This window comes from Congregibacter litoralis KT71 (genome assembly GCF_000153125.2).
GTDB lineage: Bacteria > Pseudomonadota > Gammaproteobacteria > Pseudomonadales > Halieaceae > Congregibacter > Congregibacter litoralis.
This window is the reverse complement of the sequence record NZ_CM002299.1, coordinates 1,244,324-1,301,994: the sequence shown is the minus strand read 5'-3', so window position 1 is coordinate 1,301,994 and position 57,671 is coordinate 1,244,324. Positions and strand designations below refer to the sequence as shown.

At 57.5% G+C, this 57,671-nt stretch carries 46 protein-coding genes, 2 tRNA genes and 3 rRNA genes (1 of these 51 cut by a window edge); 17 read left to right on the top strand and 34 right to left on the bottom strand.

Annotated elements, in window-relative coordinates:
• The 4 genes from bchO to KT71_RS06025 form a co-directional block, all read right to left on the bottom strand.
• A protein-coding gene (gene bchO, locus KT71_RS06040; protein ID WP_008296339.1) for an alpha/beta fold hydrolase BchO crosses the window boundary here: on the bottom strand, positions 1–101 show its 5' end (the start). 760 nt of this gene lie to the left of the window's left edge; only the first 101 of its 861 coding nucleotides appear in the window; its start codon is at positions 99–101; its stop codon lies off the left edge, out of view.
• Positions 102–105: 4 nt separating this feature from the next.
• On the bottom strand, positions 106–1,953 hold the full coding sequence (locus KT71_RS06035) for a magnesium chelatase subunit D (protein WP_008296340.1): 1,848 nt from the start codon (positions 1,951–1,953) through the stop codon (positions 106–108).
• The gene (gene bchI / locus KT71_RS06030) at positions 1,950–2,969 is read right to left on the bottom strand and encodes a magnesium chelatase ATPase subunit I (RefSeq protein ID WP_008296341.1); all 1,020 of its coding nucleotides are present in this window, start codon (positions 2,967–2,969) and stop codon (positions 1,950–1,952) included. The genes KT71_RS06035 and bchI overlap by 4 nt, the downstream gene beginning before the upstream one ends.
• A gap of 131 nt (positions 2,970–3,100) precedes the next feature.
• Positions 3,101–3,973, bottom strand: a complete 873-nt coding sequence (locus KT71_RS06025) for an alpha/beta fold hydrolase (protein WP_023660410.1) — start codon at positions 3,971–3,973, stop codon at positions 3,101–3,103.
• 117 nt (positions 3,974–4,090) lie between these two features.
• Between KT71_RS06025 and bchE the strand changes: the two genes are divergently transcribed.
• Both bchE and bchJ read left to right on the top strand, forming a co-directional pair.
• The gene (gene bchE / locus KT71_RS06020; protein ID WP_008296343.1) at positions 4,091–5,782 is read left to right on the top strand and encodes a magnesium-protoporphyrin IX monomethyl ester anaerobic oxidative cyclase; all 1,692 of its coding nucleotides are present in this window, start codon (positions 4,091–4,093) and stop codon (positions 5,780–5,782) included.
• Positions 5,782–6,387: a bacteriochlorophyll 4-vinyl reductase gene (gene bchJ, locus KT71_RS06015; RefSeq protein WP_008296344.1), complete on the top strand. Its 606-nt coding sequence runs from the start codon at positions 5,782–5,784 to the stop codon at positions 6,385–6,387. Before bchE ends, bchJ begins: the two co-directional genes overlap by 1 nt.
• A 2-nt stretch (positions 6,388–6,389) precedes the next feature.
• Here bchJ and KT71_RS06010 read toward each other — a convergent pair whose 3' ends face one another.
• The gene (locus KT71_RS06010; protein WP_008296345.1) at positions 6,390–6,770 is read right to left on the bottom strand and encodes a rhodanese-like domain-containing protein; all 381 of its coding nucleotides are present in this window, start codon (positions 6,768–6,770) and stop codon (positions 6,390–6,392) included.
• 105 nt (positions 6,771–6,875) lie between these two features.
• On the opposite strand from KT71_RS06010, the gene sfsA reads away from it, so the two are divergent.
• Positions 6,876–7,685, top strand: coding sequence for a DNA/RNA nuclease SfsA (gene sfsA / locus KT71_RS06005; protein ID WP_008296347.1), 810 nt, complete (start codon positions 6,876–6,878; stop codon positions 7,683–7,685).
• A 7-nt stretch (positions 7,686–7,692) separates the two neighbouring features.
• On the opposite strand, the gene KT71_RS06000 is transcribed toward sfsA, so the two are convergent.
• On the bottom strand, positions 7,693–8,835 hold the full coding sequence (locus tag KT71_RS06000; protein ID WP_008296348.1) for an HDOD domain-containing protein: 1,143 nt from the start codon (positions 8,833–8,835) through the stop codon (positions 7,693–7,695).
• Positions 8,836–8,938: 103 nt separating this feature from the next.
• Positions 8,939–9,553 (bottom strand): glutathione S-transferase family protein, encoded by a 615-nt coding sequence (locus KT71_RS05995; RefSeq protein WP_008296349.1) that lies wholly within the window; start codon positions 9,551–9,553, stop codon positions 8,939–8,941.
• Between the two features lie 841 nt (positions 9,554–10,394).
• Between KT71_RS05995 and KT71_RS05990 the strand changes: the two genes are divergently transcribed.
• Positions 10,395–11,267 (top strand): prolyl hydroxylase family protein, encoded by an 873-nt coding sequence (locus KT71_RS05990; RefSeq protein ID WP_008296350.1) that lies wholly within the window; start codon positions 10,395–10,397, stop codon positions 11,265–11,267.
• A gap of 151 nt (positions 11,268–11,418) precedes the next feature.
• On the opposite strand, the gene rrf is transcribed toward KT71_RS05990, so the two are convergent.
• The 7 genes from rrf to ilvY form a co-directional block, all read right to left on the bottom strand.
• Positions 11,419–11,534: ribosomal RNA gene (gene rrf / locus KT71_RS05985) — 5S ribosomal RNA — on the bottom strand.
• Positions 11,535–11,768: 234 nt separating this feature from the next.
• Positions 11,769–14,674: ribosomal RNA gene (locus KT71_RS05980) — 23S ribosomal RNA — on the bottom strand.
• Positions 14,675–15,223: 549 nt separating this feature from the next.
• Positions 15,224–15,299, bottom strand: a tRNA-Ala gene (locus KT71_RS05975).
• 26 nt (positions 15,300–15,325) lie between these two features.
• Positions 15,326–15,402 (bottom strand) — tRNA-Ile (locus KT71_RS05970).
• A gap of 72 nt (positions 15,403–15,474) precedes the next feature.
• Positions 15,475–17,008, bottom strand: a 16S ribosomal RNA gene (locus KT71_RS05965).
• The 16S, 23S and 5S rRNA genes sit together here with 2 tRNA genes alongside, the layout of an rRNA operon.
• 364 nt (positions 17,009–17,372) lie before the next feature.
• Entirely contained in the window at positions 17,373–18,314 is a 942-nt protein-coding gene (pssA, locus tag KT71_RS05960; RefSeq protein ID WP_008296352.1) for a CDP-diacylglycerol--serine O-phosphatidyltransferase, read from the bottom strand.
• Between the two features lie 12 nt (positions 18,315–18,326).
• Positions 18,327–19,253, bottom strand: coding sequence for an HTH-type transcriptional activator IlvY (gene ilvY, locus KT71_RS05955; protein WP_008296353.1), 927 nt, complete (start codon positions 19,251–19,253; stop codon positions 18,327–18,329).
• A gap of 100 nt (positions 19,254–19,353) precedes the next feature.
• Between ilvY and ilvC the strand changes: the two genes are divergently transcribed.
• Complete coding sequence (ilvC, locus tag KT71_RS05950) at positions 19,354–20,826, top strand: ketol-acid reductoisomerase (RefSeq protein ID WP_008296354.1); 1,473 nt, start codon at positions 19,354–19,356, stop codon at positions 20,824–20,826.
• A gap of 33 nt (positions 20,827–20,859) precedes the next feature.
• Here the strand turns inward: ilvC and ilvN are convergent, their stop codons facing one another.
• Both ilvN and KT71_RS05940 read right to left on the bottom strand, forming a co-directional pair.
• Positions 20,860–21,351, bottom strand: coding sequence for an acetolactate synthase small subunit (gene ilvN, locus KT71_RS05945; RefSeq protein ID WP_008296355.1), 492 nt, complete (start codon positions 21,349–21,351; stop codon positions 20,860–20,862).
• A gap of 1 nt (position 21,352) precedes the next feature.
• Complete coding sequence (locus KT71_RS05940) at positions 21,353–23,092, bottom strand: acetolactate synthase 3 large subunit (RefSeq protein ID WP_008296357.1); 1,740 nt, start codon at positions 23,090–23,092, stop codon at positions 21,353–21,355.
• A gap of 559 nt (positions 23,093–23,651) precedes the next feature.
• On the opposite strand from KT71_RS05940, the gene KT71_RS05935 reads away from it, so the two are divergent.
• Positions 23,652–24,140, top strand: a complete 489-nt coding sequence (locus tag KT71_RS05935; RefSeq protein WP_040362194.1) for a DUF4124 domain-containing protein — start codon at positions 23,652–23,654, stop codon at positions 24,138–24,140.
• Between the two features lie 59 nt (positions 24,141–24,199).
• On the opposite strand, the gene KT71_RS05930 is transcribed toward KT71_RS05935, so the two are convergent.
• Both KT71_RS05930 and KT71_RS05925 read right to left on the bottom strand, forming a co-directional pair.
• The gene (locus KT71_RS05930) at positions 24,200–27,709 is read right to left on the bottom strand and encodes a pilus assembly protein (protein WP_023660407.1); all 3,510 of its coding nucleotides are present in this window, start codon (positions 27,707–27,709) and stop codon (positions 24,200–24,202) included.
• A 47-nt stretch (positions 27,710–27,756) separates the two neighbouring features.
• Positions 27,757–27,942, bottom strand: a complete 186-nt coding sequence (locus KT71_RS05925; RefSeq protein WP_040362192.1) for a hypothetical protein — start codon at positions 27,940–27,942, stop codon at positions 27,757–27,759.
• 448 nt (positions 27,943–28,390) lie between these two features.
• On the opposite strand from KT71_RS05925, the gene KT71_RS05920 reads away from it, so the two are divergent.
• From KT71_RS05920 to KT71_RS05895, 6 genes are all read left to right on the top strand, one after another.
• Complete coding sequence (locus KT71_RS05920; RefSeq protein WP_008296361.1) at positions 28,391–28,897, top strand: GspH/FimT family pseudopilin; 507 nt, start codon at positions 28,391–28,393, stop codon at positions 28,895–28,897.
• Positions 28,894–29,364, top strand: coding sequence for a type IV pilus modification protein PilV (pilV, locus tag KT71_RS05915; protein WP_023660406.1), 471 nt, complete (start codon positions 28,894–28,896; stop codon positions 29,362–29,364). The genes KT71_RS05920 and pilV overlap by 4 nt, the downstream gene beginning before the upstream one ends.
• Positions 29,361–30,500 (top strand): PilW family protein, encoded by a 1,140-nt coding sequence (locus KT71_RS05910; protein ID WP_023660405.1) that lies wholly within the window; start codon positions 29,361–29,363, stop codon positions 30,498–30,500. Before pilV ends, KT71_RS05910 begins: the two co-directional genes overlap by 4 nt.
• A complete protein-coding gene (locus tag KT71_RS05905) occupies positions 30,497–31,021 on the top strand; it encodes a pilus assembly PilX family protein (RefSeq protein ID WP_023660404.1) in 525 nt (174 codons plus the stop codon). The genes KT71_RS05910 and KT71_RS05905 overlap by 4 nt, the downstream gene beginning before the upstream one ends.
• Before the next feature lie 28 nt (positions 31,022–31,049).
• Positions 31,050–31,523 (top strand): type IV pilin protein, encoded by a 474-nt coding sequence (locus tag KT71_RS05900; protein ID WP_023660403.1) that lies wholly within the window; start codon positions 31,050–31,052, stop codon positions 31,521–31,523.
• A 167-nt stretch (positions 31,524–31,690) separates the two neighbouring features.
• Positions 31,691–32,188 (top strand): DUF4124 domain-containing protein, encoded by a 498-nt coding sequence (locus KT71_RS05895; RefSeq protein ID WP_023660402.1) that lies wholly within the window; start codon positions 31,691–31,693, stop codon positions 32,186–32,188.
• A 134-nt stretch (positions 32,189–32,322) separates the two neighbouring features.
• Here KT71_RS05895 and clpB read toward each other — a convergent pair whose 3' ends face one another.
• The 3 genes from clpB to rluD all read right to left on the bottom strand — a co-directional run bounded on the left by clpB (position 32,323) and on the right by rluD (position 36,766).
• Positions 32,323–34,917 (bottom strand): ATP-dependent chaperone ClpB, encoded by a 2,595-nt coding sequence (gene clpB / locus KT71_RS05890; protein ID WP_023660401.1) that lies wholly within the window; start codon positions 34,915–34,917, stop codon positions 32,323–32,325.
• A gap of 116 nt (positions 34,918–35,033) precedes the next feature.
• A complete protein-coding gene (pgeF, locus tag KT71_RS05885) occupies positions 35,034–35,798 on the bottom strand; it encodes a peptidoglycan editing factor PgeF (protein WP_008296368.1) in 765 nt (254 codons plus the stop codon).
• Positions 35,795–36,766: a 23S rRNA pseudouridine(1911/1915/1917) synthase RluD gene (rluD, locus tag KT71_RS05880; protein WP_084566960.1), complete on the bottom strand. Its 972-nt coding sequence runs from the start codon at positions 36,764–36,766 to the stop codon at positions 35,795–35,797. The genes pgeF and rluD overlap by 4 nt, the downstream gene beginning before the upstream one ends.
• A gap of 88 nt (positions 36,767–36,854) precedes the next feature.
• On the opposite strand from rluD, the gene KT71_RS05875 reads away from it, so the two are divergent.
• Positions 36,855–37,766, top strand: coding sequence for an outer membrane protein assembly factor BamD (locus KT71_RS05875; RefSeq protein WP_008296370.1), 912 nt, complete (start codon positions 36,855–36,857; stop codon positions 37,764–37,766).
• A 21-nt stretch (positions 37,767–37,787) separates the two neighbouring features.
• On the opposite strand, the gene KT71_RS05870 is transcribed toward KT71_RS05875, so the two are convergent.
• Entirely contained in the window at positions 37,788–39,410 is a 1,623-nt protein-coding gene (locus tag KT71_RS05870; RefSeq protein WP_008296371.1) for an NAD+ synthase, read from the bottom strand.
• Positions 39,411–39,542: 132 nt separating this feature from the next.
• Here KT71_RS05870 and KT71_RS05865 point away from each other — a divergent pair, with 132 nt between their 5' ends.
• The 3 genes from KT71_RS05865 to KT71_RS05855 all read left to right on the top strand — a co-directional run bounded on the left by KT71_RS05865 (position 39,543) and on the right by KT71_RS05855 (position 43,195).
• The gene (locus tag KT71_RS05865; RefSeq protein ID WP_023660399.1) at positions 39,543–41,162 is read left to right on the top strand and encodes a sensor histidine kinase; all 1,620 of its coding nucleotides are present in this window, start codon (positions 39,543–39,545) and stop codon (positions 41,160–41,162) included.
• 6 nt (positions 41,163–41,168) lie between these two features.
• Positions 41,169–42,542 (top strand): sigma-54-dependent transcriptional regulator, encoded by a 1,374-nt coding sequence (locus tag KT71_RS05860; RefSeq protein WP_008296373.1) that lies wholly within the window; start codon positions 41,169–41,171, stop codon positions 42,540–42,542.
• Between the two features lie 77 nt (positions 42,543–42,619).
• The gene (locus tag KT71_RS05855) at positions 42,620–43,195 is read left to right on the top strand and encodes a GspH/FimT family pseudopilin (RefSeq protein ID WP_008296374.1); all 576 of its coding nucleotides are present in this window, start codon (positions 42,620–42,622) and stop codon (positions 43,193–43,195) included.
• A gap of 27 nt (positions 43,196–43,222) precedes the next feature.
• Here KT71_RS05855 and ispH read toward each other — a convergent pair whose 3' ends face one another.
• The 12 genes from ispH to KT71_RS05795 form a co-directional block, all read right to left on the bottom strand.
• Positions 43,223–44,170, bottom strand: a complete 948-nt coding sequence (ispH, locus tag KT71_RS05850) for a 4-hydroxy-3-methylbut-2-enyl diphosphate reductase (RefSeq protein ID WP_008296375.1) — start codon at positions 44,168–44,170, stop codon at positions 43,223–43,225.
• On the bottom strand, positions 44,170–44,640 hold the full coding sequence (locus KT71_RS05845) for an FKBP-type peptidyl-prolyl cis-trans isomerase (RefSeq protein WP_008296376.1): 471 nt from the start codon (positions 44,638–44,640) through the stop codon (positions 44,170–44,172). Before KT71_RS05845 ends, ispH begins: the two co-directional genes overlap by 1 nt.
• Positions 44,641–45,153: a signal peptidase II gene (gene lspA, locus KT71_RS05840; RefSeq protein WP_023660398.1), complete on the bottom strand. Its 513-nt coding sequence runs from the start codon at positions 45,151–45,153 to the stop codon at positions 44,641–44,643.
• The gene (gene ileS, locus KT71_RS05835; RefSeq protein ID WP_008296378.1) at positions 45,146–47,950 is read right to left on the bottom strand and encodes an isoleucine--tRNA ligase; all 2,805 of its coding nucleotides are present in this window, start codon (positions 47,948–47,950) and stop codon (positions 45,146–45,148) included. Before ileS ends, lspA begins: the two co-directional genes overlap by 8 nt.
• Positions 47,947–48,900 carry a bifunctional riboflavin kinase/FAD synthetase gene (gene ribF / locus KT71_RS05830; RefSeq protein WP_008296379.1) on the bottom strand — a complete coding sequence of 318 codons (954 nt, stop codon included), beginning with the start codon at positions 48,898–48,900 and terminating at the stop codon, positions 47,947–47,949. The genes ileS and ribF overlap by 4 nt, the downstream gene beginning before the upstream one ends.
• A gap of 58 nt (positions 48,901–48,958) precedes the next feature.
• Positions 48,959–50,581, bottom strand: a complete 1,623-nt coding sequence (murJ, locus tag KT71_RS05825) for a murein biosynthesis integral membrane protein MurJ (protein ID WP_008296380.1) — start codon at positions 50,579–50,581, stop codon at positions 48,959–48,961.
• A complete protein-coding gene (locus KT71_RS05820; RefSeq protein WP_008296381.1) occupies positions 50,578–51,216 on the bottom strand; it encodes an NUDIX domain-containing protein in 639 nt (212 codons plus the stop codon). The genes murJ and KT71_RS05820 overlap by 4 nt, the downstream gene beginning before the upstream one ends.
• Positions 51,213–52,229, bottom strand: a complete 1,017-nt coding sequence (locus tag KT71_RS05815) for an aspartate carbamoyltransferase (RefSeq protein ID WP_008296382.1) — start codon at positions 52,227–52,229, stop codon at positions 51,213–51,215. The genes KT71_RS05820 and KT71_RS05815 overlap by 4 nt, the downstream gene beginning before the upstream one ends.
• Positions 52,230–52,291: 62 nt before the next feature.
• Positions 52,292–53,740, bottom strand: coding sequence for an exodeoxyribonuclease I (gene sbcB, locus KT71_RS05810; protein WP_008296383.1), 1,449 nt, complete (start codon positions 53,738–53,740; stop codon positions 52,292–52,294).
• A complete protein-coding gene (locus KT71_RS05805) occupies positions 53,727–55,250 on the bottom strand; it encodes a fumarate hydratase (protein ID WP_023660397.1) in 1,524 nt (507 codons plus the stop codon). Before KT71_RS05805 ends, sbcB begins: the two co-directional genes overlap by 14 nt.
• Positions 55,251–55,278: 28 nt before the next feature.
• Entirely contained in the window at positions 55,279–56,040 is a 762-nt protein-coding gene (locus KT71_RS05800) for a hypothetical protein (RefSeq protein ID WP_023660396.1), read from the bottom strand.
• A gap of 110 nt (positions 56,041–56,150) precedes the next feature.
• The gene (locus tag KT71_RS05795; RefSeq protein WP_008296386.1) at positions 56,151–56,774 is read right to left on the bottom strand and encodes a urate hydroxylase PuuD; all 624 of its coding nucleotides are present in this window, start codon (positions 56,772–56,774) and stop codon (positions 56,151–56,153) included.
• A 195-nt stretch (positions 56,775–56,969) separates the two neighbouring features.
• Between KT71_RS05795 and sodB the strand changes: the two genes are divergently transcribed.
• Positions 56,970–57,548: a superoxide dismutase [Fe] gene (sodB, locus tag KT71_RS05790; protein WP_008296387.1), complete on the top strand. Its 579-nt coding sequence runs from the start codon at positions 56,970–56,972 to the stop codon at positions 57,546–57,548.
• Positions 57,549–57,671: the final 123 nt, after the last annotated feature.

The following is a 57,671-nucleotide window of genomic DNA, read 5'->3' as shown; positions in this document are numbered from 1 at the left end:
CCGCTGCCACGAATCTGCACGTGCCAGCGCAACCCCGAAGACTCAATAAACTCGCTGCTATCCGAATCGGGCCAATTTTCAGGAAGCTCATAGTCGGTCATGAGCCTAACTCACGACCTGGCGAACAACGGACTGCAACTGCCGGGCATCGGCATTGGGCAGGGGAAGATACAGCGCGCCCAGATTTTCCGCCAGCTCCGCCGCGGAGCGGTGCGGCCGTGGCGAGGTATCAATCACCATACCTGCCGCCGCACTACTCAATCGCAGGTTCTGCGCCGCCAACAGAGCATCGGCAAGGGCGGGCTCCCGCCCCGTGCTGCCGTCGCGACAGACGTTGCCCCGACCGTCCGTCAGCATCACATAGGCGGGCGTTGCCCCGCGGCGATCGAGCATTTCCAACAGCTCAGCGGTGGCATCAATGCCCGCCGCCAGGGGCGTTCCACCGCCGCCCGGCAAGGCCGAGAGACTGCGCTTTGCGCGCACCAGCGACCGCGTGGGCGGCAACAGCAACTCTGCGCTGTCGCCTCGAAACGCAATAAGCGCTACTTCGTCACGCCGCACGTAGCAGTCAGCGAGGAGGAGCTCGACGGCACCCTTCGCCTCAGCAAGACGGTAGAGCGCCGAAGACCCCGATGCATCAACGACAAATACCGTGACACTCTGCGATCGCTGACGAAAGCGCACAATACGAAAATCTTCGGCTTGCACCCGCAAGCGAGCGCCGCCCGTCGCCGGACCCCGCAAGCGCTGCCAGGGCGCGGCGGTGCGCAGGGTCGCCATGACATCCAGTCGCGCTCCGCTGCGGGGATCACCGGGGAGACTGCCCATGGGACGTCCGCGCATCTTCGCGCGCTGCCGGGCTCCGGACTTCCCGCTTGCCGCATTGCGTCGTGCGCCCATGGACCCACTGAGTAACTTCGCAAGCAAATCGGGCGGCAGCATTGCCTGCGCTGCCTCCAGGAGACGATCATCGGTCAGAGGGTCCGGATCAGTATTAGGTTGCTCGGCATCCGGCGCCTTGTCGTCCTCAGACTCCCTCTGCGCATCGGACGGTGGCGGACTGTCAGGTGCATCGGGCGTTTCATTGTCCGGGGGCTGCGAATCGTCGGCGCTGTCGTCCGGACTTTCTTCGACATCATCCTCGGCATCCTGCTCATCGCCCCCAGGGAGCCGCGTTGCCAGAGGTAGCAACACCAGTCGCACGACCTGCTCTAGCTGCTCATCGGATACGCTCTCCTCCCTCGCCAGAGCCGTGAGCACCCGCGCTGTTCTCGCCGCCAGCAATGCCGCCCTCGGAGAATCGATACCCAAGGCCAGGGTCGCCTGACAAATACTCTGCAGCGCCTGATCCCCCAGCTCCACCTCCGCAAGGGCTTCCCGGGCACCCTGAATATCCTCCCTTGACCAGGGAAACTCATCGATGGCTCCGACGGGCAAAGGCGTAAGATCGATCTGCAATGCCAGACGCTCGATCAAGTTGGCTGCCAGGGCCTCGTCATCGACACCTTCATCGAGGGCTATAACTGCGAGACGACAATCGTGCTGGGCCGCAATACCCTCACGCTCCAGACGTAGCACCGGCTCATCCAGAAGCGCCGCCAGGGGCGCCACCACGGAGGTCGGCGCCCGCTCCGCCATACTGAGGAGGACGACGCCATCACTGCTTTCCACCAAAAGACCGCGCCCGGCAACGGGAGAGCCTTTACGCAGCGTCGCCGCCAAATCGAGACCACCCAGAAGACGGGACTCACTGCAGTGCAGGGGTATCTTTCGCCACGGCGTGGCGTCGGGCAGCAGTGCCTGGCACTGTTCCAACCAGAAGTCCCGTACGGGACCGGGGCGCCCTTTCAGTCGGACCCCCCCCAGGCTATGACCTCCCACCGCCAGGCAGGCTGCAGCCCACGCCGCATCATTCCAGCGCGCAAGCTGTTCATCGCTTGCTGCGATGGTCAATCGAAGAGCGCCGACAGGGCCTTGTCGATGCGCGCCGTAGACCCCGATTCATCAAGGGGATCCCGTCGCAGCCGGTGCCGTAGCACTGAGGGTGCCAGCGCTTTCATATCGTCAAGGGTAGCCACATCACGACCCGCCAGCGCCGCCTGAGCCCGCGCCGTTCTTACCAGCGTGAGCTCACCGCGAAGACCGTCGGTACCAAGGGACATGCACAAGGTTGCTGCCGCCTCCAGCACCTCGTCCGCAACCTCAATCGAGTCCAGCGATTCCCGGGCCTTTTGTAACTGCCGGCGAACGCGCCCCTCTTTGCGCTGCTGATGCTTGGTAAAGCCCTCGGGATCCCGCTCAAAGGCATCGCGTTGCCGGACAATTTCTACCCGCGCCGCCACGTCCTGGGGTGTTTTTACCTCCACGGACATGCCGAAACGATCCAGGAGCTGGGGCCGCAGTTCCCCCTCCTCCGGGTTTCCACTGCCCACAAGCACAAAGCGTGCGGGATGACGCACGCTGAGCCCTTCCCGTTCGACGACGTTTTCACCACTGGCAGCAACATCCAGGAGCGAGTCGACGATATGATCCTCAAGGAGATTGACTTCATCGATATAGAGAAATCCGCGGTGCGCCCGGGCCAGCAGCCCCGCTTCGAAGGCTTTCTCGCCATCATGCAGCGCCCGCTCAAGATCCAGGGCACCGATCACCCGATCTTCCGTAGCGCCCAGGGGAAGATCCACCACGGGAATCGGTGACGCCCGGGATTTCAGTTTCTCTGTGCCGGATTCGCAGCGCGCACAGAGCCCCGCGGGCTTTTTATCGGGATCGCAGTTAAAGGGACAACCCTCAACCATGGGGATTTTTGGCATCAAAGCGGCCAATGCCCGGATCGCCGTGGACTTGCCCGTACCTCTATCCCCAAACACAAGGACGCCCCCGATGGAGGGGTCCACCGCCGCCACAAGCAGGGCGGTTTTCATTTCGTCCTGACCAACAATGGCCGTAAACGGGAAGGCTTTCGCCATAGTTCTAACTTCCAGCTAATTCTTGGAAGACATCCGAAAAGATGCCTGTGTAAATCCAAGCTTACACGATCAATTTACAAAATGGGTGTCATTAGCCGATGAGAGCTGCCGTTGCCCGACGGGAAAAACCCTCAGGAGAGCTGACCTAGAAAACTCTCCAATGCCGCCTGGGTTTGCGCCGGCGCCTCAAACTGCGGCAAACCCAGCGTGTCGGGAATCCGGGTCAGCTGCCAGTTGTCATGGTCCCGCGCCACGTCATCCAGATAATCAAAGCTGATATTGGGATCTTTGTCGTAGAGGACCTGAACCGGTAATCGCAGGGGCTCATAGAGATCCCCCACGGCGTCGGGCGCAAAAAACTGTGTCGACAAGAAGTAAAACGGCGCATAAGAGGCTCCAGGCTGCGCCGCACAGGCCCAGGCGTAATCAACCATGTCCTCTGGCGCGCCGCCGGCAAACGCCTTGTCCAAAAAAAATCGAATGCTCGGCTTTGTTCTGAGAACCCGAAAGAGACCTGCACCCAGAAGGGGAAGACGTAACACCCGATGGACGCGCTCGGGCGCTCGCGAGCGTGACTCGCGTCGGCGCATAAAACCCGTCGGTGAAACCAGGGTCAGGCTGCGAAAGAGCTCCGGCGCCTCAAGGGCCGCCCGCGCAGCGAACTCCGATGTCGTGGACAGCGCCAGCACATCCACGGGACCCAGATCCATGGTTTCTACCATGTCGATGATCACGCGGGCATAAAATTCCGGGCTGTAGACCCGATCGCTGCGTTCCGAGCGACCAAAACCCGGCAGATCCGGCGCGTACAGTGGCATGGAGAGCGCCATATCCTCAAAAAACGGCTTCACCTCAAACGCACTCGCCGCTGCGTTCATACTGTGTAGAAGCAGGAGCGGAGGACCACTGCCCGGCCGATGGTAGCAAAGCACCGATGGCGAACTTGGCAACGCCCAAGGTACTTCCTCCGCATCAAAAGCGGCGGGCAATGACTGGCCTTCCATAGCAAACTCCTGTGAATTGCACGAGCTTACGCGTATAAGCAAGCCTTGACATATGTCAAATTTAGTTAACACTTTAGGTGTTACATTTATTGGACACTTTTGCCAGAGTCGAGCGGCATGCGAATACTGTTTGTGCATCCCAATTATCAGTCCGGCGGCGCCGAGATCGCCGGCAGCTGGCCGCCCGCCTGGGTGGCTTACCTGTCCGGCCCTTTGCGCAAGGCGGGCTTTACCGACATCCATTTCATCGATGCCATGACCCACGATCTGGACGATGGAACCATCGCCGCGCGCATTTCAGAGCTGCAGCCCGATCTCGTCGGAGTGACCTCAATTACGCCTTCTATTTACGCGGCGGAACGCATTCTGGAGCTTGCGAAAGAGCATGCACCCCAGGCTCTCAGAGTACTCGGGGGCATTCATGCGACGTTTATGTACAAGCAGGTGCTGAGCGAGGCGCCATGGATAGACCTCATCGTACGCGGTGAGGGTGAAGAGATTCTTTGTGATGTGGTCCGCGCGGCCGCCTGCGGGGACTTTGAAGCCCAGCGCGAATCTATCAAGGGCGTAGCTTTTCGACGCGGCAGCGAAATCGTCGCAACGCCCGCCGCACCCACAATCAAAGATCTGGATTCCATTGAGCCCGACTGGAACATGCTGGAGTGGAGCCACTACACCTACATTCCTTTGGGAACACGCGTAGCGATACCGAATATGGCACGGGGCTGCCCCTTTACCTGCTCCTTTTGCTCCCAATGGAAATTCTGGCGGGATTATCGTGTGCGTGACCCCATCAAGGTGGTCGACGAAATTGAAAAACTCGTCAATGAACACGACGTCGGATTTTTCATTCTTGCGGATGAGGAACCCACGATCAATCGCAAGAAGTTTATCGAATTCTGCGAAGAACTCATCCGAAGGGGGCTGCCGGACCGCATAAAGTGGGGCATCAATACCCGCGTTACGGACATTCTCAGGGATGAAGCGCTCTTGCCGCTCTACCGCCGTGCAGGTCTGGTTCATGTCAGCCTGGGCACCGAGGCGGCGGCACAGATGAAACTCGATCAGTTCAATAAAGAAACGAAGGTCGAAGACAACAAGCGGGCGATTCAGCTTCTGCGGGAAGCGGATATTCTCATTGAGGCGCAGTTTATCGTCGGCCTGGACAACGAAACACCCGAGACCCTGGAAGAGACCTATCAAATGGCCTGGGAGTGGCAGCCCGATCTGGCGAACTGGGCGATGTATACCCCCTGGCCCTTCACGCCGCTATTCCAGGACCTGGGCGATAAGGTCGAAATCTTCGACTTTTCGAAGTACAACTTTGTGACCCCGATCATGAAGCCCGCCGCTATGAGTCGCGGGGAGCTTCTGGATGGCGTCATGCGCAACTATCGTCGCTTTTACAGCAAGAAGGCGTTGTTTCATTATCCCTGGCGCGGCACGGGGTTCCGTCGTCGCTATCTCCTGGGCTGCCTCAAGGCCTTTATGAAGGCAGGCTTTCAAAGGAGCTTCTACGATCTGGGCAAGGCCGGCTACTGGGGCCCGCAAACCAAAGACAAGGTCGACTTCCACTTTGATACGACGCGTAAGATCGCGCCGGCACAACTGGAAGACTGGGAATCCAGTCAGGATCGCGCTGCGCAGGCTCGTGCCCGCAAACAGGCAGCACTGGAAGACTGCGAGGAACAGGTCGTAACAGTCAAAGCCTGTGGAGGCGGAGACCAGCAAATGAACGACTCTTTCGCTGAAGGCTATGTTGATCAAAGCGTCACCCAAGGAAGCGAGAAAATCGAGGAAATGGCCTAGTGAATGCACCGGTGGCAATACCGCCCCCGAATGACGGGCTTGCCCGCATCGGACCCAACAGCGTGTTGCAATTGGTGCCGCTGCTTGACGATATGCTGGGAGAGGACGAGCGTAAGCGACTCATGCTCCTGTCGGGAATGTCGGAGCTTCCGTCGGATGAGGGCATGATGGCGGAGTCACCCGCGGCGGCCCTCCATCAGGCGCTCCGATCGAATCACCCCGGACTGGCCCCTAAACTGACAAACCGCGCTGGGGAGCGCACAGCGGACTACATCATCAGGCATCGAATTCCCACGGCCGCGCTGCGCGTGATGCGCACCCTGCCGCCCTGGCTCTCCGCCCCGCTGCTGGCCAATATCATTGAAAAACACGCCTGGACCTTTGCCGGTTCCGGTCGCTTCCGTGTCCGCTCGCGACACCCCCTGGTATTTACCCTGCACGACAATCCCGTCGTCCGGGGAGAAACATCCTCAGAACCCTTGTGCCACTGGCACAGTGCGGTATTTCAAAGACTGTTTACGTCCATCGTAGATCCCAACCTTCGCTGCGTGGAAACGCAGTGTTGTGCCACTGGCAGCGACAGCTGCGTTTTCGAACTCCGCTGAAGCTAGCCGAAATCAGGTGAACTGGGATGGGCAACCGGTTTACCGGATTCCTTCCACGCATCGAATCCACCATCGATAGACTTCACATGAAGATATCCCATCTCTTCCATGGTTTTAGCCGACAGGGCGGCACGGCCACTGGTTTTGCAGTAGAGCAGATAACGGCGGGAACGGTCCTGGAGGCTCTCATCCGTCGACAGCATAAACTCCAACAAACCCCGGGGAATATTGATAGCACCGCCGATGTGGCCGTCCTGATACTCATTGCCCTCACGAACATCTATAAGCACGTCCGCGGCTAACACCGCTTCCTCCGCGCCCTCCAGGGCCACCTCGGTAATGCCCGCCTTGGCTGCGGCCACCAGATCCTGTGCTGTTTTCATGTGCCTGTACCTCCTGAAAAAGAACGAGGTAATTCTAGCGTTCGAATCAGTAATTGACAGTTACCAGGCGCGAAAAAACCTGGCTTGAGCCCCGCGTCTATTTCAGTGAGTGTTACCCTCATCACCATGTTCATACCGCATGCAAAGCCACTGATCCAAGGCACCTTTCTCGCACGCTACGATCGCTTTATCGCTCGCATCGCCCTTGGTGATAGGGAAGTCGATGCCCACTGCGTTAACACCGGTCGCATGGAGGGACTCATAGTGCCAGGGAGTCGGGCCTGGGTATCGCAGGTGCCTGATGATAGTCCTCGTAAGCTGCGCTACACCCTGGAACTCCTGGAAATCAACGGAGTGATGATCGGCACCAATACCCAGCTACCGAATCGACTGGCAGAGACCGTGGTGCAGGCAAAGCAGGTAAACGGACTGAAGCGCTACCGGAAACTGTCCCGGGAAGTTGCCTATGGGGCACGTTCGCGCATTGACCTGTTGCTGGAGGGCGCGAACAGCCGCCATTGGGTCGAGGTAAAGAACTGCCATCTGGTATACCCCGATGGCGGCGCCTATTTCCCTGACTCCGTGAGTAAGCGGGCCACGGGTCACCTCGAGGAACTCATTCAGAAGGTAGAAGTCGGCGACAAAGCGACGGTGTTATTTGTCATCCAGAGGCTCGACGGCGTCGTTGTTCGCCCCAGCAGTGTCCACGACCCCGCTTTCGCAGAGGCGGCACGGCAGGCCTATGCCCGGGGAGTGCGCTTTACCGGTCTACATTTCGACGTAAGCACTCGCGGCTTCACCTATCTCGGGACCCTGCCTGTGGACTTCAGGCCCTACAACGAAGAATCCGTCAGAGGCTATCGTGACGCCCTCGCCAGCACGTCGGGATGGCAGCGCCGCGGCAAACCGCGATGAAGAGTGGCTAGGCGTTCAGCGTTGCCAGGACGCGATTCGCTTTGCGTCGGAAAGCCGGCTCCTCCAGGAGGGCCGGCACGCGCCCCAGCCCGGACGCCTTGAGTTGCTCCTCGAGATAGAAGAGTCCCGGTTCCTCGGAATCCGCGATGGGAAGTTCTGCGATATCAGCGAGACCACGATAGGTCACCCGGTCGCCTATGCGTCCCGCCAAATACAGCAGTACGTTTTCCTGACGCTCGGCACCGCTCATGGGGTGTTCTGAGGCCGGGGTGACAAGGGGAATAAAGCCGGACTCAATGGCATTGGCGATATCATCGGGGAGATGCCAGTGCCGCGCCAACCCCGCTCCTACGATGGCGGTGTTCGCCGAGCAGGCCTTTTGTTGAGCGCTTACGCGGTCCACGATGCTAACACCGTCGCTGTAGACCGCCGGCAGTCCCTCAACGCTGGTAACGAGGGCCACATCGCCGAGGTTGAAGAAAAGCGCCTTCGTGGCGAGTACCGAGGGACGTTCCACACCAAGCTCCTGTCCAAGCATCTGCGCCATGGCACTTGCCGTGCATGCGGACTTCCAAATCCGTCCCAAAGCTGCCTGCTGCTCAGGACTACCCTCATCAAGCTGCTCTGCCACGGCCGCCTGCGCCACCAGTCCCTTCACAACACTGACCCCAAGATAGGTGATGGCATGCTGAACGCTGGTAATGGGAGACGCCAGGGAAAATGCCGCAGAGTTGACGGTACGAAGTATGCTGGCCGTAAGGCCCGCATCCGAGGCAACGGCCTCCATTAAAGCATCCGGCGTATCCAGGCCACTGGCCAGCTTTCGCTGTACGGGATGAGGCTCGGGCATACGGGTGCAAATGGCATCGATATTCGCCGACACCTCAGGCGTCAGCTCGTCCCGCATAACAAGATGAAAGCCCTCAAGCTCGGCGGGCAGAGGCCGCTGCGCGACTTCAGACCTATCCACGGCCGCCGACTCAAACGCGGGCAGTTCAGCTGATTCCGCGCCTTTGGCGCTGGGCTGACTGACAGAGGACGGCTTTTTTGGTGGCTGCGGACGCTTTTTGGTTTTGGACTTTCCCAGAAACAGCCACAGGGTAAGGGCGACCAAAACGATCAAAACCACCCACAGTGCATCAAACTCCATTTCACCTATCCTTTTAGTTTGGAACCCTACCGCTCAATGGTGAGCTGCTTTTGTCTAAGACTGCGTTAAAAGAGCTATTACCGTGACACGCTGGTCGCGCCACTTACGAATCACCAGCGAGCGCTGCATCGTCCAGCACCGAGGCTCTTTGGTAAGCGCTACGCTCCGTCAAACGATCGCGATAAGCACACAATAGCGGGTGCTCCTGAAGGCTTTTGAACTGCAAGCCAAACATCACTTCCGAACCGAAATACACGTCAGCGGCGGTAAACCGCTCCCCGCAGATGAAGGGATTATCAGCCAGGGCGAACAGAAGGGTTTGATAGGTCAGATCGAAGGAGCCATAACCGAGCATTCCGGATTGCTGTTCATCGGGCTCCACACCGAGGGAACGGTTGCTGGTGGCGGCCTCCACAGGGCCCGCGGCGAAGTACATCCATCGATGATACGCCGCTCTTTCCGAGTCCCTGGGCGCTAGGTCTGCGACGGGAAATGCATCAGCCAGATAGGCACATATTGCCCCCGTCTCCGTGACGACAGCATCTCCGTGCACAAGTGTGGGCACCTTACCCATGGGGTTGATGGCAAGGTAACTCGGAGATTTCATAGCGTCACCATAGTCCAGAACGATGGTGTCGTAGGGCTCTCCAACTTCCTCAAGCATCCAGCGGACGATGCGCCCTCGGGACATGGGGTTGGTGTAAAAAACCAGACTCATAGCTCGCCTTCTTTTGTTTGCAAAAGCACATTCCCAGAGTCCCAGAATACCACCAGATGATGCGCCGGTATCCATTAGTCGCAAGGTTTGCGCCGTTTGGCTGAGGCAAAGCAGCTTCCTGCACTATCGGGTTGCACGCTTTTCATGGCGCGCCAGCTCATAGCGCAAAAACAGCTAAGCCGCTTGATCGAAACACCGTCCGAAACTGCAAATACCGACCGGGTGCGGCTTGCATGCCCCTGAAAAATAGGTGTTTTTCAAAGAGCCCCTGGACTTGGAGCACAATTTGCTAGGTACTTAGCGAGGCGCACTCACCGAGGATGAGTGCGCTTGACGCCGCCTTACACCAATAAGCACACCAAGGTATCCCGATCGGCTCTGTGACGCCGGTCTTCATTGCTTATTGGAGCAACACTATGTCGCGCGCACGATCATTAAAGCTTCCTCGAAACCTCATAAAGCTAGCTCTATTATTGTCAGCTGCTTTGATATCAGGCTGCGCAGGCCTCAAACCCCCGTGCCTGCAATATGAGACCCGAAGCATCCAGAAAACCATCATGCTCAGAGGTCAAGGGTCGATCAATGTCATGTCCGAAAGCCTGGTATGCACATCCCGGGAGGAGCTGTACTCGCTTAGGGAATAGGTCGACCCTGTTGCACTGTGCACACAAACGACTCCGGACTCCTTCGGATAACAATGGCAGATCAAGCAAGCTTCTCTGTTTATGTACGGCTGTGGCGGCGGCGCTCCGGGGCGATCTTGTTGACCCCCAGATGAGCGCTGCATAGACTCCTTTGCAGAAAGTCGGCAAAAGGTCGGCTGCTTTGATAGAGGCTTTTTATGGCGATCAGTGACGAGTGGGTACACTGGACCCGCTCCAATCTGAAGGACGGCGCAACGGTTGCTGAGACCCGAGTGGCTCTCGAGGCTCAAGGTTTTGCGGCGAAAGACATCAAGTATGCTTTAAAAAAAGCGGCCTCGAGAAAAAGCTATCAGCAGGAAGTCAGCGCACGAACTGCAAGCAAGGGCGTGAAAAGGCATCGACAGGCGAACGTTGACTACGCAGCGCTGGCAGCTCCGAAGCTTATCCGCAGTACCCCTAACGGGCGGGTAACCACCCTATGTGACGACGAGCTGCAGCTGTTTGCTATTGAAAACTTTCTTAGTACTCAGCAATGCAACACCCTGGTTGAGGCTATTAGAGCAAACGCCCATCCATCGAAGGTTGATGGGTATGAGCAGCAGTCTGACTTCAGATCCAGTCGTACCTGCAGTCTCAGAGTACATGAGCACCCTTTCGTAGCGGACATCAATAAGAGCATTGCAAATACTCTGGGGCTCAATCACCGCTGGGGAGAAGTGACTCAGGGCCAATGGTATGAGCCAGGGCAGCAGTACAAAGCGCATCCGGATTACTTTGTGCCCGGTACGCCAGAATATGACCAGTTTGCCCTCGCCGACGGTCAGCGAACCTGGACCTTCATGATTTATCTCAACAAACCGGAACAAGGGGGCGGGACGCATTTCAGCAAAATCGACAGAACTGTCATGCCCGAGGCAGGGATGGCGATATGCTGGAACAATCTCCTCCCCAGTGGCGAACCCAACCCCAGCACTGTGCACGCGGGACTTCCCGTGGAGGCTGGATCGAAGTTCATTATTACCAAGTGGTTTCGCGACCGTGGAACCGGGTCACCCTTTATCGACCAGTAGCAAGCTGTCTCGCTACGATCTGTCGTGATACTCACTCTTGGGTGTTCACGGTTGTTTCGTTTTTCTTAGCGGTTTTTTGTAAAAGAGAATCACCGCTTCCTAAAAAGCAAAAACCCCCGCAGCAAAGCTACAGGGGTTTTTCCTTTTTGGCGCCTGGCGATGACCTACTCTCACATGGGGAAGCCCCACACTACCATCGGCGATGCATCGTTTCACTGCTGAGTTCGGGATGGGGTCAGGTGGTTCCAATGCTCTATGGTCGCCAGGCAAACTGGCATGATTGTTTGGGGTCTTACCAGCGGTTGGCTGTGCCTTACTCAATCAAATTAGGTCGGTAGTTCAAGCTGAGGTCCGGGTGTTCATTCCGGATTTTCTTTGTCTTGCTTTGTCTTGCTTTGTCTTACCTAAGCGTGTTGCTACACACTCTGACTCAATCACAACATCCGCAGTCTTCTTTCTGTTGCTCGCGATCGCTCGCTTGCAGCAAATAACTTGGATTATATGGTCAAGCCTCACGGGCAATTAGTACTGGTTAGCTCAACGCCTCACAACGCTTCCACACCCAGCCTATCAACGTAGTAGTCTTCTACGGCCCTTCAGGACCCTCAAGGGGTCAGGGAGAACTTATCTTGGGAGGGGCTTCCCGCTTAGATGCTTTCAGCGGTTATCCCTTCCGAACGTAGCTACCCGGCAATGCGTCTGGCGACACAACCGGAACACCAGGGGTTCGTCCACTCCGGTCCTCTCGTACTAGGAGCAGCTTCCCTCAATTCTCCAACGCCCACGGCAGATAGGGACCGAACTGTCTCACGACGTTCTAAACCCAGCTCGCGTACCACTTTAAATGGCGAACAGCCATACCCTTGGGACCGGCTTCAGCCCCAGGATGTGATGAGCCGACATCGAGGTGCCAAACACCGCCGTCGATGTGAACTCTTGGGCGGTATCAGCCTGTTATCCCCGGAGTACCTTTTATCCGTTGAGCGATGGCCCTTCCATTCAGAACCACCGGATCACTAAGACCTACTTTCGTACCTGCTCGACTTGTCAGTCTCGCAGTCAAGCGCGCTTGTGCCTTTACACTAACCTCATGATTTCCGACCATGATTAGCGCACCTTCGTGCTCCTCCGTTACGCTTTGGGAGGAGACCGCCCCAGTCAAACTACCCACCACACACTGTCCTCGATCCCGATCAGGGACCTGAGTTAGAACCTCAACATTACCAGGCTGGTATTTCAAGGACGGCTCCACAATGGCTAGCGCCACTGCTTCAAAGCCTCCCAGCTATCCTACACAAATAAGGTCAAAGTCCCGTGTGAAGCTATAGTAAAGGTTCACGGGGGTCTTTCCGTCTAGCCGCGGGTACACTGCATCTTAACAGCGATTTCAATTTCACTGAGTCTCGGGTGGAGACAGTTTGGCCATCGTTACGCCATTCGTGCAGGTCGGAACTTACCCGACAAGGAATTTCGCTACCTTAGGACCGTTATAGTTACGGCCGCCGTTTACCGGGGCTTCAATCAAGAGCTTCTCCGAAGATAACCCCATCATTTAACCTTCCGGCACCGGGCAGGCGTCACACCCTATACGTCCACTTTCGTGTTTGCAGAGTGCTATGTTTTTAATAAACAGTCGCAGCCAACTGGTCACTTCGACTGCCGTCAGCTTAGGGAGCAAGTCCCATCACCAACAGCAGCGTACCTTCTCCCGAAGTTACGGTACCATTTTGCCTAGTTCCTTCACCCGAGTTCTCTCAAGCGCCTGGGTATTCTCTACCTGATCACCTGTGTCGGTTTACAGTACGGTTCCTTCATATCTGAAGCTTAGAGGCTTTTCCTGGAAGCATGGCATCGACCACTTCGCTTGTCGCTCTCGCTCGAAGCTCGTCATCAGCTCTCGGCCTTAAGATCCCGGATTTACCTAAGATCTCAGCCTACAACCTTAAACGCGGACAACCATCGCCGCGCTGGCCTAGCCTTCTCCGTCCCCCCATCGCAATATGAAGAAGTGCAGGAATATTAACCTGCTTCCCATCGACTACGCATCTCTGCCTCGCCTTAGGGGCCGACTCACCCTGTCCCGATTAGCGTTGGACAGGAAACCTTGATCTTCCGGCGGGGAGGTTTTTCACCCCCCTTATCGTTACTCATGTCAGCATTCGCACTTCTGATACCTCCAGCAAACCTCCCGGTTCACCTTCAACGGCTTACAGAACGCTCCTCTACCATGCATGCAAGCATGCATCCGCAGCTTCGGTTACCAGTTTAGCCCCGTTACATCTTCCGCGCAGGCCGACTCGACTAGTGAGCTATTACGCTTTCTTTAAAGGGTGGCTGCTTCTAAGCCAACCTCCTAGCTGTCTAAGCCTTCCCACATCGTTTCCCACTTAACTGGTATTGGGGACCTTAGCTGGCGGTCTGGGTTGTTGCCCTCTCGACAACGGACGTTAGCACCCGCTGTCTGTCTGCCGTGATTGTACTCCTGGGTATTCGGAGTTTGCATGGGGTTGGTAAGTCGGGATGACCCCCTAGCCCAAACAGTGCTCTACCCCCCAGGGTAAGACACGACGCTCTACCTAAATAGATTTCGAGGAGAACCAGCTATCTCCGGGCTTGATTAGCCTTTCACTCCGATCCACAGCTCATCCCCTCATTTTTCAACATAAGTGGGTTCGGCCCTCCAGTTAGTGTTACCCAACCTTCAGCCTGGCCATGGATAGATCGCCCGGTTTCGGGTCTATTGCCTGCAACTAAACGCCCTATTAAGACTCGGTTTCCCTACGCCTCCCCTATACGGTTAAGCTTGCTACAGACAATAAGTCGCTGACCCATTATACAAAAGGTACGCAGTCACAGAACAAGTCTGCTCCCACTGCTTGTACGCACACGGTTTCAGGATCTATTTCACTCCCCTCTCCGGGGTTCTTTTCGCCTTTCCCTCACGGTACTGGTTCACTATCGGTCAGTCAGGAGTATTTAGCCTTGGAGGATGGTCCCCCCGTCTTCAGTCAAGATATCACGTGTCCCGACCTACTTATCGCATGCTCAGTACCACCTACAGATTTTCGTGTACGGGGCTATCACCCTCTATCGCCGGACTTTCCAGACCGTTCCACTAATCCACAAGCTATTACATGCAGGCTCTTCCCCGGTCGCTCGCCGCTACTGGGGGAATCTCAATTGATTTCTTTTCCTACGGGTACTTAGATGTTTCAGTTCCCCGCGTTCGCCTCTATTACCTATGTATTCAGTAATAGATACCCAACTTACATTGGGTGGGTTTCCCCATTCGGACATTCCCGGATCAAAGGTTGGTTGCTACCTCCCCGAGACTTTTCGCAAGCTCCAACGTCCTTCATCGCCTCTGACTGCCAAGGCATCCACCGTGTGCGCTTAGTCACTTGACCATATAATCCAAATCATCTGCGATGACTTCGATTTAGTCCATCGGTAGCGTTCCAGACGCTACTCGATGCACCCCCCATCCCTGGGGGGCGAAGACTCCCGTCCACGCCCTTAAGCAACTGCTTACGTGGCCGGGTTTAGTAAAGATCGTTTAAGACAAACAAGCGGTTAACTCATCTGTCCGACTCCGATCCGCCGGATGTTGTGACGCTTAAGTCACAGTATGTTTTGCAACATATTTTACAACTCGTCGTGATAACGGGGAATTGAATACCCGTTACCACTGAACAATTTATCTAAGAACTGTCTGACTCACACTCAAACGCCTAAGCGTCTTTCCTGTGCTTCAGCTCAGCTCAAAGACTCAGCTTGATCTACCTTGTTAAAGAACATCTGGTGTCGCTTGGACAAACCAGAACCGGTTATAAAAACCAGAGGCAGGCACAGCACGCTGTAACTGCCTCTGATTTCGTTAATGCCATGTTTTTCTATCTATCTATCTATCTGTCTATCTATCTATCTATCTTCTTAATCCCAGGACGCGCTAAGAATGGTGGAGCTACGCGGGATCGAACCGCGGACCTCCTGAATGCAAATCAGGCGCTCTCCCATCTGAGCTATAGCCCCTCGTCCTGCGACACGCCCGAGCTAAGTGGTAGGCCTGGGCAGATTTGAACTGCCGACCTCACCCTTATCAGGGGTGCGCTCTAACCAACTGAGCTACAGGCCTGCTGTTACTTATGGCATTAACCGATTAGATGAAGACAAAAGTGTGAGCACTCGTCAGGTAGTGCTTATCGTTTAAGGAGGTGATCCAGCCCCAGGTTCCCCTAGGGCTACCTTGTTACGACTTCACCCCAGTCATGAATCACTCCGTGGTGATCGCCCTCCCGAAGGTTAGGCTAACCACTTCTGGAGCAACCCACTCCCATGGTGTGACGGGCGGTGTGTACAAGGCCCGGGAACGTATTCACCGTGACATTCTGATTCACGATTACTAGCGATTCCGACTTCACGGAGTCGAGTTGCAGACTCCGATCCGGACTACGAAACGTTTTGTGGGATTCGCTCCCCCTCGCGGGTTTGCTGCCCTCTGTGCGTTCCATTGTAGCACGTGTGTAGCCCAGGCCGTAAGGGCCATGATGACTTGACGTCGTCCCCACCTTCCTCCGGTTTGTCACCGGCAGTCTCCTTAGAGTTCCCGCCATTACGCGCTGGCAACTAAGGACAAGGGTTGCGCTCGTTACGGGACTTAACCCAACATCTCACGACACGAGCTGACGACAGCCATGCAGCACCTGTCACTAGATTCCCGAAGGCACTCCCGTATCTCTACAGGATTCCTAGGATGTCAAGGCCTGGTAAGGTTCTTCGCGTTGCATCGAATTAAACCACATGCTCCACCGCTTGTGCGGGCCCCCGTCAATTCATTTGAGTTTTAACCTTGCGGCCGTACTCCCCAGGCGGTCTACTTATCGCGTTAACTTCGCCACCAAGAAATCAAGTCTCCCAACGGCTAGTAGACATCGTTTACGGCGTGGACTACCAGGGTATCTAATCCTGTTTGCTCCCCACGCTTTCGCACCTCAGCGTCAGTGTCGAGCCAGGAGGCCGCCTTCGCCACCGGTATTCCTCCACATATCTACGCATTTCACCGCTACACGTGGAATTCTACCTCCCTCTCTCGCACTCCAGTCGGCCAGTATCGGGTGCAATTCCCAGGTTGAGCCCGGGGCTTTCACATCCGACTTAACAGACCGCCTACGCGCGCTTTACGCCCAGTAATTCCGATTAACGCTCGCACCCTCCGTATTACCGCGGCTGCTGGCACGGAGTTAGCCGGTGCTTCTTCTAAAGGTAATGTCACAGCTAGCAGTTATTAACTACTAACCTTTCTTCCCAATTGAAAGTGCTTTACAACCCGAAGGCCTTCTTCACACACGCGGCATGGCTGCGTCAGGCTTTCGCCCATTGCGCAATATTCCCCACTGCTGCCTCCCGTAGGAGTCCGGGCCGTGTCTCAGTCCCGGTGTGGCTGATCATCCTCTCAGACCAGCTATGGATCGTCGCCTTGGTAGGCCTTTACCCCACCAACTAGCTAATCCAACGCAGGCTCCTCCAATAGCGCGAGGTCCGAAGATCCCCCGCTTTCTCCCTTAGGACGTATGCGGTATTAGCTCGAGTTTCCCCGAGTTGTCCCCCACTACTGGATAGATTCCTACGCGTTACTCACCCGTCCGCCGCTCTACTCATACCGAAGTACTTTCGCGCTCGACTTGCATGTGTTAGGCCTGCCGCCAGCGTTCAATCTGAGCCATGATCAAACTCTTCAGTTTAATCTTTAACCTCAATCTCTCGATATGAGGGTTGGTTTTCACAGTTACCCGCGCTCACCAACAAATCTCGGCTCAGACACAATTCGAAATCAAAAATTACTGCGCCACTAAATCTTCGAAAAGATCCAATGACTTTGAATTGATGAGTCACTTGTTGTGTCTGAATAGTCGTTAAACAACTATCCCAACAAGTGCCCACACTTCTGTCTTCATCTGTTTGTTAAACACCCACCAAATCGCTGGGATCTGGTGTTTTCCGACAACCCTCAGGCTGGCGGAGGCGCGCATTATACGCATGCGAGGAAGTCGCACAAGCCTTTTTATTAAAAAAGTTTTGTCGGCGCCGGGAGGGGCTGAAAACCCGCTATTTTTGCCAGCGGCGAAGCTGCTCTACAGGCCCCGACAACGCATAGGCGAGGGATGCAAGGAGCAGGATTTTCGGTGGATCCACCGTCACCAACCCAAACACAAGGACTACCGCCAGGATAGCTACGAAGGGCACCCGTCCATGGAGGTCGAAGCCCTTAAAGCTGTGGTAGGGAACATTAACCACCATCAATATAGCTACGGTCCCGGTTAAAGCTGCCACCAGGACCGCCAGCTCGAGGGGCAGCGCGGCCCCTACCCAACCCTGATCCTGGCAAACCCAGACCGTGCAGGCCATGATGCAGGCCGCCGCGGGACTAGCCAGTCCCATAAAGAAGTTAGGATCACCCACGCCTACCTGAGTATTGAAGCGCGCTAACCGCAAGGCGGCGCAGGCCACATAGACAAAGGCTGCGCTCCAACCCGCTTTACCCAAGTCACCCAGCGCCCAGCTAAACATCACCAGGGCGGGCGCAACACCAAAGGACACCATATCCGCCAGACTGTCGTACTCCGCACCAAACTTACTACTGGTATTTGTCATGCGGGCGACACGACCGTCGAGCCCGTCGAACACCAGAGCGAACAGAATGGCGATGGGCGCAGTTTCGTAATCGCCCCGCATGGCCGCGACCACCGCATAGAAGCCACAGAACAGCGCGCCGGTGGTAAAGAGATTTGGCAGAAGGTATACGCCCCGGCGCTTGACCGTGCGTCCGTTCTCGGAGACTTCCTCTTCGTGATCCTCGATAAGGTTCTCTATGGAACTTGCGGCCTCACCGAGACTGTCCGGCAACAGGCTCGCGGGACCGGTGGTCTCTTTACCTTCATTGCCGTCATTACCGTCATTGACGGGGGCCAGGGGTGCAGCCTCATCGTGACGGTCCTCCTTCGAGGCCGGGACGTCGGCAGTCTCATTCTTTGGGTCTTGATCAGCCACTGGATTTTCCCGTTATTGTCCCTTGATTCTATCAGAAGAGTGTTCCAGTCCCTCAGCCACTTTCCAGAGCCCCTGTATCACGGGATCCGTCAGACGCGGCTGCCGGGCACACAGGCTGATCTCGAACTCCGGCAACTCGTTTCCCAGATCGATGACCCGCAAACTGTTCTCGAGACCGCTTGCCTCCACGACCAGTCGAGGAAGCACCGCGACGCCCAATCCCAGAGATACCATAGCGACAATGGCCTCGTGCCCCGCCACCCGGGCATACACCACGGGTTGTCGAGAAAAACGGCCCCGCAACCATTGATCAATGAGATCTTTACTCACCCCTCGCGCAGGTAACACCCAGGGTAGATCTCCAAGAACAGTCCACAGCTCTTTTTCGCTTCGCCCCTGCAGGGCGTCGCTCAAGGCACAGTCCACGAGAGGCAGACACAGGCACATGGGTGTATTTGCCAGGGGTGCAAAAGCATAGCTCTCACCTTGGCTTTCCGGTCGGGCAATCACGGCGACATCGGAGCTTCCCCGTCGCACCCGCTCGAAACCGTCCGCCTGGTCACCGGTTTGCAACAGAATCTGCACCCGGGGAAACGCCTCACGATAAGCTGCCAGTAATGGCGACAGGAGCCGGTGCGTTGCCGTTACAGAGCAGAAAATCCGCAACTCTCCCTGCAAACGCTCGTCGTCTCCAAGAGATTGTTGCAGGGAACGCCAGTCCGAGAGCATGCGCTCCGCAACGGTCTGCAGCCTGCGGGCGGCACTGGTTGCCGTCATGCCGCGACGGTCTCGGTCAAACAGACGCTCACCCAGCTCCTCCTCCAAACGATGAATGCAACGACTGACCGCAGAGATACTCAGGTGCTGCTCTGACGCCGTTCGGGTGAAGCTGAGACTACTGTTCACCGACAGGAAAATCTGCAGGGATTTGAGATCCATAATTGGCGTTTCACGCAAAACAGTTTTCAGTATATAGCGTTTTACGCAAATTACTTATTCCCTTAAACTTGCGCGCTTTCTCAAAGCAAGGAACCTCCCCATGGGACAGAACTACTTCAACACCCTTCCCCTGCGCCTCCAACTGGAGCAACTGGGTAAATGCCGCTTTATGGATGCCAGCGAGTTCGCCGACGGCGTCGACAAACTCAAAGGCAAGAAATTGGTTATCGTGGGCTGCGGTGCTCAGGGACTCAATCAGGGACTGAATCTCCGCGACAGCGGACTGGATGTCAGCTACGCGTTGCGTGAGTCAGCTATCACCGAGCAGCGCGCTTCCTGGAAGAACGCCACGGACAATGGCTTCACCGTTGGTACTTACGAAGATCTCATTCCCACCGCGGACGTCGTGCTCAACCTAACTCCAGACAAGCAACACAGCGCCGTCGTCTCTGCGGTGATGCCCCTCATGAAGCATGGAGCTTGTCTGTCTTACTCTCACGGTTTCAACATCGTAGAGGAAGGTATGCAGATCCGCGACGACCTGACGGTAATCATGGTGGCTCCCAAGTGCCCGGGCACCGAAGTCCGCGAAGAGTACAAGCGTGGTTTCGGTGTCCCCACATTGATTGCGGTTCACACGGAAAATGATCCCAACGGTGACGGCATGGAAATCGCCAAAGCCTATGCCGTAGGCACCGGTGGACACCGCGCGGGCGTTTTGCAAAGCTCATTCATAGCAGAAGTGAAATCAGACCTCATGGGAGAGCAGACCATACTCTGCGGCATGCTCCAGACCGGTTCCATACTGTGTTTCGACAAGATGGTCGAAAAAGGCATCGATGCCAGCTATGCCTCCAAGCTTATCCAGTACGGCTGGGAGACAGTCACCGAGGGCCTCAAGCACGGCGGCATCACCAACATGATGGACCGTTTGAGCAACCCCGCGAAGCTGCGCGCCTTCTATCTTGCCGAGGAACTCAGGAAGATCATGCGCCCTCTGTACGAAAAGCATCAGGACGACATCATGACGGGCGAGTTCTCACGCACCATGATGGAAGATTGGGCGAACGACGATGCCAACCTTCTCAAATGGCGCGCCGCCACTGCCGAAACCGCCTTTGAAAAATCCGAAAACACAAGTCAGGAGATTGGCGAACAGGAGTTCTACGACCACGGCATCCTCATGGTCGCCATGGTGAAGGCCGGCGTTGAACTCGCTTTCGAAACCATGGTGTCCGCGGGCATCATCGACGAGTCCGCCTACTACGAGTCTCTCCACGAAACGCCGCTGATCGCCAATACCATCGCCCGCAAAAAGCTTTACGAAATGAACGTGGTTATCTCGGATACGGCAGAATACGGCTGCTATCTGTTTGACCATGCTTGCCGACCACTCCTGGCCGACTTTATGAAGGACATTGAGACGGATGTTATCGGCGGCGGTCTGGGTGACGATAACACCGTGGACAATCAGGAACTCATTCGAGTCAACGAAGCGATCCGCTCCCATCCTGTAGAGACCGTAGGGACGATGCTTCGCGGCCACATGACCGCGATGAAGAGCATTCTTTAGCCAGGGTAGATCAACCGTATTAAAGCTGCGGCCCTAGGGCCGCAGTACTTTTTCCCCTCGAGAAATACCCGCAACCCCCGAACGCACCACCTCCAGAATATCTGCTTCCGGAATTGCAGAGACGAAGGAATCGAGCTTGTCCGTGGTGCCCGCCAGCTGGATCGTATAAACCCGCGGACCTACATCCACAATCTGCCCCCGGAATATATCCGTGGTCCGCTTGATCTCCTCGCGCTGCGTGGCGTCCGCCCGCACCTTGATGAGCATCAAATCCCGCTCTACGTGGGCGCCCTCGGTAAGATCTACCAGCTTCACCACATCCACAAGACGATTGAGGTGTTTGGTGATCTGCTCGATGTGACGGTCATCGCCGAAGGTCGTCAGGGTTAAGCGCGACAGGGTCGCATCTTCCGTCGCTGCCACGTTAAGCGTCTCAATGTTGTAGCCCCGCTGCGAAAACAGTCCCACCACCCGCGACAGTGCCCCGGGTTCGTTCTCCATCAATATAGAAATAATGCGCCGCATGTCAGCTCCTCTCGTTCTTGCTAAGCCACATGTCCTTCATGGAGCCATTAGGCGCCACATGCATCGGGTAGACATGTTCCATAGGATCCACATACACATCCAGGAAAACGAGACGATCTTTGAGGGCAAAGGCCTCCGCCATTTTTTCGTCGAGCTCGGCTTTATCCCGCACGGTGATACCCACATGGCCATAGGACTCCGTGAGCTTCATAAAATCGGGGAGCGAATCCTCATAGGTACTCATGGCGTAGCGCCCCTCGTACTGCATATCCTGCCATTGCTTGACCATGCCGAGATAATTGTTGCGAAGATTGATGATCTTCACGGGCGTGTTGTACTGAAGACAGGTAGACAGCTCCTGAATATTCATCTGGATACTCCCCTCGCCGGTGACACAGGCTACGTCCTCCTCGGGAAAAGCCAGCTTGACACCCATGGCCGAGGGAAGACCAAAGCCCATGGTTCCCAGCCCCCCGGAATTGATCCAGCGGCGGGGTTTGTTAAAGCGGTAGTACTGCGCCGCAAACATCTGGTGCTGCCCCACATCGGAGGTTACAAAGGCATCGCCGTTGGTAATGCGATACAGGCTCTGAATAACCTCCTGGGGTTTAATGTACTCGCTCTCTCCAAAGCGCCTGCCGGTCCACAGACCGTGACTGGCCCGCCACTCTTCGATCTGTGACCACCAGGCATCCAGAGACACGGGCTCCGGCTCCGCATCCTCGTTGCCTTGAGCGCTGCGGATCGCCTCCAGCAGATCTGTGAGCACCGCACGCACGGGGCCCACGATAGGAATGTCAGCCGTCACCGTCTTGGAGATGGCCGCGGGATCCACATCAATATGAATGATTTTCGCCCCGGGGCAGAACTTGCTGACGGTGTTGGTCACCCGATCATCAAAGCGCGCGCCTACCGCCAGAATCACGTCTGCATGATGCATTGCCATGTTGGCTTCGTAGAGCCCGTGCATACCCAACATGCCCAGGAACTGGCGATCAGAACCCGGATAGGCACCCAGGCCCATCAGTGTATTGGTTACGGGAAAATTCAGATGCTGCGCAAGCTCCGTGAGGAGCTCGCTGCCCTCGCCGAGGATCACACCGCCCCCGGAGTAGATAACGGGACGCTTGGCTGACAGCAGGAGCTTTGCTGCTTTGCGTATTTGACCGCTGTGCCCGCGCACCGCGGGAGAATAGGAGCGCAGCTTGACGCTTTCGGGATACTCGTAGGGAAAGCGCTCATCGGGGCGGGTAATGTCTTTGGGAATATCGATCACGACCGGACCGGGCCGACCGCTACCGGCTATGTGAAACGCCTTCTTGATGACACCCGGGAGCTGACTGGCGTGACGCACCTGAAAACTGTGCTTTACGATAGGCCGGGAGATGCCGAGCATATCGGTTTCCTGAAAAGCGTCCTCGCCGATGAGATGGCTCTGCACCTGCCCCGAAAGCACCACCATGGGGATGGAGTCCATGTAGGCCGTGGCGATCCCGGTTACCGCATTTGTAGCCCCGGGGCCTGAGGTCACCAGCACCACGCCCGGCTTGCCCGTGGCCCTCGCATAGCCGTCGGCGGCGTGGGTGGCAGCCTGTTCATGACGGACCAGCACATGAGGCACGCTCGCCGCCTTAAACAGGGCGTCGTAGATGTGCAGTACCGCACCACCGGGATACCCGAAAATAAACTCTACGCCCTCGTCTTCCAGGGCCCTTGCGATCATCTCTCCACCGGAGAGCATTTCGACACTCTCTTCAGGCCTGGTGGATACCTCTAACTCTGCGTTCACAATTGTGACTCCCGCTCGCGCCCACGCTTACCCTCGCACACGACAAACAGTTTTTCGCACCCGGTAATGAGCGGGCACACCTGTACCGCCGACACATCCGGTCAACCGCAAAAAACAGAGGGAGAACAAGCACGAAGGAACCCCGTGTCGCTGTCGCCCTGCGCGGTAACGCAGTGTGGACTGCCGTACTTTGCGCAATAGGTCGCAAGGTACCGCCGACGGGACGCAAGAACAGCTATCTCGGATAATCGCACCGAAACAGGGGCCAGAGGCGGAGGGTACTCCGCGTTGCCATTACCGTAATTACGACGACGCAAGTGTGGTCAGGGATCCCTCCGATGTCAACCTGTACACGCGCCTCGACCTACACAATAGAGCCTGGGCTAAGGGCCACAGTAAAAGACGCAAAAGCGCGCACCCAGAGTTCTCAGGTATTCTATTAAATCCAGATTGCACTGATTTGGACGCTGAGTTATGTTCAGCTGGGTCGACTTTTCGCTGGATTTGAGCTGTGAATTTTCATTTAAAACAAAAACCTGCTCGAGCGGTGTTTATGCTGGCAGTGTTGGTGGCGCAAGCCCCGAGCCTTGCTGATAATACCTATTACCAGTGGAAAGACGAGCACGGCAACATCGTCATGAGTGATCGACCTCCGACCACACCGGAACTCAAATACAAAAAGGTGATAACCGGTAAGGAATCTCTGCGTGCCGCACCCACACCGAGAAGCACTTCAAGCGATAAACCCAGTAACCTGAACTCGCCTGCCAACCCTGGCAGGAGCAAACCAAACGAAGTCAGAGCTCCCGAAAGTGAGCGAGACGTAGACCGTGACCCCCAAGCCTGCGCACAAGCGTTACGCGCCCTTGAGGAGTTGGATAATAGACCTCGAGTACGGGTGTATGACGAGCAGGGCGAGCTAAAATACCTGTCTGAAAAAGAAAAGACTGATCTTTATCGTCGCGCCGAACTTACGGTTGAACGCCATTGCGACAGCTAGGCCGGCTCGCCACATTTACTCACTGAAGCCCGACGCGACCCGCCGAGCAGCGATGCTTATCAGCGAAGCTGTTGCCAGGATTGTCGCCCTACCGGATCACCCGATGCGCGGCCTTCCGGAGTTCCCATGTCTCCAATCCTGTTGCCCCCACCATCGTAGAAGAAATCTCCAGACCCTTCCTGATTGCGGATGATGGTAAGCTCTTCGCCAAAGCCACCACCGATGGCGCTGATCAATTTATCGGCGACAAGATCGCCAGTATTAAAAAAGCCATCGCTATTAATATCGAATACCGAGTCGCTGGCCTGGCTACCATCTGTAAGGTCCAGATCAAAGATAAAGCCTTCCCGGCCGCCAGAACATGGGTCTCCGTCTGCTCGCAGGGAGGTAAAACGTACACGCTCCCGTGTAGATGAAGACGGGAAGGAAGCGCGACTGATCACTCGTTCTCCGAGCGCCACACCGCCTACAGTCAGGTCCAGATACCAGCCGCTCTCGCTAGGAGCGCTATAACTATTGTCACTCACTTCTCGCACTGTCCTTGTGGCGCCCAGTGCGACAACCTGCGCCTCATAGGTAATTTCTTGTTGGAGCAGGTCGTCACGATCACCAATCGAGGCTGTCACACTCGCACCCGCATCGCGTATCCCGTAAAAGGTCTGCACCTGCGGATCAGCGTCATCCTTGTCTTCAATGCGAAAAAAGCTCCCTGTACCAAACAGCACCATCAATTCCCCCGGCTGTTTTGGATTTGTCGTGACTCTCGGTTGCACAGTGATCGGTTGCGGGTCCCCATCAGGGTCCACTGCGGAAAACAGACTTATGGTATTCGAGCTCCAGTCACTGACTGTCGGGCTGGACAAATCGAAACGCCATAAATTGCCCAGGAGGTCCCCGGCATAAGCGTAATGTCCAATGAAGTCTCCATCTGGCCAGTCACTGACCAAAACGGGTGCCAGACCGTTAGGCGTAGTGCTAGTGCCCGCTCCTGTATCGATCTTGGCAATCAAAGAGCCGTCTGCAATGTTCACCACAAACAGAAAACCACGGTCATTATTGCTGTTGTAACCGTTACCAAACACGGCACCAAATACGTTGTTTTCCAGCGGCACAATTTGAACATTGCTTACGCCGTACCCTAAATCCGGATCTGAAAACTCCCAGAGCACGGTACCTGCGTCCATCGATTCCGGATCTGTGACGTCCAGAGCAAAGACAGACCGACCTCCGACGCCCATGGTACCGACTACGACAGTCTTCCAGTTGCTTCCGATCAAAACGTCAGCCACTGTGGGTGTGCCATCAACCGTGTACCGGTGCTCATAGGGCGCATTACTAAGCTCGGAGAGCGGAGCATAATCTTCGCCAGGCACCGGTTCCAACAGTTCTCCCGGAACATAGCCGAATAACTCAGTACCGTCTGACGCGTCAAAGCCGTGAAGCATGCCACCGTTACTTGGGACCAGCAGCAACTCTGGACGACTAGCTTTTGATGCCACGTAAGTAGGGTAAGTGCCGGGCGAAAAATCTGTTCTCAGGAGCTGAAAGCCTGAACTCCGGTTGCTAACAAACTGCGGAGTACCACCAATAATATCGCCCATCAATCGCAGTGAGCCGCTGTCACTTCGCGACCGCAGTCCCGTGATTTCGTCGCCTCGTAGCCAGTTTACGCGGTCTTCACCACGACCATCGTTGGTACCGTCGGCCGCATGCGCCAAAGCGTCTTGCTGCGTAGCATTGAGGTTCCCATGGTCAAGGAGAGCACCCGCACTTCCGGTGTGTGTCAGAAGGGTGCGGGAAGCACTCGGCGTCGCTGCAAGTACGCATTCCGCGTCCCACTCTACCTCGGGCGGACAATCCCCAACGGACAATGAAGGTACGCTTCCATTAGATTGATCTACCGGCAGCGCCCTTACGGTGCCGGACCAGTCATCGCTGCGAAAACTGGCAGAGTAAAGCAGGGTATCTGCCTGCAGAACGGCTGCACTGGTAGCTGCCGAAGTTGCGGAAGTTTCAACGCGCTCAATAATGCTCTCGAGAACATCGCCCAGCGCGTTGGCAAAAGTATCAGGATCCGAAGCACTGAAAAAGCCACCGCGGGAGTTCAATCCAAAGTGCAGCAAGTCGTCGATCTTGGCGGGATTGGTGGCAGCAGGATCCGCCCAAGGAATAGCGGTCGCTGTTGGAATGGAAGCAAATGCTGTAGTGGGATCGACATTTCCCGTAACTCCGAGCCCGATGCCGTAGGTCACCAGATGCTGCCAGAAGGCCGGATCCGCTGCATTGATCGGCACCTCGTTGGATAGATCTGTGCGTAAATCGCGCTTCCAATAATGCATGCCCACATCGCCGAGCGTGTTGGAGAAACCGTCCTCAAAGGGCCCCACCGGAGTATATTGATAGCTTGTAGCCGAGGGACTGGTTATCACCGGTCCAGCCGTATCATCCGAGTTTCCAATAGTCGGATTCGGGCCATTCCAAAACCCATCGGTCATCATGATATGAAAGCTCTGACGGCAGGCGCCGGCGTCATCGCTGCCAGCAATCTCACCCGGTTGATCATTCCAGGGACCCCGCACATCAGAGCGCTCGAAATAGTTACCCACATCATTAGCGGCACGACGTAGAGGCGTACCGAAATTATTGATTACCTGACTATACAGGTCATCATAAAAATCAGTACGGACCGCGTCCGAAAAAGGCCGCACACCGTTAACTAAAGTACGGGTCGCTACGCCATCAACAGAGGTCGACGCTTGGTTAATGGTGCCATAGGCGACCCTAGCATTGGACGGCAATCGGGTAAAAGCCTGGCCGATACCGGCAAAGGACGTCAGCGCGCGCGAGCGGTGATATTGAAACCAGTTGGCAAAGTTTTGTAGTTCCTCATCGCGGGTGCGTGTCACACCTCCCGGGCTGGTAAAGTTTGCCGTTGCGGCGGTGGCAGTCGTGATTTGCACCCGCGTATAACTGGCACGGACAGTTACGTCCCCGACACCATCGTAATTGTAATAAGTCACTGGCCAATATGTATGATTGCCCCCGCACGGGTCGCAAAATGCTGAATCGAAAGCGTTGCCACGAAACCAGGTCGCCACCTGCGTTTGCTGGGCAGTAAGATTGAGAGACCCCAGTCCGGGTCTCGCTGGATGGTAAAGGGCTGCCGCAGGGTTCGCGTCCGCCATCAGACTACCGTCAGCGTTTGCCCAAGGCTGGTAAGTCAGGTCTGGGTTGTAAAATACTCTGTTGTTGTTTGCCGATCGACCAAAATAGTTATGCAGACTGTCATCGCGAAAAGAGGGCAGCTGATTGCCATAGTTCGCTCCGCCATAAAGCCCACCCGGACGGGGGAACATAAATATGGTAAACCGGAACTCCGGACCATCGGGCATGTATTCCCATTGCATAGATCCAGAGTCGTCGAAAGTAAAGACCAAATTAGGGTCAACCGACGCATTGAGAAATAGGGGGACAGAGGCAATATTCACATCCGCGCGGGCACTCAACCCTGCACCCAGCAGCGTGACAAGGAGTACACACACGCAACGGATTCGATTAGTTTTGCCCATAGGCCTCACACACTCCATTGGAGGTTTTTTCCGTAGTGGTCATTAATCTAAGGCTGCGCCGAAGCACCCGAACCCTGCAGAGGGCTGGCAGGCGGTGCATCGATAGTATCGGGCGCCACGCGCCTCAAATACTGGAGCACCGTTCCATCACCCTCGAAAAGCACAAAGTCACCCACGTTCACGGCTCCCCAGGTGATAATGGCTTCCGTGCCATCCGCAGCAGTCTCGCCCACCAGCCGCGATTCTGCCGTAACTCTTAACGCTACACCGGATATGGAGATGGTGTTCGTATTCCTGTCGACAGATGTGACCCGCCCCAAAGTCGGCGAAGCGATAGTTACCGAAGAAAACAAGACCCCTGACAGCAACCACAGCAAGCACAAACGTCTAAACTTTGCGTTAAATTGATCCCTTAGGGAGATGGCGCGCATAACTTATACCAGCGTGTCAGTCTGTATTGTCTTGGTTTACACCCAAAACCCCTAGAATGCAAGTTAGCCCCCAGAGCTAACAGTACCTTGCCAAGTCCAATAAAACTTCTCTGCGAGGACACAAACCATATGACGTAGGAAGGACAAACTTGGATGACTCGACAGCGTGTTGACTCATTATGCGAACACATGCTTTTATACCTAATAATTCCGAGGATGGGGCCCAATTTAACGCCCCGAATTAGGTGGTATGTCGATCTTCTTTCCTCACCACGACCAGAAAGGTTTCACCTTAATCGAATTGATGATCACGCTAGTCGTGCTCGCCATTTTGTTAGGCGTAGGAGTGCCATCCTTCAATCTGCTGCGGCTCAATTCGAATACAGCAGCATTGGCCAATGATTTTGCGAGCGCGTTAAACCTTGCCCGCTCCGAGGCAGTGACCCGCGCCGAACAAGTCGAAGTATGTCCGAGCAGTGATGGTGCGACGTGCACGGGCAATTGGACACAAGGCTGGATTGTCATTGTAAGCGCCTCCTCCGAAGTGTTACGTGCTTATCCAGCACCTCCTCAGGACGCCACTATCACCCAGACCCCCGCAGCCAACACGGCCGTTGCGTTTGGCCCCCTGGGGCAGCCCGTCGCAGGCGCAACAGATATCTTTGCCCAGATCGATGGCTGTCTGGGCGACCGGGCGCGTCAAATCGAAACGGCAGCCGCCGGCAGGGTCAGCGTGGCTCGGGCACCTTGCATATGAACAAATTGCAGTCTCAATCTAGCCGGCCGGTTTTAATTTTATGCAGAAACCACCAGCGTGGCGTCGGCATGATAGAGGTACTGATAGCTATCGTTATCGTGGCGCTGGGAGTTCTGGCAATTGCCCGCCTGCAAACCAACATGGTCCGGTTTAATCAGAGTGCCTTGCTGCGCAGTCAGGCCTCTCTGTTTGTTTACGATCTCACCGACCGCATGCGCGCTGACCTGCAAGGCGCAATCGATGGCGACTACAATCGTGACTTTGCTGACGCAATTCCCGTGGGTGGAACACTCCCGGCGGACGAATTGGCTGAGTGGCTTACTCGGATAGGAGAGAGACTGCCCAATGGACAGGGGGCCGTGGCGACAGCCGGAGATACGATTACAGTGTCGGTCAGGTGGGACGACAGTCGCGGCGAAGAGGCCGTTGAAGTGTTTTCATCAACTCAGCAGTTATGGCAGCCATGACGCTGGGTAATGGTACACGCTGGCAGCAAGGCTTCACGCTCACTGAGCTGCTCGTCAGTCTGGTGCTGGGACTGTTCGTGGTCGGTGGTGTACTGTCTGCGCTCCTCGGCGGTCTGGAGTCCTTCCGCACTACCGACTCACTTTCACGCATGCAGGAAAGTGGTCGCTTTGCCCTTGAGCTCCTCCGCCGAGACATACGTCAGGCGGGCTACACTGGTTGCCGTAGTCGACTGCGCGCGGAGGTCCCACGACTCACCGGTTCATTGAGCAACAATCTTATTAGAAATACGCTGAACCCTGCCCCCGTGGGTGCAGTTGACGCCTTAAGCTTTGCTTTCGATTTTGCCGACCCGTTGATGGGCTATGAAGCCACAGGCAGCGGCACCGGTAGTAGCTGGACGGCTGGCGTCGCTGGAATACCCGCGGCGACGGCTAACCCCCTACTGACCAACCCACGCGATGACAGCGATATCCTGGTAGCAGTCACGCCGCGAGGATTTGGGTTGGGTGTTCCAGCGCTCTTCCTGGGGACTGATCCGATCATCGTAAATACCGGTAACGATCTAGCTGTAGGAAACGTAGTGATGGTCTCAGACTGCACCTCCGCAGCTATCACACAGATAACAGGCATCGCGACGGCGGCGGGACAGGACTCGCTGACCCACGCTATTGGGCTGGTAACGCCGGGACCCAATACAGGCCCCGGCAATCACACTGTAAACCTGGGCCGTAGCTTTAGCGTCGGCGCCGAGGTTGTGCCGATCGAGCGTGTGGCTTATTACGTCGCCGATAGTGCTGTGACGGGGCGTCCTGCATTGTTTCGCAATGGATTGGAGATCGCAGAGGACATCGAAGACTTGCAAGTTGAGTATGGTGTTGACACCACTGGGGATACACGCATCAACCAATATGTGACGGCCGCAGGCATGCTCGTGATCGCCACCCCGGGGCCAGCGTGGGAAAACGTACTTGCGGTGCGCGTACACCTGCGGATCAGCAGCGGTGAGGAAAATAATCTCGCCGAGCAGCCTGTCACACTCAACTACGCAGGCACCACGTTTACGGCGGATGCTGCCGACCTGCGTCTGCATCAGGTGTTTACGTCCACGATCAGCATCAGGAACCGCTTACTATGACCGGTCATCGCTGCATCCAGAGCCGGAGGGCATCGACTCAATGTCTGCGCCGTCAACGCGGTATCGTATTACCCGTAGTTATCATACTCATGGTCGTCATGAGCATTTTAGCCATCTCGGGTATGGACGATACCGCGATGCAGGAACGTATGGCCGGCAACCTCAGGGACCGCGACATTGCCTTTCAGGGCGCTGAGTCAGCCCTGCGCGAAGGGGAGGCCTGGCTCCAGGCCAACGCTGCCGCCGCCGCGGTAAACGCCAACATCTCTGGGGTACAGGCAGCTGATTGGAACGGCGTGGCACCGGCACCGACCAACACTCTTTCAGGCCTCTATGCCTCTGGCTCGATTGTCAGCTTGGCAGCGGACCCCGCTTTTTATGTCGGCCCACCGGAGCTGCTGAGAGTCAATCCCGGCGAGACGCCTCCGGAGTTTCGGGAGGTCTTCCCGGTTATCTCGCGTTCTCTAGGTGCGACCAACGCCACTGTAGTGATACTCCGATCGACGTTTGAACCCCTGTGATTCATAGGCCCGCATTTAAGAGGTAATCATGCCCAAGAGTATCCAAAGGCCCTCACCGGCCTTCCGAACCAAAGCACCTCGGCATTCCAGTGGCTTTACGCTCATTGAGCTCATGATTGTAGTCGTTATTGTGGCAATTCTTGCGGCTGTCGCACTGCCTAGCTACCAAAACTCAGTGATGAAGACCTGGCGCAGCAAGGCCCAGGGTTGCCTGACGGAAATGGCTCAGGGCATGGAGCGGCGCTTTACCGCAGCACTGAGTTACGAGGGCCCCGCGGCGACTCCAGGCCTACTACCACCCAGCAGTTGCACCACCGAAGACGGTATGGCCGCGCGGTACGCTTTTGATTTTACGGCCGACCCCACTGCAAATGCTTTCACTCTTCGGGCGACCCCTCAGGGCGATCAGGCAACTCTGGATGCCGCATGCGGTAACCTAACCATTGATCAAACCGGGTTGAGAGGAGCTACAGGTTCTGGCGCTTTAGATCTATGCTGGTAATCTGCTGCTTAACCTCACAATACCGCGTGGCAGTGCCGGTCTTTTACCCACGATAATCAAGTGCTTAATAAGTCCCTTTTCAACGCGGACGTCTATGTTCTTGGCGTTTCATTTGCGCACGCTTACTCCGTTCGGTATCTTCCCATAGTCATTTACTGAGGTGTTTTGTGGAATACGCTCACCGAAAGCCAAATTTCCCCGCGCTGCTCGCCCGTGCAGCTCGTTCGCTTTTTTGCCTCAGTATTCTTGTGCTGATTGTTACCCCGAATATCCACGCCGCTGACAGCTACTACCGCTGGAAAGATGCACGGGGCAACATGGTTGTAAGTGATAGGCCCCCTTCGGAAGACATTGCGTACGAAGTGGTTTCCCAGGGATCTTCGTTTACGCGACAAGTTCGGCAGGGACAAGGAGCGGTTCCTGCTGAAGTCGTTCCAAGACCGGGAAACAGCTTCGAGCAAGTTGATGCCACAAAAGCTTCGGAGGGAATTGAGAAAAACCCAGAGAGCTGCGCCCGGGCTCGCATTAATCTTGAAACCCTTGATTCGGGTGCTCGCATTCGGATTCGCGACGAAAATACCGGTGAACTGCGGTATTTGAGCGAGGAAGAGAAACTGGTACAGCGGCAGAAGGCCGAAGACATCGCTCGCGTCCATTGCGAGTAATTTGCGTAGTTGAACAAAAAGAAGCCCAGCTATATGCCAGGCTTTTTACCTCCTACACTCTTTCTTTCCATCACGCTCTACTGCGCTCTACACGTTTAGCGTTGGAGAGGGTGAAGAAGGCTTGTGAGCAGTGTTTACGCCGCGCCGTCCGACAGCTTCAAAGCAAATTCCGGCCCGGACTCACCCCAGTCCGCGGTAATCCGCTGTCCCGGAGCAAACTCACCGGCCAGGAGCTTCTGGGCCAGGGGGTTTTCCAGCTGCTGCTGGATAGCCCGCTTGAGGGGCCGCGCACCGTAGACCGGATCAAAACCGCCTTCGACCAGCTGATCCATAAAGGCATCGGTGATATCCAGAGCCATCTCCCGCTCGCCTAAACGCGCCCGCAGGCCCGCCAGCTGAATCGTGGCAATCCCCCGAATCTGCTCCTGCAGCAAGGGATGGAACACCACGGTTTCGTCCACGCGGTTAATAAACTCCGGACGAAAGTGCTGGGACACAACCCCCATCACTGCCGCCTTCATTGCGTCGTAGTTTTGATCCCCGGCGAGCTCCTGAATCAGATCCGAGCCCAGATTCGATGTCATCACAATAACGGTGTTACGAAAATCAACCGTTCTGCCCTGACCATCGGTTAACCGTCCGTCATCAAGCACCTGAAGGAGGATGTTAAAGACATCGGGATGAGCCTTTTCGATCTCGTCCAGAAGCAACAGGGAATAGGGCCGACGACGCACCGCCTCGGTCAGATACCCACCCTCTTCGTAGCCTACATAGCCCGGCGGCGCGCCGATAAGCCTGGCCACGGAGTGCTTCTCCATAAACTCAGACATATCAATGCGCACCATGGCCTGCTCGCTGTCAAAGAGGAAATCCGCCAGCGCCTTGCAGAGCTCGGTCTTACCCACACCCGTGGGCCCCAGAAACAAGAAGGAACCGTTGGGACGATGGGGATCCGAGAGACCCGCCCGCGAGCGTCTCACCGCATTGGCAACAGCCACCACGGCCTCATCCTGGCCGACCACGCGGTCATGGAGGGCGTCCTCCATACGCAGGAGTTTGTCGCGATCGCCCTCGAGCATTTTAGAGATGGGAATACCCGTCCAGCGGGAAACCACTTCCGCCACCTCCTCATCGGTCACCTTGTTGCGCAGGAGCGTTCGCTCAACATTCTCTGCCGCCTGAGCCTGGGCGAGCTGTTTTTCCAGCTCTGGTAACTTGCCGTACTGCAATTCCGACATCCGGGTAAGATCCCCCGCCCGCCGCGCGGTCTCCAGATCCAGCTTCAATTGCTCGATATCACTTTTTACCGAGGCTGCACCCTGCAGGGAGGCCTTCTCTGCTTTCCAGATTTCCTCAAGATCCGCAAACTCTTTCTCGATCGCCGTGATCTGTTCATCCAGAAGCGCGAGTTGCTTCGTCGCTGACTCATCTTCATCTTTACGAACGGCTTCGCGCTCAATTTTCAGCTGTATCAGCCGTCTTTCCAGGCGATCCAGGGCCTCAGGCTTGGAATCTATTTCCATACGGATGCGACTCGCCGCCTCATCAATAAGGTCGATGGCCTTATCGGGCAGCTGCCGATCCGTGATGTAGCGCTGAGAAAGCTGGGCTGCGGCGATAATGGCCGAGTCGGTGATATCCACGCCGTGGTGCACCTCGTAGCGCTCTTTCAAGCCCCGGAGAATGGCGATGGTATCTTCCTCGCTGGGCTCGTCCACCAGCACCTTCTGGAAACGCCGCTCCAGAGCCGCGTCTTTTTCGACATACTGGCGGTATTCATTGAGCGTTGTGGCGCCCACGCAGTGAAGTTCTCCACGGGCCAGCGCAGGCTTGAGCATATTGCCCGCATCCATAGAGCCCTCGGCCTTACCCGCACCCACCATGGTATGAATCTCATCAATGAAGAGGATCACGCGCCCCTCTTCCTTGGACAACTCGTTGAGCAACGCTTTCAAACGCTCCTCAAACTCGCCGCGGAACTTGGTCCCCGCCAGCAATGCACCCAGATCCAGGGACAGAATCCGCTTGTCCCTGAGGCCCTCGGGGACCTCTCCGTTGATCACACGCTGGGCCAGCCCTTCGACGATGGCAGTTTTACCCACGCCCGGCTCACCGATGAGCACCGGGTTATTCTTGGTGCGACGCTGGAGCACCTGAACCGTGCGTCGGATCTCGTCATCCCGACCAATCACCGGGTCCAGCTTGCCGTCCCGGGCGCGCTCCGTAAGATCAATGGTGTACTTTTCCAGCGCCTGACGCGTCTCTTCAGCATCGGCACTGTCCACGGATGCTCCGCCCCGGACCGCCTCCACGGCAGCATCTAGACCCTCTTTGGTGACACCACTGTTGGTGAGTACCTTTGCAACGGCTCCCCCGGCTTCGAGGAGGGCCTGGAGTGCCAGTTCGCTGGAAATAAAGCTGTCACCGCCCTGCTGGGCCTTTTTGTCGCTGAGGTTCAGCACCTTGCTCAGGTCCGGTGAAACGTGCACCTCGCCCGTCGAGTTTTGCACCACCGGCATCCCGTCGATGAGTGATCGAAGTGCCTGCTGCAGCACATCGATATTGGCACCGGCGCGCTGGAGCAAAGGTCTTGCTGAGCCATCCTGTTGGTTGATCAATGCCTGAAGCAGGTGCGCCGAATCAATCTGGTTGTGATCCCGTCCCACGGCCAGGGACTGGGCGTCCGCCAGGGCGTTTTGCAGGGAATTTGTCAATTTATCCATTCTCATAACTGTTTTACCTCCACAGCGATTCAAGGATCACCGTCGGCCGCCGCAGCGTTCACCGTGACCACTTATACCCTTATAGATATTGGGGTTTAACGGCCGGTTTCAAGGGCCGGAGGTCAGTTATCGCGCACAATCAGACAGGCCATTCGGCCCGTCGTGCCATCTCTTCGATAGGAAAAAAACCGATGGGGATCGCCAAAAGTGCAGAGATCGAGACTCTCGATGGTGTTGAGACCGATGCCCCGCAAGCGCAGCATCGCCAGGCCATTCAGGTCAGCAAGATAGTGGCCCGGGCGGATCGGGGATGCTCGGAAACAGGCGGCAACGCTGCCGCCCTCGTCCCCTTGAAGCTCATTCCCTTGAAGAAAGGCTGATCGCACCTCTGCGCCCACTTCAAAGGCATTGCGGCCAATGGCGGGACCCAGCCAGGCACACAGTTCCCGGGGAACGACATCGAGGGCCGACACCGCTGATTCCAGCACACCTGCGGCAAGCCCCCGCCACCCCGCATGCACCGCCGCAATGACGCTGCCAGAGCGATCAGTCAGGAGCACCGGGAGACAATCGGCCACCATGACCGCACAGGCAACGCGATCTTCGCCGGTCCAGGAGGCATCAGCCCGACACGGCGCCTGGAGGCTGTCGACGGCCGGCACGATTTCGGTGCCGTGTACCTGCTCTAACCAGGCGATCTGTGTTCCCGCCGGTAGCCCCGCCCGAAGATCCGCGCGATTTGCCCGCACCGCCCCGGCGTCATCCCCAACATGAAACCCCACATTGCTCTCGTCAAAAGGTGGCTTGCTGTGTCCACCGATACGTGTGGTGTAGAAGAGACGAACATTGCCCGGCCAGCCCCTGGGACTGACTTCCACAAGACTCATGACAGACCGGAAGCCTGGCCGCCCTGTACGGAGTTCTCCTCCGCCAGCACCTGAAGCAACGCCTCCAGATCATCGCTGAGGGGCGATTCAAAACTACAATGGTCACCGGAGCCCGGGTGCACAAAGCTCAATCGTTGCGCATGAAGCGCCTGACGCCGAAACCCGCGCAGGGCGGCCGCCAGGCGCTCGCTGGCACCGCGGGGTAACTGCAAACGTCCACCATAGACAGGATCTCCCAACAGAGGATAGCCGCGGTGGGCCATATGAACCCGTATCTGGTGTGTGCGCCCCGTCTCTAGCTGCACGTCCAGGGCTGTGTACTGTGCAAAGCGTCGGGCGATACGGTAGTGGGTCACGGCGGGCTTACCACCGGCGGCGACGACCGCCATTTTTGTCCGCTGTCGGGGATGTCGGCCGATCGCAGCCTCCACGCGCCCTCCTCCACTTGGCACCCCGCGGACGATGGCAAAGTACTCCCGCTGTACATCCTTTTTTTGCAATTGGGCGACGAGGCTGCGATGAGCGTTTAGCGTAGCGGCCACCACCAGGAGGCCACTGGTCTCCTTATCGAGGCGATGAACAATGCCCCCTCGGGGAATCGCCTCGAGATCCGGACGGTGATTCAACAGGGCATTGACCAGCGTGCCGTTGTGATTCCCGGCCCCGGGGTGCACCACCAGACCCGCCGGTTTGTCGATGACCAGAAGCTCTTCGTCCTCGTAGACGATCTCCAGGGGCAATGCCTCAGCCGTCCAGGACACTTCACTTTCCAGCTCGGCGTTAAGGCTGAGCACCTCCCCACCGCGGATGGCATCGCGCGGACGTCCCTTTGTGCCATCCAGACGAAGCTCACCGCTGCGAATCCAGCTCTGGAGCCGTGCCCGGGAAAATTCGGGAAACAATTGCGCCGCTGCCTGATCCAGACGCGCCCCCACCAGGTCCTCCCCGGCGGTGGCACTCCTTGTAATCTGACGCGCTTCGATAGGCTGTTTTATGGTTTATGGACTCCCCTGGCTGTGCTTAAATAGCGCCCCTCTTAACGCCATCGATTTTAGCATGAGCCTTTTCTTCCACCTCGACTCCCGAGCCCGACGACGATCACTCCTCGCCAGCGTCCTGTCTGTCCTTCTATTAATCGGAGGTTGCGCGGGCAACGACGAAGAGGACATTTCCGCCGACAGCGGGGAACAACAGATCTACGATGAGGCCCAGCGCTATCTGAACGCGCGGAACTTTGATCTCTCGATCAGAGCCTTACAGGCCCTGGAGTCCCGCTATCCCTTTGGTAAGTATGCGGAACAGGCACAGTTAGAACTTATCTACGCCCATTACGGTGCCTTTTCGCCGGAAGCCGCTATCGAGGCCGCAGACCGCTTTATTCGTCTCCATCCCCAGCACCCGAATGTCGACTATGCGTACTACATGAAGGGCCTGGCAACCGCGACCGCCAGCCAGGATTTTCTGTCCCGCTTTACACCGACGGATAAGACCCTGCGCGACACAAGCTTTGCCAAGGAGGCCTTTGCGGAGTTCTCGCAGCTCGTCACCCGCTTCCCCGACAGTCCCTATGCTGCCGATGCGAAGTCTCGCATGGTTTACCTGCGGAACCTCCTTGCGCGCAACGAGATACACGTCGCGAACTATTATTTCCGCCGTGGCGCCTACCTCGCTGCCGCAAACCGCGGACGCTATGTTGTTGAGAACTTCCAGCGCACCCCGGCCGTGGGTGACGGCCTCGCCGTCATGGCCCAGGGTTACCTCTTGCTCGGGATGGACGATCTTGCCAAGAACGCCATTGACACCCTGGCGTTAAATTTCCCGGACCACCCCGCTCTGAATGACGAGGGTGAATTCGACACGGTCTACACCCAGGATGGTCTCCAGCGCTCGCTCATCAACAAGATGAGCTTCGGTCTCTTTGACCCGCCGAAGCCACCCCAGTTTGATAGCCGCAAGGGCATCAGCTAGGGAACAGACGGGAGAGAGGCCTCACTCACCCATACGCCAGGCGGAGGTGATGGGATAGCGACGATCACGCCCAAATCCGCGCTGGGTAATACGCACGCCGATGGGTGCCTGACGTCGCTTGTACTCATTGAGATCCACCAGCCTCACGGCGCGCTCCACGTCTTCCCTGGGTATACCCTCGGCAATAATGGCCTCGGCGCTGAAATCCTGCTCCACATACAGCTCCAGGATCCTGTCCAGTACGTCGTAGGGCGGAAGACTATCCTCGTCTTTCTGATCAGGCGCGAGCTCGGCCGAGGGCGGCCGTTCGATCACCCGTTCAGGAATGCAGGGACTCAGGCTGTTTCGATAGCGACAGAGCGCGTAAACCAGTGTTTTGGGCACATCCTTGAGAACATCAAATCCTCCTGCCATATCCCCATAGAGCGTGGAGTAACCGACGGCCAGCTCACTTTTGTTACCCGTGGTGAGCACCAGCGAGCGCTTTTTATTGGAAATGGACATGAGCAGCACTCCCCGGCACCGGGCCTGGAGGTTTTCCTCGGTGGTGTCAGCGTCCAGCCCCGCAAATTCATCCTTTAAGGCTGCCAGAAAGCTCTCGTAAATAGGCTCAATGGATATCACGCTATGGCGCACGCCCAGGGTCGCACTCTGCTCCGCGGCGTCGGCAATGCTGATGTCCGAGGTATAACGAAAAGGCATCATGACCGCTTCGACCCGAGAGGCCCCGAGCGCATCCACCGCCACCGCAAGGGTCAGTGCGGAATCCACACCGCCGGACAAGCCCAGCACCACGCTGGGGAAGCCGTTTTTATTGACGTAGTCGCGCATACCCAGAACGAGCGCCTGCCAGACCGCCGCCATGTCGTCGAGTGCTTCGCTCAGCACGCCTTCCCTGAAGCCCGATGCCGACCCGCTGTCTGTCCACTCGCACCAGTTGGATGCTGTCTCAAAACGCGGACTCTGGGCCACAAGCTTGCCATCGCTATTCATGGCGAAGGAGCCGCCATCAAAAACCAGTTCGTCCTGACCCCCTACCTGATTCACATATACCGCTGCCAGATTGTTATCCCGACAGCGCCGGGCCAGCAGATCTAGCCTTTCCTGCTGCTTGCCCCGGTGAAAGGGTGATGCATTCAGGTTGATGAGAAGCTCCGCGCCCGCGGTGGCCGCTGCAGCACTGGGCCCGGACACCCAGATGTCCTCGCAGATACTGAGGCCCACGCGGGTTCCCTGAATCTCAAGAACGCAGGGCTCGCTGCCCGCGGTAAAATAGCGCTTCTCGTCAAACACCTGGTAATTGGGCAACTCATTTTTACGATATTCAGCCTTGAGCTCCCCGTCGTGGAAAACGCCGGCGCAGTTGTAAAGCAAGCCTTCCCGGCGGATGGGGTACCCCACGATCACCCATGCCTGGGGGGGCAGCTCCCTGTGGAGGCGTATGATGGCGTCGTTTACCCGCTTACAGAGGGCCGGCCTGAGGAGCAGGTCTTCCGGTGGGTAGCCCGACAGGGTTAGCTCGGGGAACACGACCACGGGCGAATCCTGTTCCTCACAAGCCTGGGTCGCGACCTCAATCACCTGATCGGCATTGCCCGTGAAATCACCCACCTGGGTGTTTATCTGGGCCATCAAAATGTGCATATAAACCTTCCAATTTTCCGGGGGCGCTATTGTCAGCGATCGGGAGCGGACTGACCAGACGGCACGACAGCATGCCATGCGCTGCTAGAATGAGCCCTCGCTGCCAATCTATGGAACTTTGAGTAACTGACCGTGAGCAACCCTGACATTTTAGTGCCTCCCGGTCCCGTGGGGACTGAGCAGAATCAGCTGCTGTTTCGCATTTACCTGATCTATCGCACGGTGCTGTCAGTTGTGTTTCTGGTGCTGATCACCCTGCCAGCTACGCGACAACTGGTGGGCGCGCAGAATCCCGCTCTGTATACCGCGGTGAGCAGCATCTTTCTCTTCAGCAACATCGCACTCCTGGGAGTGGTGGCCGCCCGCTGGCAGAGCTCCAACGCCCGCCTCGTGCTACTGTTCTCAGTGGATATTGCGTGCATCACGCTGCTCAGTGATGCCTCCGGCGGCATGAGCAGCGGTCTGCCGCTGTTGCTGGCAATTACCGTCGCTTCCAGCGCCGTACTTATCAGCAATCGCACGGTCGCAACGCTGGTGGCTGCGCTCACGGTGCTCGCCGTGCTTGGGGACACCCTGCGGCTCATGTCCACCACCAACGCGGGAATAAAGGCGCTATTCCCTGCCGGGCTCCTCGGCCTGCTGTTCTTTATCGTCTCGGGCATTGTACAGCTTGTTGCGCTACGCCTTGGCCGCGTGGAGGCGCTGGCCAGTGAGCGCGCGAGCGATATCTATCGGCTTCAGCGGCTCAATGAACAAATCGTACAGAATATGCAGACGGGGATTCTTCTGGTGGACTCCCAGAACCGCGCCCGCGTGCTCAACGCCGCGGCGGGGAGACTCCTGGATCCCAGCAGGCCTATTGCGCTGGAACAGGGACGCGCCCTGGCTGACTACAGCGATGCGCTCTCAGAGCGCATTGAGAAATTCCGTCGCAGTGGCGAACAGATCGGATCTCCCTTTGAGGCGCGGGGGGATGGCGCGGAGCTGGTCGCACGATTTCACAGTCTCGAGGGGGGAGAGGAAAATCAGATCCTGGTATTTCTTGAAGACTATCGACCCGTGGCGGCCTACGCACAATCACTCAAACTCTCGTCCCTCGGACGTCTCGCGGGCAGTATTGCCCATGAGATCCGTAACCCTCTGGGAGCCATCAGCCATGCGTCCCAGCTTTTGAATGAATCACCGACCCTGGCGGATGACGACCGCCGCATGGTCGACATGGTGCTCACCAACAGTCAGCGGGTAAATGACATTGTAGAAAGTGTCATGCAGATATCCCGTCGCGAGCCCCCGAAGCTGGAGACACTGCGACTGGCGGACTGGCTGGAAGGCTATTACGAACGCTATCGCGGCGCCCGGGACAACCCCGGAGCCTTGAATATTGAATATGTGGATCCCCATGCCTGTGTTCTGGTCGACCCAGAACATCTTGAGCGCGTCCTGGACAACCTGGTGGACAACGCCATGCGACACAGCGAACTGGCGACTCAGCGTCCCGCCGCCGAACTGAGGGTCCGCGTCGATCGCAAGAAACGGGAATGCGTCATCGACGTGTACGATGATGGGCAGGGAGTCAACGACGCCGATGTGCCGCGGCTCTTCGAACCTTTCTTCACTCGCAGCCAGGGCGGCAGCGGCCTGGGTCTTTACCTTTGTAGAGAGCTATGCGAGCTGAATCAGGCAAGGATCGCCTACTTCCCCACCAGCGAGGGGCGAAGCCGTTTTCAAATCACCATTGAGCATCAGGAGTAAAGGCGTGTGAGCAGTCATGAAGGTGCCAGGGTTCTCATCGTTGATGATGAGCCGGATATACGCGAACTCCTGGAGATAACGCTTGGACGCATGGGCCTGGATACCGTCAGTGCTGCCACGTTAGGTGAGGCCTACGTCCTCCTCGATGATGGGGACAGCCTGCAGTTATGTCTCACTGACATGCGCCTGCCCGACGGCAACGGCATAGAGCTGGTAGAACATATTCAGGCCACGCAACCGTCTTTACCCGTGGCCATGATCACGGCCCATGGCAACGTCGACAGTGCGATTCGGGCACTCAAAGCCGGCGCTTTTGATTTCATCAGTAAACCCGTTGCCCTGGAGAAACTGCGATCCCTCATCAGCGCTGCGCTGGAACTCGATTCCATCGACACGGCGACAAATACTGCGCAGAGCGACGAGCTCATTGGCGACACGCCGGCGATGGATCGTTTGCGCCAGCAGATTGTCAAGCTCGCCCGCAGTCAGGCACCGGTGCACATACGAGGAGAATCCGGTAGCGGCAAGGAAGTCGTCGCGCGGAATATCCACGGCAAGGGCCCGCGAGCCGCGGGTCCCTTTGTCGCTGTGAACTGCGGAGCGATTCCCGCGGAACTCATTGAAAGCGAGCTCTTCGGTCACCTCAAGGGCAGCTTCACTGGCGCCAGTCGCGACAAGCTGGGGCTTTTTCAGGCCGCCGAGGGGGGCACGCTGTTTCTTGATGAAGTAGCGGATCTCCCTCTTTCCATGCAGGTGAAACTGTTGCGGGCCATCCAGGAAAAGCGCGTGCGCCCCGTGGGAGCAAATGAGGAGGTGGCTACGGACGTCAGGCTGCTGTCCGCAACGCACAAGAGCCTCGCAAAAGAGGTGGCCGCAGGGCGCTTCCGGGAGGACCTGTTCTTTCGGGTCAATGTCATTGAATTGGAGGTTCCCAGCCTGCGGGAGCGAAAAGACGACATCGCCACCCTTGCACACGCCCTTTTGGGTCGCATCGCCGAGGCCCATGCAAGCGAAATCCCAAGCATCAGTAGCTCTGCCATCGTAACGATGAATAACTATCATTTTCCCGGCAATGTGCGCGAACTGGAAAACATGCTGGAGCGCGCTTTTGCCTTGTGCGATGGCGGTGTGATCGATGGAGATGATCTTCAGATCGGCAGTATCGAAACGCCTGTCACCCAGACCGAAACGAAAAGTGAGAGTAGTCGCCTCCAGGAAGTTGCCGGTGATCTCGATGCCTACCTGGCGGACATCGAGCGGGGAATCCTCAGCGAAGCGCTGGAGGCTCACCGCTGGAACAGAACGGAGACGGCAAAAGCGCTTGGGGTGAGTTTTCGCAGCCTCCGATACCGGATGAAAAAGCTTAATTTGGACGAGTAACCATCGCTACTGATGTCGGAATTAGTTCCATCGCGACCTAGCATGACTTCAATCATTCATGGATTGGAACATCGAGCGTGGGACACAAGAGAAAAACCGAGCGCGGTGTTACGCTCGTGGAGCTTATGGTAACTGTAGTCATTCTGGTAATACTGGTCGCCGCGGGCGCACCATCATTTAAGCGTCTCAAGCAAATCGTCGAAAGCCAACGCGTCGCACAGCACATCACTACTCTGGTGAATTACAGCCGATTTACCGCGGTAACCAAGGGATCTCAGGTAACACTGTGCGCGATCGACGAAGGCGGGCGGTGTATTCGTGACTGGGCCGATGCCGTGAGTGCGAACGTCTTTATCGACAGCAACAGGGACAGAGCTTACGATCACTCCGAAGATTTATTACGCATCAGCAAATTGCCGATGCGCCTCGGGAAAACAAAATGGAAAGCCTCATTGGCCCGCAGCTACATCATGTTCGAGCCGTCCGGATTTACCTGGCAAAACGGAACATTCAACTTTTGTCCTGCAGATGGCGACGCACGCGATGCTCACGCGCTTGTAGTAAGCCATACTGGCCGTAGCTATCTGACGACCGATCGCAACGGAGATGGCATCCGCGAGGATCGAAGCGGCAATCCCCTAGTCTGCAATTAATACTAATCAGAGAGTACTATCCCTGTTCTAATCGACGGGCCGGAGGCGCAGCTCCCTGGGCATACTGAAAGTGACATTCTCAGGCCGGCCATCGACCTCATGCACTGACTCCGCACCTAAGGCCTGCAGTCGATCAATAACCTCCTGCACCAAAATCTCCGGCGCCGAGGCACCGGCGGTAACGCCGATATTCTGCTTCCCTGACAGCCACTCAGGATTAATTTCGTCCGCGCGATCCAACAGAAAAGCCTCAGCACCCATGCGCTCCGCAAGCTCCCGGAGCCGATTGGAATTAGAGCTGTTCGGAGATCCCACGACGATCATTAAATCGCAGTCCGCCGCAAGCTGCTTTACTGCATCCTGCCGGTTCTGTGTGGCATAGCAAATATCATCCTTGCGTGGGCCCGTAATCGCTGGAAACCGGGCTCGGAGGGCTTCGATCACCCGCGCCGTATCGTCCATGGACAGGGTGGTCTGGGTGACGTAAGAAAGCTTTTCCGGATTGCGGACCGTTAGGCTCGCAGCCTGCGCTTCGTCCTCCACGAGGTAAATATCACCACCCTTGCTGTGATCATATTGGCCCATGGTGCCTTCGACTTCCGGGTGCCCCTCATGCCCGATGAGCACACACTCCCGCCCTTCAGCGCTGTAGCGGGCAACCTCAATGTGCACCTTGGTGACCAGCGGGCAGGTCGCGTCAAACACCTTGAGCCCCCGGCTATCGGCCTGCTTGCGCACCGCCTGAGACACGCCGTGGGCACTGAATATGACAATGCAGTCGTCGGGGACCTCCTCCAACTCATCCACGAACACGGCACCCCGGGAGCGCAGGTCGTCAACGACAAAGCGGTTATGGACCACCTCGTGACGCACATAGATAGGAGCACCAAAGACCTCCAGGGCGCGATTGACGATATCGATCGCCCGGTCGACGCCGGCGCAGAAGCCCCGGGGATTTGCCAGCTGAATATCCATCAGTGCAAGTCTACCGCTTCGAGGCGGTGAATCTGAACGTCGAATAAAATGGTGTGACCCGCCAGGGGGTGATTAAAGTCGACGGTGACCTCCGTATCGTCAAAACCCACGATCATGCCCGGAAGCTCACCGCCGGACGCATCCGCGAAGGAACACACCAGCCCCAGTTCGAGCTCAAGATCCTCATCGAAGCCATCTCGGGGAACACGCTGGACATTGTTCTCGTTGGGCTGACCGAAGGCCTCCTCCGGCGGCACCTGAAACAGCTTTCGCTCACCGGACTGCATACCAATGATACGGCGCTCAAAGCCCGGCAGGAGACTGCCATCGCCGATCGCGAAGCTCACGGCCTCGCCTCCGAAATTGGAATCCACCTCTGCACCGTCTTCCAGCGCCAGAGAAAAATTCAAAAATACCCGGGTGCCTTCGCCCACATTGCCATCCATCGCATCATTCACCGCGTCTGTCATTTAACTACCCTGCTCCTCCTTGGAGACCTCGTCCGTCGCAGAGTTCACGAGGCTATCAAGAATGATGAGAAAAGCACCCACAGAAATAGCGGCATCGGCAACGTTAAAGGTCGGAAAATACCAGTCACGATAATGGACACTGATAAAATCAACAACGTATCCAAGGTGGATGCGATCCACAAGATTCCCCAGGGCACCGCCGAGTACCAGCGCCAGCGCCAGGGACAGCTGCCACTGCCGGGGCTTCAGCTCCTTCAGCCAGTAGACAATCATAGCGCTGACTGCCAGAGCCAATGTGGCAAAGAACCATCGCTGCCAGCCACCGGCTCCCGCCAGAAAGCTAAAGGCGGCCCCCTGATTGTGATGGAGGGTCAGATTAAACCAGCTCAGTAGCTTTACGGGCGTCGCGTAGCTCAGCTCGGAAGAGGCCAGCCATTTGCTGGCCTGATCGAGGATTACGATCATCAATGCCAGACCGTACCACCGGGCCGCGCCTCCCAGGGTCTCAGGCAAACTCCCGCACCTCGCCGGGGCCATCAACATTACTGACACAGCGTCCGCAGAGCGTGGGATGTGCCTCGTGTTCACCGATATCCGCACAGCGATGCCAGCAGCGCTCGCACTTCTCCGCGCTGGACGCGGTGACCAGCAGCCGCAGACCCGCAAGCTCCGTCTCCGCAGCCTCGGGGGGCGCTGACGCCAGGGACGCGACGTCCGCCGACGAGGTGATGAGCACGAAACGCAGTTCCTTGCCCAGTCCCCCAAGACGCTCAGCCAGCAGTCCATCGCAATACAGGGTGACTGCCGCATCCAGAGAGCCCCGCAGCTCGCCCGCGGCGCGAAGGGCTTCCAACTGTTTGTTCACCGCGGTGCGCACGGCGATCAGAGCATCCCAGTAATCTGCATCCAGCGTGTCATTGCGTGACAGTCGCAGGAGCGGCGCACCCCAGCCGGCGAGGAGCACGGAATCCTCGCGCTCACCCGGGAGGTTCTCCCAGAGCTCTTCGGCGGTAAAGGACAGGATAGGAGCCATCCACCGCGCCATGGCATCAGCAATACGGTAGAGCGCCGTTTGCGCAGAGCGCCGGGCATGGCTGTCCGCCCGGGTGGTGTATTGCCGATCCTTGATGATGTCCAGATAAAAGCCGCCCATCTCTCCGGAACAGTAGTTGTGAAGGCGGTGACAGACCTGATGGAACTGATAGGCATCGTAGGCCTGCTTCAAATCCTCCTGGAGCCGCGCCGCGGAGTCCACCGCCCAACGATCCAGGGGCAGCAAGTCCTCATCCGCAAGCGCATCCTCTGCGGGATCAAAACCGGAGAGATTGGCGAGCATGAATCTCGCCGTGTTGCGAATGCGACGATAGCTGTCTCCCGTGCGCTTGATGATCTCATCGGAGACGGCCACCTCGTTCCGATAGTCCGTCGAGGCGAGCCAGAGGCGCAGAATATCGGCGCCCTGATCATTCATGGCTTTGCGAGCGGGAATGATGTTGCCGATGGACTTGGACATTTTCCGTCCGTCGCCGTCCACAGTGAAACCGTGGGTCAGCACGGCCTTGAACGGCGCTTCACCGTAGGCGCCGATTCCCGTCAGAAGGGACGACTGGAACCAACCGCGGTGCTGATCCGAACCCTCAAGATAGAGATCCGCAGGAGACGTAAGCTCTCCCCGGCGCCGCAACACGCAGGCATGGGTCACCCCGGAATCAAACCAGACATCCAGGGTGTCCGTCACTTTATCGTAGTGCTCAGCGTCATCGCCCAGGAGTTCCCGGGCTTCTAGGCTGAACCATGCCTCAATACCGGACTCCTGGATACGCGTCGCTACCTGTTCGATAAGCGCCGGTGTATCCGGATGAAGCTCCGCCGTCTCCTTGTGCACAAACAGCGTGATGGGCACACCCCAGGTGCGCTGTCGGGAAATACACCAATCCGGTCGCTCGCTGAGCATGGATTCGATGCGGGCGCGGCCCCAATCGGGAATCCATTGCACGCCGTCCACAGCGTTCTGGGCGGCGTCGAGAAGCCCGTTTTCGTGCATGCGTACAAACCACTGGGGGGTTGCACGGAAAATCAGCGGGGTTTTGTGACGCCAGCAATGGGGATAGGAATGTTGGTAGTCCTCATGATGCAGGAGTACACCCCGCTCCTCGAGGGCCGCCACGATATTGCCATTGGCTTTGAAAACATGCTGTCCGCCAAAGAGCGCCGTGTCCTCGCGAAATACACCGTTGGGGCCCACGGGGTTGTCGACGGACAGGTCGTAACGCATGCCGACGATGTAGTCATCCTGACCATGGGCGGGCGCGGTGTGCACAAGGCCCGTGCCCGCATCAACGGTGACGTGCTCCCCAAGGATCACGGGTACCTGGCGATCAAGGAAGGGATGCTGGAGCAATTGCCGCTCGATAGCGCGCCCCTTGCAGCGTCCAAGAATCTCCGGCTCTCCCAGGCCATAGCGGGCAGCGCAGCTTTCCGCCAGAGCCTCTGCCACGAGCAAGCGCTGATCCTCAGCGGCAATGAGCACGTAGTCGAGATCCGGGTGCACGCTAACCGCACGGTTTGCCGGTAAGGTCCAGGGGGTGGTGGTCCAGATCGGGGCGACTACCGCCACGCCGTCTTCCAGTCCGCAGGCGTGGTTGATTGCCGATGCATCCACCGCGGCAAAAGCAACATCGATGGCGGAAGACTGCTTGTCGGCATACTCCACTTCGGCTTCAGCAAGGGCTGAGCCGCAATCCAAACACCAGTGCACGGGTTTGAAACCCTTGTGTACGTGGCCGCGCTCCACCAGGCGACCCAGGGTCCTCACAATGTCGGCTTCAAAATCGAAGTCCATGGTGAGATAGGGATTCTCCCAATCGCCGATGATCCCCATGCGCACAAAGTCTTCGCGCTGGTTATCGATTTGACGCCGGGCGTAGGCGCGGCATTTTTCGCGAAATTCTGCCGCGCTGAGCTTGACGCCGGGCTTGCCTACCTTTTTCTCGACATTGAGCTCAATGGGCAGTCCGTGACAGTCCCACCCCGGCACGTAGGGCGAATCAAAGCCATCCAGGGTTTTGTATTTGACGATGATGTCCTTCAGGACCTTGTTCACCGCATGGCCCACGTGGAGATCGCCATTCGCATAGGGCGGCCCGTCGTGGAGAATAAATTTCGGCCGCCCTACCCGCGCCTCGCGGATGCGGTGATAGAGCCCCATATCCTGCCACTGTTTGATTCGCGCAGGTTCCCGCTGGGCAAGGTTCGCCTTCATGGGAAATCCCGTGGTCGGCAGGTTCAGGGTGTCCTTGTAGTCACTCATGAGATTCTTCGTTCCTCAGTGCCCAATGCAAACCAGGCACGAGCTCCTTCAATGTCTTCATGTATTTTTGCCTTGAGTATTTCCACGGACTCGTAGCGTTCTTCTTCTCGAAACTTATGCAGGAAACGCACGCTGATGCGCTGACCATAGAGTGTGTGGTCGCCATCGAGAATATGCACCTCCAGATTGGGTTTCAGCCCCTCCTCCACGGTGGGCCTGACGCCGACACTGGCAATGGCTGGCGCATCATCCAGACCCCCGCCCGAGACGGTCACTGCAAAGACGCCGCTTAGGGGAACGCTTCTCCGCCGCAGGGCAATATTGGCCGTCGGGGAGCCAATCTGCCGCCCCAGTTGGCGTCCGTAAACGACCCTCCCGGAAATCTCGTAGTCCCGCCCCAGGCAGGCCCGGGCGGTGGCAAAATCACCGGCGGCCAGAGCTGTGCGCAGGCGGGTGCTACTCACCCGCTCGCCCTCCACCTCGATGGTTTCCGTGGCCAGGGTGTCAAAGCCCTCCCGCTTGCCAATGGACTCCATGAGAGAAAAACCACCCTCCCGGTCATGGCCGAAGCGAAAATCATCTCCCAGCACCAGGGCACGAACGCCCAAACCCTCCACAAAAATGTTCTCGGCAAACTCCTCAGCAGACATCTGGCGCAGGGTCTCGTTAAAGCGAAGGCACAGCAATCGGTCTACGCCCAGGGCCGCCAGGGACTCAAAGCGCTCTCGAAAACTCTGGAGACGCGCGGGCGCTGAGTCCGCCGCCAGATACTCGCGGGGCAGGGGTTCAAAGGTTACCACCGTAGTGGGAAGATCAAATTTTCGGCCCTGCTCTGCCAGCTGGGAAATCACAGTCTGATGACCCAGATGCACGCCATCGAAGGCGCCGATGGTCGCTACGCTTGGGCGAATTTTTGCGCGCAGGCTGCTACGGCCGCGAAGGAGCTCCATGGCGTCACTAAGGCTTAAAAAAAAGACAGCGCAGTATATCGAAGAACGGCCGGACAGCCTATGCAGAGCCGCCGCGATCCCCGTCTGATTTAAGGGTCGAAAACGAGGGCGCCCTTACGTCCGCCGGACGCATGCCTGCCAGCCAGAGAAGCAACAGATACGACAGGGCGCCCACGCCGCAGACCCCCAGGATACGCAGCCCTCGCTGCATCCAGGTCCAGTCCAGCCACAATGTCTCATGGGGCGTCACGTAAATCAGGACCAGAACCATGCCTACACAGGCAAAAAAGAGCCGGAAGAGGTATCGACGCCACTGCGGATCAAAGCGATAAACACCCTCACGTCGCAGGCCCCGCCACAGAAGACCGGCATTGAGAAACGCGCTGAGACTGGTGGCGAGGGCAAGACCCACATGACCGATACCACAATAAAACATCAGGGGCACGACAAAGACGAGATTCATCACCATGTTGGCGACCATGGCGCGAATGCCGATGCGCACGGGCGTCACCATGTCCTGACGGGCATAGAACCCGGGCGCCAGTACTTTGATCAGCATAAAGGCGCACAGTCCCAGACTATAGGCGCGGAGACTTAACGCCGACATAGCTATATCGCGCTCACTCAGGGCTCCGTAGTGGAACAGGCTGATGAGAATAGGCTCCGCCAGTATAAGAAGCGCCAGGGACGCAGGAACACCCACCAGCAGCACCGAGCGCACCGCCCAGTCCAGGGTTCGGGCGTAGTCGTCTTCCCTCGCGGCAGATTTTTGCGCTGAGAGCGTGGGCATAATGACCGTCGCCACCGCAATCGCAAAAACACCGAGGGGCAGCTCCGTGAGGCGGTCTGAGTAGTAAAGCCAGGAGACACTGCCTGTGGGTAAAAAGGAAGCCAGCACCGTATCAAACAGCAGGTTCAGCTGACTGACGGACACCCCGAAAAGCGCCGGAATCATCAGCGTCATCACCTGCCGGACCCCCGGGTGGCGGGGCTCCCAGCGCGGCCTGGGCACCAGGTCCAGCCGATAGAGAAAAGGCAGCTGGAACAGCAATTGTATGAGCCCCGCAAACAACACCCCCCAGGCCAGGGCAAAGGCCGGCTCGGAGAAGTGAGGCGCCGCCAGCAACGCGGCCCCTATCAGGGAGAGGTTCAACAGCACCGGCGTAAAAGCCGGCACCGCAAAGCGACCATAGCTATTGAGAATCGCGCCACACATCCCCGTCAGAGAGATCAGCATGAGGTACGGGAAAGCGATTCGAATCAAGTCCGCGGTGAGGGCAAATTTTTGCGGCTGTGCGATGTACCCGGGGGCAAACACGCCGGCGACCAACGGCGCCGCGAGAAGAGTGAGCGTCGTCAGCACAAACAGCACGCCGCCAAGGACCCCTGCCACCCGGTCGACCAGAGCTCTTACCGCCGCCTGGCCGCCGTTCTCACGGCACTCTGCAAGCACGGGTACAAAAGCCTGGGCAAAGGCCCCTTCGGCAAACAAGCGCCGGAGAAAATTGGGGATTTTAAAGGCGATGAAAAACGCGTCGGCGTTCGCGCTGGCACCGATAACCGCGGCGAGGATGACATCTCTCGCAAGTCCCAGCACCCTCGACAACATAGTCATGGTACCCACGACCGCGCTGGAGCGCAGTAAACCGGGAGGGCTCTTGGCAGTCACGTCCGGGTTCATGGGGTCGGCGTGGCGTCGCTATTCCAGGTCTGCTTAAGGCGCTCGCCATGGAGAGCGAACCATTGCAGGGCCACCAGCGTGTGTCCGTTATTGATCCGATCTTCGGCGAGTAATGCCAGGGCGTCACGCCGGGAAACCCGGTGCACCAGAATATCCTCCCCTTCGAGCGCCAAACCACGCACCTGTCCCACGGCCGCATCAAGCACCCGCCCGCAAAAAAGCCGCACATGCTCGCTGCAGGCACCGGCGCTGGGATAATAAGAAGCTATGGGCACCAGATCGCCGAACTCACAACCGGCTTCTTCCCTGCCCTCTCGACGGGCGACGGACTCATCGCTTTCGCCGGGATCGACGATGCCGGCAATAAGCTCCAGCATCCATGGGCTCTGCGCATCGCGCAGACTGCCCGCGCGAAACTGCTCTATGAGAATCAGGGAGTCCGTGTCGGGATCATAGGGCAGGACGCCCACGGCATCTCCGCGCTCGAACACCTCCCGCGTGACCGGCTCGCACCAGCCACCACTGAAGCTCCGGTGCTCAACGGTGATTTTCTGCACCGCGAAATAGCCGTCGAATACCCGCTGGTCTGTGAGCGTTCGCACATCCGCGCGACCGAAGCGCAGAGAAAAACTCACGTGAACCGGCCACCGGTGTACCAGGCCACATCCCGGGCATGTTTGTCGACCTGCCCCACCACGTCCAGGACCATGGCAAACAGCGCCATACGCACCAGCACACCGTTGTCCGTTTGCCTGAAAATGGCCAGGTTGGGGTTTTCGTTGAGGTCGTCATCAAGTTCCCGGGCAGCCTCCCGTGAATCCCGAGGCAGGGGATGCATAATCACCGTATTCGGATCACAGTGCCGGGTGTAAATCTGCTGGTTCAGGCGAAAACGGCCCCGGTACAGGTTTGCTTCCTCCGGCGACGCGAAACGCTCCTCCTGCAGGCGCGTGCTGTATACGATATCAACGTGGGTTATCCCCTCTTCCATGGCATCGCTTTCCAGCACCGAGTGCCCTGCCTCACGCAGGGCTTCCACGATTTCAGCGGGCATCCGCAACTCGTCAGGGGATACCAGGGTTACGCTCACGCCGTCAAAGAGGCAGAGGAGCTTACACAGACTGTGCACCGTACGGCCAAAACGCAGGTCACCCACCATGGCGATACGCAGAGCATCAATTCCCCGGCCCTGAGCAGACAGCTCGCTGCGGATCGTATAGAGATCAAGTAAAGCCTGCGTAGGATGCTCGTTACTGCCGTCGCCACCATTGATCACCGGCACGCGACTGGCCGCCGCAAATTCCGCTACGGACCCGACCTCGGGGTGACGCATGGCGACCACATCGGAGTAGCCCGATAGTACCCGCGCCGTGTCATACAGGGATTCACCCTTGGCAATAGCGGAGTTCTCGATCCCCGTTGTCTCCCGAACCTCTCCGCCCAGGAGATTAAAAGCGCTGCCAAAGCTCACCCGCGTCCGTGTGCTGGGTTCAAAAAACATCGAACCGAGGATCGCGCCTTCGAGAACACGGGTCACTTTGCGGCGTCGGGCATAGGGCTGCATGGCATCGGCCACCTCAAAAACAGCCTCCACGTCCGACCGCTCGAACTGTCCTACGGAAAGGATATGGCTACCCGCGAATTGCATAGGACTCCGCCTGCATAATATCAATGGCACCCATTATACGGGTCCGGGATAGCGATGGTCGCTCAAGCGAGCAGGCTGTCGCCCCAACGTTGTAATTCTTCAAGAACATGTCGGTCGCGATCGGTAATCTGAGCCGCGATCAGGCGCTCTTCGATAATCCCGTTAAGGTCCTCGAGATTCAGACTACGGCCGTCACCTTCACTGATACGGGCAAAGCGGTATTCCTCCCAGCGGGCCCGCTCTTCATCATTCAGCGTCTCGGGATAATTGCGGGCGCGGTAGCGAAAAAGCATTTCCTCAAGCCGGGTATCCTCGAAGGCAACGGTGGTGGTGGCAAGATCTTCCGGAGTCAGAGCAAGGACGCGGTCCAGGGTCCGCCGGTCTTCCTTCGGAATGAACCCGCCGCTGTACAGCATGCGGTCCGGATCGGTCTCGGGCTCTCTTCCTGATAACTCTGACACGGCTCGCAGCTTGTCCCGGAGCGCCCCGGGCATGCGCTCATCATAGGCCCGCAATCGCTGGAGGTTCCCATGACAGACAGCAAGATCAAGCCCCGACCGCTCTGCGACCGCGGCGTCCGCCATTTTTTCGGGTAACAGCACGGGGCATCGATTGATATGCACGGACTTGATTCCGGGTCGCACTTCGCCTTCACCTAAATCGGCGTTGGACGTGTATAGCCGTCGATGCAACTCCTCCGCGGGCAAATCGATGATCAGCGCCGCATCAACGCTGAGATCCGCGCAGATGACTTCGTTGCGGTTCTGATAGTGCACCGCCAGAGGAAGGATCAGGCCCAGGTTAGCCCGCCGTGCGCCAAACATACCGGATACGTGCAGCACCGGTTGCGCCATGGGGTCCAGCAGTGGCTTTACCGCCTGCTTGAAGCGCTGCCGGAACAACCAGTCAAACAAACGTGGCTGTTTATCTTTGATGGCGCGAGCCAGAGCAATCGTCGCCTTTACATCGACCAGGGCATCGTGGGCCTGCCCCTGCTCAAGCCCATTGGCCTTGCACAGATCCTCGAGGCGAAAGCTCGGCAGGCCATCGTCTCTTGTCGGCCAGTTCAGGCCCTCGGGGCGCAAGGCATAAGCGGTGCGCACCACATCGATAAGATCCCATCGCGATCGACCATCGCCGTACTCCCGCGCATAGGGGTCACGAAGGTTTCGATAGAGCGTGGCGCGCGTTACCGTGTCATCAAAGCGCAGGGAGTTATAGCCCACGGCACAGGTGCCCGGCTTCATGAACTCGTCGAGGATGGTGCTCATGAACTGCGCCTCAACGACGCCCTCGGCCAGGGCTGTTTGCGGCGTAATGCCGGTGATGAGGCAGGCGTCAGGGTGAGGCACATAGTCCCTCGGCGGCTGCGCGTAGATCACCAGGGGTTCACCGATGAGATTCAGATCCAGATCCGTACGCAGACCCGCGAACTGCGATGGGCGATCGTAAGCGGGATCTACGCCAAAGGTTTCATAATCGTGCCAGTAAAACGTCTCAGATGAGCTCAAGAGCCTGCTCTTCGATGACGCCACGCCAATGCGAGGGCCCGGACATATGCACCGATGTGCCTCGGGTATCCACCGCGACACTGACGGGCATGTCTTTCACTTCAAACTCATAGATTGCTTCCATGCCCAGCTCCGGGAATGCGACGACCCGGGATGAGGTGATCGCCCGGGAAACCAGGTACGCCGCGCCCCCAACGGCCATGAGGTAGACGGCCTCGTGCTTGCGTATGGCATCGATGCCCGTAGGGCCTCTTTCGGCCTTGCCAATCATCCCCAGCAATCCGGTCTCCTCGAGAATGAAGTCCGTAAACTTGTCCATCCGCGTGGATGTGGTGGGTCCCGCGGGTCCGACGACCTCGTCCCGCACGGGATCAACGGGTCCGACGTAGTAGATAAAGCGATCTCTAAGGTCTACACCCTCGGGCAAGCCCTCACCGCTCTTGATCAGCTCCTGCATCTTTTTGTGGGCGGCATCGCGCCCCGTAAGCATTTTGCCCGAGAGCAAGAGCGTGTCCCCGGGCTGCCAGGTCGCCACTTCTTCGCGGGTGACCGTATCGAGGTTGACGCGGCGGACGTCGTCTCCCGCCTCCCAGCTGATGTCCGGCCAGTCGTTCAGATCCGGCGGCGTCTGCAAAGCGGGTCCGCTGCCATCGAGGGTGAAATGGGCGTGACGGGTCGCAGCACAGTTGGGAATCATGGCCACAGGCAGAGAGGCAGCGTGGGTGGGAAAATCCTTGATTTTCACATCCACAACCGTAGTAAGTCCGCCCAGGCCCTGGGCACCGATACCCAGACGGTTCACCGCATCCATAATCTCCAGACGCAGTTCCTCCACGCGATTTGAAGGCCCCCTCTCCCGGAGGTCAAAAATATCGATAGGATCCATCAGCGACTCTTTGGCAAGCACGGCGGCTTTTTCCGCGGTGCCCCCAATACCAATACCCAGCATCCCCGGAGGGCACCACCCCGCGCCCATGGTCGGTACGGTTTTTACCACCCAGTCCACGATGGAGTCCGAAGGATTCAGCATGGCAAGCTTCGCCTTGTTTTCCGAGCCCCCGCCCTTGGCGGCCACCCGCACATCCACGGTGTTTCCGGGCACCAACTCCATGTGAATCACCGCCGGGGTGTTGTCACCGGTGTTTTTACGGGCGCCCGCGGGATCGCTGAGAATTGACGCTCGCAGCACATTGTCGGAGTGCGTGTAGGCCCGGCGCACCCCCTCGTTGATCATCTCGCTAACCGACAGCTTTGCGTCCCAGCGAACGCCCATGCCGACTTCCAGGAATACCGTGACGATGCCCGTATCCTGGCAAATGGGACGATGCCCCTGAGCGCACATGCGGGAGTTAATCAGAATTTGCGCCATGGCATCTTTTGCCGCGGGGTTTTGCTCCATCTCCCAGGCTTTGTGCACCGCCTGCACAAAATCCACCGGGTGGTAGTACGAAATAAACTGCAGGGCATCGGCAACACTGTCGATGAAGTCATCCTGTCGAATTACGGTCATAGCTCTGTCCTTGTCCTCAAGCGGGGGCCTAACCGCCGGCACCCGGTGTCTGCATAGCGCGCAACTGGGATTGAAGCTGAGAAATACTGGCATTGGTGGATTGACGGAAGGCGTTGATGGACTTGATCCACTCCTCGTTCCCCCCTACCCGCTTACCCAGTTTCGCGAGCTCCAGGTCGATGGCGTTCAGGGCGTCGGCAACGCGCTCTACCTCCGCCTGGCTTGAGCGCGCACTGGCAGCCATGCGCTCAAGATCTCCCGAGACCTTTTGCAACCGCGAAATGTCCTGAAGGGCTTTGCCCAGATCCGCCTGGGTCGCTTTCACGGACTGCGTATTTGCAGCGACGGCGCCATCGGACCGTTTTGCACCGGCCTCAAGCTTGCCGAGACGCTCCTTGGTGCTCTTCCAGACGTTGTCCCAAAGCTTGCGCACTTCGCTATCCAGCTCACGAATTTTGGCCGCCTGCACCGCCGCGTTCTGGTTCATCCCCTCATCGGTATCTGAGAGACGATCCTCCAGGTCGCCAATGCGCTTCTCGTAGCGCTCCAGGACGTGACCCGTCTGCGTCAGACGCTCCTGCAACTGCCATGACCAGGTGCAGGCCGCCAGCGCGACCAGCAGGGCAATGACCAGCACTATCCCTGAAATCAGGCCAGGCTTGCCTCCACCCTCGGGTTTTGGGGTCGACCGGGAGCCACCTCGAGGTCGCGGTACAGCAGCCGAGGGTGGCCCGCCTTCACGGCTGGCACTGATCGAGGGTATCGGTGAAATGTCGTCGTCTTTGGACATAGGACTCGGGTTCTAATGTCGGTTTTAAATAAAAACGGGCGCGATTATATCGCGCCCGTCACCGGAAAGTGACATCCGGCGTAAATCGCCGGACGGTGATCTCCCAGGGCTTACAGGTAGGCCATGAGCGCCCAGATAACACCCGTAAGCGCGATACTGAGATGCACGACTCCCACCACACTGGCCATAGGCCCCATACGTCCGAATAGCGCATTAAGCTGCAGGAGCACAATCAGCCCGCAGGCCGCCGCAAAGCCCGTGGTGCTTACGGGAATCATCTGCGAGAGATGCTGGGAACCCAACATGCCAAACAGCATAGGTCCGGAAAAAAGCGTATTGGTGCGGGATGCCAGGCCGGCCTTTGCTGCCGCTGCGGGCCCATCGCCTTCCTTCATACCAAGAACAATCTGCTGTTTAGGCCAGATCACCAGCCATACGTTGAGGAACATAAAGGTGCCGGCCAACGCCCCCATGAGAATCAGTGCACTGACGCCGGTATTGGCAAAGGCATTCACGAAGTGCAGAAGCCCCAGCCCCGTAAGAAACGTCACCAACGCCCCGTAGCGGAACCATTTAAGGGCGCGGGGCGCCAGCTTCTTCATGGCGTCCGCTTTGGCCGTGGCCTCCGCTTCCTTGAAGTACTCCGTTTGTACGAAATTGAAGTAGTACAGCATGCCAATCCAGACAAGACCGGCGAGCACGTGAAACCAACGAATAATAAATTCTACAACCATGTGATCCTGCCCCAGTGAGGTTTCTGACGCCCTATCATACACCGGCGGATGAACACACACATCGGACTCGCGCCGTTTTCCGTATAATCCCCTCAACCGCAGTGGCGGACCCGGGCAGCAACGAAGCGCTCGTTTCCACCGCCCGCCCTGCGCGCTGTCTCAAATACACCCGAAATTGAGCTTGGAGACTTTTTTATGGCTTTTGAACTACCCGCTCTTCCCTACGAGCAGAACGCCCTGGAACCCCATATCTCGGCAGAGACGCTGGAGTATCACTACGGCAAGCACCACAAAACCTACGTAGACAAGCTCAACGGCATGGTGGCCGGCACCGCAATGGAGTCCGCGAGCCTGGAAGACGTCATCCGCCAGTCTGAGGGCGGCATGTTCAACAATGCAGCTCAGGTCTGGAACCACACTTTTTACTGGAACTGCCTCTCCCCCAACGGTGGTGGCGAACCTACGGGCAAGCTGGCAGAGGCAATCAATGCGGCCTTTGGATCTTTCGACAAGTTCAAAGAAGAGTTTTCTGCGGCGGCGGCGGGCAACTTCGGCTCAGGCTGGACGTGGCTGGTACAAAACACCGATGGCTCTGTCGCCATCAGCAACACCAGCAATGCAGGCTGCCCCGTGACCGAAGACGTCACGCCGCTGCTCACCGTGGATGTCTGGGAGCACGCCTACTACATCGATTACCGCAATGCGCGACCCAAGTACCTGGAAGCGTTTTGGAACCTGGTTAACTGGGACTTTGTTAGCGGCAACATGGCGTAAAAAGACCGAAACGATAAGCCGCCTCAGCGAGAGCTCAGGCGGCTTTTTTGTGCCCGTCATTCAGGATCCCTCGATAGCCGACAGCACGAGGGCAGTCCTTGCTCCGCGTCGCGCTAAATCGGT

Coding starts and splice junctions, on each gene's coding strand:
- KT71_RS05805 (WP_023660397.1), bottom strand. CDS start 55,250: ATGACCGTAATTCGACAGGATGACTTCATCGACAGTGTTGCCGATGCC.
- ispH (WP_008296375.1), bottom strand. CDS start 44,170: ATGGATATTCAGCTGGCAAATCCCCGGGGCTTCTGCGCCGGCGTCGAC.
- pgeF (WP_008296368.1), bottom strand. CDS start 35,798: ATGAGTCTTGTGGAAGTCAGTCCCAGGGGCTGGCCGGGCAATGTTCGT.
- ilvN (WP_008296355.1), bottom strand. CDS start 21,351: ATGCGGCGCATTATTTCTATATTGATGGAGAACGAACCCGGGGCACTG.
- KT71_RS05990 (WP_008296350.1), top strand. CDS start 10,395: ATGGCGATCAGTGACGAGTGGGTACACTGGACCCGCTCCAATCTGAAG.
- KT71_RS05845 (WP_008296376.1), bottom strand. CDS start 44,640: ATGACAGACGCGGTGAATGATGCGATGGATGGCAATGTGGGCGAAGGC.
- KT71_RS05815 (WP_008296382.1), bottom strand. CDS start 52,229: ATGCAATTCGCGGGTAGCCATATCCTTTCCGTAGGACAGTTCGAGCGG.
- KT71_RS05900 (WP_023660403.1), top strand. CDS start 31,050: ATGCCCAAGAGTATCCAAAGGCCCTCACCGGCCTTCCGAACCAAAGCA.
- KT71_RS05910 (WP_023660405.1), top strand. CDS start 29,361: ATGACGCTGGGTAATGGTACACGCTGGCAGCAAGGCTTCACGCTCACT.
- KT71_RS06010 (WP_008296345.1), bottom strand. CDS start 6,770: ATGAAAACAGCACAGGATCTGGTGGCCGCAGCCAAGGCGGGCATTACC.
- bchI (WP_008296341.1), bottom strand. CDS start 2,969: ATGGCGAAAGCCTTCCCGTTTACGGCCATTGTTGGTCAGGACGAAATG.
- ileS (WP_008296378.1), bottom strand. CDS start 47,950: ATGAGTGACTACAAGGACACCCTGAACCTGCCGACCACGGGATTTCCC.
- KT71_RS05795 (WP_008296386.1), bottom strand. CDS start 56,774: ATGGTTGTAGAATTTATTATTCGTTGGTTTCACGTGCTCGCCGGTCTT.
- KT71_RS05930 (WP_023660407.1), bottom strand. CDS start 27,709: ATGGGCAAAACTAATCGAATCCGTTGCGTGTGTGTACTCCTTGTCACG.
- KT71_RS05875 (WP_008296370.1), top strand. CDS start 36,855: ATGAGCCTTTTCTTCCACCTCGACTCCCGAGCCCGACGACGATCACTC.
- KT71_RS06000 (WP_008296348.1), bottom strand. CDS start 8,835: ATGGAGTTTGATGCACTGTGGGTGGTTTTGATCGTTTTGGTCGCCCTT.
- KT71_RS05940 (WP_008296357.1), bottom strand. CDS start 23,092: ATGCTCTCCGGTGGAGAGATGATCGCAAGGGCCCTGGAAGACGAGGGC.
- sodB (WP_008296387.1), top strand. CDS start 56,970: ATGGCTTTTGAACTACCCGCTCTTCCCTACGAGCAGAACGCCCTGGAA.
- ilvY (WP_008296353.1), bottom strand. CDS start 19,253: ATGGATCTCAAATCCCTGCAGATTTTCCTGTCGGTGAACAGTAGTCTC.
- pilV (WP_023660406.1), top strand. CDS start 28,894: ATGAACAAATTGCAGTCTCAATCTAGCCGGCCGGTTTTAATTTTATGC.
- KT71_RS05870 (WP_008296371.1), bottom strand. CDS start 39,410: ATGCACATTTTGATGGCCCAGATAAACACCCAGGTGGGTGATTTCACG.
- ilvC (WP_008296354.1), top strand. CDS start 19,354: ATGGGACAGAACTACTTCAACACCCTTCCCCTGCGCCTCCAACTGGAG.
- ribF (WP_008296379.1), bottom strand. CDS start 48,900: ATGGAGCTCCTTCGCGGCCGTAGCAGCCTGCGCGCAAAAATTCGCCCA.
- KT71_RS05800 (WP_023660396.1), bottom strand. CDS start 56,040: ATGTCCAAAGACGACGACATTTCACCGATACCCTCGATCAGTGCCAGC.
- bchE (WP_008296343.1), top strand. CDS start 4,091: ATGCGAATACTGTTTGTGCATCCCAATTATCAGTCCGGCGGCGCCGAG.
- KT71_RS05995 (WP_008296349.1), bottom strand. CDS start 9,553: ATGAGTCTGGTTTTTTACACCAACCCCATGTCCCGAGGGCGCATCGTC.
- clpB (WP_023660401.1), bottom strand. CDS start 34,917: ATGAGAATGGATAAATTGACAAATTCCCTGCAAAACGCCCTGGCGGAC.
- murJ (WP_008296380.1), bottom strand. CDS start 50,581: ATGAACCCGGACGTGACTGCCAAGAGCCCTCCCGGTTTACTGCGCTCC.
- KT71_RS05905 (WP_023660404.1), top strand. CDS start 30,497: ATGACCGGTCATCGCTGCATCCAGAGCCGGAGGGCATCGACTCAATGT.
- KT71_RS06025 (WP_023660410.1), bottom strand. CDS start 3,973: ATGGAAGGCCAGTCATTGCCCGCCGCTTTTGATGCGGAGGAAGTACCT.
- KT71_RS05920 (WP_008296361.1), top strand. CDS start 28,391: ATGTCGATCTTCTTTCCTCACCACGACCAGAAAGGTTTCACCTTAATC.